Origin of the sequence: Bacillus sp. SIMBA_005 (assembly GCF_046535585.1) — a bacterium.
GTDB lineage: Bacteria > Bacillota > Bacilli > Bacillales > Bacillaceae > Bacillus > Bacillus pumilus.
On sequence record NZ_JAWRWI010000007.1, the window covers coordinates 230,686 to 286,276 of the forward strand.

The 55,591-nt window shown below is 40.0% G+C and carries 67 protein-coding genes, 1 tRNA gene, 1 pseudogene and 2 riboswitches (2 of these 71 running past the window's edge); of the genes and pseudogenes, 44 read left to right on the forward strand and 25 right to left on the reverse strand.

What is annotated here, in order from left to right:
* From SB660_RS13750 to spxA, 8 genes are all read left to right on the forward strand, one after another.
* Positions 1-651, forward strand: partial view of a peptide ABC transporter substrate-binding protein gene (locus SB660_RS13750; RefSeq protein ID WP_106072468.1) — the 3' portion only. 987 nt of this gene lie to the left of the window's left edge; 651 of the gene's 1,638 nt are visible here — the last part of the coding sequence; its start codon lies off the left edge, out of view; the stop codon is at positions 649-651.
* Positions 652-767: 116 nt separating this feature from the next.
* On the forward strand, positions 768-1,712 hold the full coding sequence (locus SB660_RS13755; protein ID WP_044139932.1) for an ABC transporter permease: 945 nt from the start codon (positions 768-770) through the stop codon (positions 1,710-1,712).
* Positions 1,713-1,715: 3 nt separating this feature from the next.
* Positions 1,716-2,633: an ABC transporter permease gene (locus SB660_RS13760; RefSeq protein WP_058014299.1), complete on the forward strand. Its 918-nt coding sequence runs from the start codon at positions 1,716-1,718 to the stop codon at positions 2,631-2,633.
* Between the two features lie 12 nt (positions 2,634-2,645).
* Positions 2,646-3,725, forward strand: coding sequence for an ABC transporter ATP-binding protein (locus SB660_RS13765; RefSeq protein ID WP_058014298.1), 1,080 nt, complete (start codon positions 2,646-2,648; stop codon positions 3,723-3,725).
* 1 nt (position 3,726) lies between these two features.
* Complete coding sequence (locus SB660_RS13770; RefSeq protein ID WP_410582947.1) at positions 3,727-4,644, forward strand: ABC transporter ATP-binding protein; 918 nt, start codon at positions 3,727-3,729, stop codon at positions 4,642-4,644.
* 108 nt (positions 4,645-4,752) lie between these two features.
* Entirely contained in the window at positions 4,753-5,040 is a 288-nt protein-coding gene (locus tag SB660_RS13775) for a hypothetical protein (RefSeq protein ID WP_410582949.1), read from the forward strand.
* Positions 5,041-5,176: 136 nt separating this feature from the next.
* Positions 5,177-5,755, forward strand: coding sequence for a GNAT family N-acetyltransferase (locus SB660_RS13780; protein WP_410582951.1), 579 nt, complete (start codon positions 5,177-5,179; stop codon positions 5,753-5,755).
* 193 nt (positions 5,756-5,948) lie between these two features.
* Entirely contained in the window at positions 5,949-6,344 is a 396-nt protein-coding gene (spxA, locus tag SB660_RS13785) for a transcriptional regulator SpxA (RefSeq protein ID WP_003211421.1), read from the forward strand.
* A 40-nt stretch (positions 6,345-6,384) separates the two neighbouring features.
* Here the strand turns inward: spxA and SB660_RS13790 are convergent, their stop codons facing one another.
* Positions 6,385-7,050 carry a TerC family protein gene (locus SB660_RS13790; RefSeq protein ID WP_410582953.1) on the reverse strand — a complete coding sequence of 222 codons (666 nt, stop codon included), beginning with the start codon at positions 7,048-7,050 and terminating at the stop codon, positions 6,385-6,387.
* Between the two features lie 175 nt (positions 7,051-7,225).
* On the opposite strand from SB660_RS13790, the pseudogene SB660_RS13795 reads away from it, so the two are divergent.
* From SB660_RS13795 to pepF, 5 genes and pseudogenes are all read left to right on the forward strand, one after another.
* Positions 7,226-7,346 (forward strand): annotated as a pseudogene (locus tag SB660_RS13795) (hypothetical protein); the annotation flags it as partial.
* The gene (mecA, locus tag SB660_RS13800) at positions 7,313-7,978 is read left to right on the forward strand and encodes an adaptor protein MecA (RefSeq protein WP_012009573.1); all 666 of its coding nucleotides are present in this window, start codon (positions 7,313-7,315) and stop codon (positions 7,976-7,978) included. The pseudogene SB660_RS13795 and the gene mecA, both read left to right, overlap by 34 nt.
* A gap of 85 nt (positions 7,979-8,063) precedes the next feature.
* Positions 8,064-9,584, forward strand: a complete 1,521-nt coding sequence (gene cls, locus SB660_RS13805; RefSeq protein WP_058014293.1) for a cardiolipin synthase — start codon at positions 8,064-8,066, stop codon at positions 9,582-9,584.
* A gap of 162 nt (positions 9,585-9,746) precedes the next feature.
* Entirely contained in the window at positions 9,747-10,907 is a 1,161-nt protein-coding gene (locus SB660_RS13810) for a competence protein CoiA (protein ID WP_410582956.1), read from the forward strand.
* A 214-nt stretch (positions 10,908-11,121) separates the two neighbouring features.
* Positions 11,122-12,948, forward strand: coding sequence for an oligoendopeptidase F (gene pepF / locus SB660_RS13815; RefSeq protein ID WP_410582958.1), 1,827 nt, complete (start codon positions 11,122-11,124; stop codon positions 12,946-12,948).
* Positions 12,949-13,051: 103 nt separating this feature from the next.
* Here pepF and SB660_RS13820 read toward each other — a convergent pair whose 3' ends face one another.
* The 5 genes from SB660_RS13820 to SB660_RS13840 all read right to left on the reverse strand — a co-directional run bounded on the left by SB660_RS13820 (position 13,052) and on the right by SB660_RS13840 (position 16,472).
* Positions 13,052-13,225 carry a hypothetical protein gene (locus SB660_RS13820; RefSeq protein WP_044139629.1) on the reverse strand — a complete coding sequence of 58 codons (174 nt, stop codon included), beginning with the start codon at positions 13,223-13,225 and terminating at the stop codon, positions 13,052-13,054.
* Positions 13,226-13,521: 296 nt separating this feature from the next.
* Positions 13,522-14,433, reverse strand: a complete 912-nt coding sequence (locus tag SB660_RS13825) for a ClpXP adapter SpxH family protein (protein ID WP_169056298.1) — start codon at positions 14,431-14,433, stop codon at positions 13,522-13,524.
* The gene (locus tag SB660_RS13830) at positions 14,430-14,828 is read right to left on the reverse strand and encodes a globin domain-containing protein (RefSeq protein WP_008355333.1); all 399 of its coding nucleotides are present in this window, start codon (positions 14,826-14,828) and stop codon (positions 14,430-14,432) included. Before SB660_RS13830 ends, SB660_RS13825 begins: the two co-directional genes overlap by 4 nt.
* Positions 14,829-15,104: 276 nt before the next feature.
* Positions 15,105-15,872 carry a lytic transglycosylase domain-containing protein gene (locus SB660_RS13835; protein WP_180309230.1) on the reverse strand — a complete coding sequence of 256 codons (768 nt, stop codon included), beginning with the start codon at positions 15,870-15,872 and terminating at the stop codon, positions 15,105-15,107.
* A gap of 21 nt (positions 15,873-15,893) precedes the next feature.
* Complete coding sequence (locus SB660_RS13840) at positions 15,894-16,472, reverse strand: CYTH domain-containing protein (RefSeq protein ID WP_410582961.1); 579 nt, start codon at positions 16,470-16,472, stop codon at positions 15,894-15,896.
* Positions 16,473-16,708: 236 nt separating this feature from the next.
* On the opposite strand from SB660_RS13840, the gene SB660_RS13845 reads away from it, so the two are divergent.
* From SB660_RS13845 to SB660_RS13860, 4 genes are all read left to right on the forward strand, one after another.
* Positions 16,709-17,074, forward strand: a complete 366-nt coding sequence (locus SB660_RS13845; protein ID WP_180309229.1) for a UPF0738 family protein — start codon at positions 16,709-16,711, stop codon at positions 17,072-17,074.
* A gap of 33 nt (positions 17,075-17,107) precedes the next feature.
* Positions 17,108-17,737 (forward strand): GTP diphosphokinase, encoded by a 630-nt coding sequence (yjbM, locus tag SB660_RS13850; RefSeq protein WP_003211990.1) that lies wholly within the window; start codon positions 17,108-17,110, stop codon positions 17,735-17,737.
* Positions 17,738-17,802: 65 nt separating this feature from the next.
* Entirely contained in the window at positions 17,803-18,603 is an 801-nt protein-coding gene (locus SB660_RS13855) for an NAD kinase (RefSeq protein WP_058014287.1), read from the forward strand.
* A 44-nt stretch (positions 18,604-18,647) separates the two neighbouring features.
* On the forward strand, positions 18,648-19,514 hold the full coding sequence (locus tag SB660_RS13860; protein WP_410582964.1) for an RluA family pseudouridine synthase: 867 nt from the start codon (positions 18,648-18,650) through the stop codon (positions 19,512-19,514).
* A gap of 42 nt (positions 19,515-19,556) precedes the next feature.
* Here the strand turns inward: SB660_RS13860 and prpE are convergent, their stop codons facing one another.
* The gene (gene prpE, locus SB660_RS13865; RefSeq protein ID WP_180309227.1) at positions 19,557-20,300 is read right to left on the reverse strand and encodes a bis(5'-nucleosyl)-tetraphosphatase PrpE; all 744 of its coding nucleotides are present in this window, start codon (positions 20,298-20,300) and stop codon (positions 19,557-19,559) included.
* Between the two features lie 162 nt (positions 20,301-20,462).
* On the opposite strand from prpE, the gene SB660_RS13870 reads away from it, so the two are divergent.
* The 10 genes from SB660_RS13870 to SB660_RS13915 all read left to right on the forward strand — a co-directional run bounded on the left by SB660_RS13870 (position 20,463) and on the right by SB660_RS13915 (position 29,411).
* Entirely contained in the window at positions 20,463-22,304 is a 1,842-nt protein-coding gene (locus tag SB660_RS13870) for a monovalent cation:proton antiporter family protein (RefSeq protein WP_410582966.1), read from the forward strand.
* Positions 22,305-22,363: 59 nt separating this feature from the next.
* A riboswitch (TPP riboswitch) is annotated at positions 22,364-22,473 on the forward strand.
* Positions 22,474-22,551: 78 nt separating this feature from the next.
* Positions 22,552-23,262 (forward strand): thiaminase II, encoded by a 711-nt coding sequence (gene tenA, locus SB660_RS13875; protein ID WP_410582968.1) that lies wholly within the window; start codon positions 22,552-22,554, stop codon positions 23,260-23,262.
* Complete coding sequence (tenI, locus tag SB660_RS13880) at positions 23,237-23,854, forward strand: thiazole tautomerase TenI (protein WP_180309224.1); 618 nt, start codon at positions 23,237-23,239, stop codon at positions 23,852-23,854. The genes tenA and tenI overlap by 26 nt, the downstream gene beginning before the upstream one ends.
* Positions 23,838-24,950 (forward strand): glycine oxidase ThiO, encoded by a 1,113-nt coding sequence (gene thiO / locus SB660_RS13885; protein WP_180309223.1) that lies wholly within the window; start codon positions 23,838-23,840, stop codon positions 24,948-24,950. Before tenI ends, thiO begins: the two co-directional genes overlap by 17 nt.
* Positions 24,947-25,150, forward strand: coding sequence for a sulfur carrier protein ThiS (thiS, locus tag SB660_RS13890; RefSeq protein WP_180309222.1), 204 nt, complete (start codon positions 24,947-24,949; stop codon positions 25,148-25,150). Before thiO ends, thiS begins: the two co-directional genes overlap by 4 nt.
* Positions 25,151-25,154: 4 nt before the next feature.
* A complete protein-coding gene (locus tag SB660_RS13895; protein ID WP_058014279.1) occupies positions 25,155-25,922 on the forward strand; it encodes a thiazole synthase in 768 nt (255 codons plus the stop codon).
* Positions 25,919-26,932 (forward strand): thiazole biosynthesis adenylyltransferase ThiF, encoded by a 1,014-nt coding sequence (locus SB660_RS13900; protein WP_410582971.1) that lies wholly within the window; start codon positions 25,919-25,921, stop codon positions 26,930-26,932. The genes SB660_RS13895 and SB660_RS13900 overlap by 4 nt, the downstream gene beginning before the upstream one ends.
* Positions 26,933-26,948: 16 nt before the next feature.
* Entirely contained in the window at positions 26,949-27,755 is an 807-nt protein-coding gene (gene thiD / locus SB660_RS13905; protein ID WP_410582973.1) for a bifunctional hydroxymethylpyrimidine kinase/phosphomethylpyrimidine kinase, read from the forward strand.
* A 150-nt stretch (positions 27,756-27,905) separates the two neighbouring features.
* Positions 27,906-28,682, forward strand: a complete 777-nt coding sequence (gene fabI / locus SB660_RS13910) for an enoyl-ACP reductase FabI (RefSeq protein WP_017359660.1) — start codon at positions 27,906-27,908, stop codon at positions 28,680-28,682.
* 114 nt (positions 28,683-28,796) lie between these two features.
* Positions 28,797-29,411, forward strand: coding sequence for a CotO family spore coat protein (locus SB660_RS13915; RefSeq protein WP_180309219.1), 615 nt, complete (start codon positions 28,797-28,799; stop codon positions 29,409-29,411).
* A gap of 35 nt (positions 29,412-29,446) precedes the next feature.
* On the opposite strand, the gene SB660_RS13920 is transcribed toward SB660_RS13915, so the two are convergent.
* From SB660_RS13920 to SB660_RS13940, 5 genes are all read right to left on the reverse strand, one after another.
* Positions 29,447-29,890, reverse strand: coding sequence for a CotY/CotZ family spore coat protein (locus tag SB660_RS13920; RefSeq protein ID WP_058014276.1), 444 nt, complete (start codon positions 29,888-29,890; stop codon positions 29,447-29,449).
* A gap of 205 nt (positions 29,891-30,095) precedes the next feature.
* Entirely contained in the window at positions 30,096-30,587 is a 492-nt protein-coding gene (locus SB660_RS13925) for a CotY/CotZ family spore coat protein (RefSeq protein ID WP_003211658.1), read from the reverse strand.
* Positions 30,588-30,733: 146 nt separating this feature from the next.
* On the reverse strand, positions 30,734-31,222 hold the full coding sequence (locus SB660_RS13930; protein ID WP_058014275.1) for a spore coat protein: 489 nt from the start codon (positions 31,220-31,222) through the stop codon (positions 30,734-30,736).
* Between the two features lie 88 nt (positions 31,223-31,310).
* Positions 31,311-31,646, reverse strand: a complete 336-nt coding sequence (locus SB660_RS13935) for a hypothetical protein (protein WP_041815414.1) — start codon at positions 31,644-31,646, stop codon at positions 31,311-31,313.
* Between the two features lie 44 nt (positions 31,647-31,690).
* Complete coding sequence (locus tag SB660_RS13940) at positions 31,691-32,077, reverse strand: spore coat protein (RefSeq protein WP_058014273.1); 387 nt, start codon at positions 32,075-32,077, stop codon at positions 31,691-31,693.
* Positions 32,078-32,254: 177 nt separating this feature from the next.
* Between SB660_RS13940 and SB660_RS13945 the strand changes: the two genes are divergently transcribed.
* The 5 genes from SB660_RS13945 to spoVIF all read left to right on the forward strand — a co-directional run bounded on the left by SB660_RS13945 (position 32,255) and on the right by spoVIF (position 33,731).
* Positions 32,255-32,605: a DUF1360 domain-containing protein gene (locus SB660_RS13945; RefSeq protein WP_058014494.1), complete on the forward strand. Its 351-nt coding sequence runs from the start codon at positions 32,255-32,257 to the stop codon at positions 32,603-32,605.
* A 71-nt stretch (positions 32,606-32,676) separates the two neighbouring features.
* Positions 32,677-32,805: a hypothetical protein gene (locus SB660_RS13950; RefSeq protein ID WP_003211271.1), complete on the forward strand. Its 129-nt coding sequence runs from the start codon at positions 32,677-32,679 to the stop codon at positions 32,803-32,805.
* A gap of 86 nt (positions 32,806-32,891) precedes the next feature.
* The gene (locus SB660_RS13955; protein WP_410582978.1) at positions 32,892-33,113 is read left to right on the forward strand and encodes a hypothetical protein; all 222 of its coding nucleotides are present in this window, start codon (positions 32,892-32,894) and stop codon (positions 33,111-33,113) included.
* Positions 33,114-33,197: 84 nt separating this feature from the next.
* Positions 33,198-33,335 carry a YjcZ family sporulation protein gene (locus SB660_RS13960; RefSeq protein WP_003212017.1) on the forward strand — a complete coding sequence of 46 codons (138 nt, stop codon included), beginning with the start codon at positions 33,198-33,200 and terminating at the stop codon, positions 33,333-33,335.
* Positions 33,336-33,473: 138 nt separating this feature from the next.
* Positions 33,474-33,731 (forward strand): sporulation-specific transcription regulator SpoVIF, encoded by a 258-nt coding sequence (gene spoVIF / locus SB660_RS13965; RefSeq protein ID WP_003212292.1) that lies wholly within the window; start codon positions 33,474-33,476, stop codon positions 33,729-33,731.
* A 16-nt stretch (positions 33,732-33,747) separates the two neighbouring features.
* Here the strand turns inward: spoVIF and SB660_RS13970 are convergent, their stop codons facing one another.
* Positions 33,748-36,060 carry a UvrD-helicase domain-containing protein gene (locus SB660_RS13970; protein WP_410582981.1) on the reverse strand — a complete coding sequence of 771 codons (2,313 nt, stop codon included), beginning with the start codon at positions 36,058-36,060 and terminating at the stop codon, positions 33,748-33,750.
* 126 nt (positions 36,061-36,186) lie between these two features.
* Here SB660_RS13970 and SB660_RS13975 point away from each other — a divergent pair, with 126 nt between their 5' ends.
* Positions 36,187-36,444, forward strand: coding sequence for a hypothetical protein (locus SB660_RS13975; protein WP_058014270.1), 258 nt, complete (start codon positions 36,187-36,189; stop codon positions 36,442-36,444).
* A gap of 83 nt (positions 36,445-36,527) precedes the next feature.
* Here SB660_RS13975 and SB660_RS13980 read toward each other — a convergent pair whose 3' ends face one another.
* The 3 genes from SB660_RS13980 to SB660_RS13990 are packed head-to-tail and all read right to left on the reverse strand — an operon-like array spanning position 36,528 to position 38,277.
* The gene (locus SB660_RS13980; RefSeq protein WP_058014269.1) at positions 36,528-36,962 is read right to left on the reverse strand and encodes a GNAT family N-acetyltransferase; all 435 of its coding nucleotides are present in this window, start codon (positions 36,960-36,962) and stop codon (positions 36,528-36,530) included.
* A 6-nt stretch (positions 36,963-36,968) separates the two neighbouring features.
* On the reverse strand, positions 36,969-37,484 hold the full coding sequence (locus SB660_RS13985; protein ID WP_058014268.1) for a YjcG family protein: 516 nt from the start codon (positions 37,482-37,484) through the stop codon (positions 36,969-36,971).
* Between the two features lie 52 nt (positions 37,485-37,536).
* Positions 37,537-38,277, reverse strand: coding sequence for an alpha/beta hydrolase (locus SB660_RS13990; RefSeq protein ID WP_058014267.1), 741 nt, complete (start codon positions 38,275-38,277; stop codon positions 37,537-37,539).
* A 221-nt stretch (positions 38,278-38,498) separates the two neighbouring features.
* Positions 38,499-38,620: riboswitch (SAM riboswitch) on the forward strand.
* A 79-nt stretch (positions 38,621-38,699) separates the two neighbouring features.
* On the opposite strand from SB660_RS13990, the gene SB660_RS13995 reads away from it, so the two are divergent.
* From SB660_RS13995 to SB660_RS14005, 3 genes are all read left to right on the forward strand, one after another.
* Entirely contained in the window at positions 38,700-39,818 is a 1,119-nt protein-coding gene (locus tag SB660_RS13995; protein WP_410582983.1) for a methionine biosynthesis PLP-dependent protein, read from the forward strand.
* Positions 39,815-40,993: a cystathionine beta-lyase gene (metC, locus tag SB660_RS14000; protein WP_180309214.1), complete on the forward strand. Its 1,179-nt coding sequence runs from the start codon at positions 39,815-39,817 to the stop codon at positions 40,991-40,993. The genes SB660_RS13995 and metC overlap by 4 nt, the downstream gene beginning before the upstream one ends.
* A gap of 128 nt (positions 40,994-41,121) precedes the next feature.
* Positions 41,122-41,194: transfer RNA gene (locus SB660_RS14005), tRNA-Val, on the forward strand.
* A gap of 402 nt (positions 41,195-41,596) precedes the next feature.
* Here the strand turns inward: SB660_RS14005 and SB660_RS14010 are convergent.
* Positions 41,597-41,767 carry a hypothetical protein gene (locus SB660_RS14010; RefSeq protein ID WP_410582985.1) on the reverse strand — a complete coding sequence of 57 codons (171 nt, stop codon included), beginning with the start codon at positions 41,765-41,767 and terminating at the stop codon, positions 41,597-41,599.
* Between the two features lie 845 nt (positions 41,768-42,612).
* On the opposite strand from SB660_RS14010, the gene hag reads away from it, so the two are divergent.
* Positions 42,613-43,581: a flagellin Hag gene (hag, locus tag SB660_RS14015; RefSeq protein ID WP_058014260.1), complete on the forward strand. Its 969-nt coding sequence runs from the start codon at positions 42,613-42,615 to the stop codon at positions 43,579-43,581.
* A 645-nt stretch (positions 43,582-44,226) separates the two neighbouring features.
* Here hag and SB660_RS14020 read toward each other — a convergent pair.
* From SB660_RS14020 to SB660_RS14030, 3 genes are all read right to left on the reverse strand, one after another.
* The gene (locus SB660_RS14020) at positions 44,227-44,415 is read right to left on the reverse strand and encodes a hypothetical protein (protein WP_058014259.1); all 189 of its coding nucleotides are present in this window, start codon (positions 44,413-44,415) and stop codon (positions 44,227-44,229) included.
* 51 nt (positions 44,416-44,466) lie between these two features.
* Complete coding sequence (locus SB660_RS14025; protein WP_410582988.1) at positions 44,467-44,973, reverse strand: hypothetical protein; 507 nt, start codon at positions 44,971-44,973, stop codon at positions 44,467-44,469.
* Between the two features lie 473 nt (positions 44,974-45,446).
* Positions 45,447-45,866, reverse strand: coding sequence for a putative periplasmic lipoprotein (locus SB660_RS14030; protein WP_180309161.1), 420 nt, complete (start codon positions 45,864-45,866; stop codon positions 45,447-45,449).
* A 165-nt stretch (positions 45,867-46,031) separates the two neighbouring features.
* On the opposite strand from SB660_RS14030, the gene SB660_RS14035 reads away from it, so the two are divergent.
* The 5 genes from SB660_RS14035 to SB660_RS14055 all read left to right on the forward strand — a co-directional run bounded on the left by SB660_RS14035 (position 46,032) and on the right by SB660_RS14055 (position 50,105).
* Positions 46,032-46,862, forward strand: a complete 831-nt coding sequence (locus SB660_RS14035) for a sialate O-acetylesterase (RefSeq protein WP_410582990.1) — start codon at positions 46,032-46,034, stop codon at positions 46,860-46,862.
* Positions 46,863-46,989: 127 nt separating this feature from the next.
* Positions 46,990-47,652: a type A chloramphenicol O-acetyltransferase gene (catA, locus tag SB660_RS14040; protein ID WP_180309159.1), complete on the forward strand. Its 663-nt coding sequence runs from the start codon at positions 46,990-46,992 to the stop codon at positions 47,650-47,652.
* A gap of 205 nt (positions 47,653-47,857) precedes the next feature.
* Positions 47,858-48,985: a response regulator aspartate phosphatase gene (locus SB660_RS14045; RefSeq protein WP_410582992.1), complete on the forward strand. Its 1,128-nt coding sequence runs from the start codon at positions 47,858-47,860 to the stop codon at positions 48,983-48,985.
* Positions 48,975-49,100, forward strand: coding sequence for a hypothetical protein (locus tag SB660_RS14050; RefSeq protein ID WP_257474528.1), 126 nt, complete (start codon positions 48,975-48,977; stop codon positions 49,098-49,100). The genes SB660_RS14045 and SB660_RS14050 overlap by 11 nt, the downstream gene beginning before the upstream one ends.
* Positions 49,101-49,274: 174 nt before the next feature.
* A complete protein-coding gene (locus tag SB660_RS14055; protein ID WP_410582995.1) occupies positions 49,275-50,105 on the forward strand; it encodes an SMI1/KNR4 family protein in 831 nt (276 codons plus the stop codon).
* Positions 50,106-50,146: 41 nt separating this feature from the next.
* Here SB660_RS14055 and SB660_RS14060 read toward each other — a convergent pair whose 3' ends face one another.
* Positions 50,147-50,395 carry a DUF2651 family protein gene (locus SB660_RS14060; protein WP_058014254.1) on the reverse strand — a complete coding sequence of 83 codons (249 nt, stop codon included), beginning with the start codon at positions 50,393-50,395 and terminating at the stop codon, positions 50,147-50,149.
* A gap of 541 nt (positions 50,396-50,936) precedes the next feature.
* On the opposite strand from SB660_RS14060, the gene SB660_RS14065 reads away from it, so the two are divergent.
* Positions 50,937-51,833, forward strand: coding sequence for a macrolide 2'-phosphotransferase (locus SB660_RS14065; protein ID WP_410582997.1), 897 nt, complete (start codon positions 50,937-50,939; stop codon positions 51,831-51,833).
* A gap of 45 nt (positions 51,834-51,878) precedes the next feature.
* On the opposite strand, the gene SB660_RS14070 is transcribed toward SB660_RS14065, so the two are convergent.
* From SB660_RS14070 to SB660_RS14085, 4 genes are all read right to left on the reverse strand, one after another.
* A complete protein-coding gene (locus tag SB660_RS14070) occupies positions 51,879-52,754 on the reverse strand; it encodes a LysR family transcriptional regulator (RefSeq protein ID WP_180309155.1) in 876 nt (291 codons plus the stop codon).
* 23 nt (positions 52,755-52,777) lie between these two features.
* Positions 52,778-53,476, reverse strand: a complete 699-nt coding sequence (gene cuyB, locus SB660_RS14075; protein ID WP_180309154.1) for a cysteate racemase — start codon at positions 53,474-53,476, stop codon at positions 52,778-52,780.
* A 103-nt stretch (positions 53,477-53,579) separates the two neighbouring features.
* Positions 53,580-54,143: a GNAT family N-acetyltransferase gene (locus tag SB660_RS14080; RefSeq protein ID WP_410583000.1), complete on the reverse strand. Its 564-nt coding sequence runs from the start codon at positions 54,141-54,143 to the stop codon at positions 53,580-53,582.
* 9 nt (positions 54,144-54,152) lie between these two features.
* Positions 54,153-55,049: a LysR family transcriptional regulator gene (locus SB660_RS14085; protein WP_144462290.1), complete on the reverse strand. Its 897-nt coding sequence runs from the start codon at positions 55,047-55,049 to the stop codon at positions 54,153-54,155.
* A gap of 127 nt (positions 55,050-55,176) precedes the next feature.
* On the opposite strand from SB660_RS14085, the gene SB660_RS14090 reads away from it, so the two are divergent.
* Positions 55,177-55,591, forward strand: partial view of an MFS transporter gene (locus tag SB660_RS14090; RefSeq protein WP_410583002.1) — the 5' end (the start) only. Its footprint extends 740 nt past the window's final position; the window shows 415 of its 1,155 coding nt (coding positions 1-415); its start codon is at positions 55,177-55,179; the stop codon falls past the right edge of the window.

Here is a 55,591-nt window from a genome sequence, read left to right on the forward strand (position 1 = left end):
GTCGACAAAATTACGCAAGGTGAACAAGTTCCAGCTATGGCAATCGTGCCTCCAACAATGGAAGGTTTTGAGGACAACAAAACTGGATACTTCAAAGATCATGATGTAACGGCAGCGAAAGATCTTCTTGAAAAAGGTGCAAAAGAATTAGGTTATAAATCAGTTTCTGATCTTCCAACATTGAAGTTGTCTTACAACACAGATGAAGCTCACCAAAAGATTGCACAAGCAATTCAAGAAATGTGGAAGAAAGACTTAGGTTTAAAAGTAGAACTTGATAACTCTGAGTGGAATGTTTACATCGATAAACTTCACAGTGGAGATTACCAAATTGGACGTATGGGCTGGTTAGGTGACTTCAACGATCCAGTGAACTTCCTTGAGCTTTATAAAGATAAAGACGGTGGAAACAATGATACTGGATGGGAAAGCAAAGAGTACCAACAATTATTGAATGATTCTGCGAAAGAAACCGATAAAACGAAGCGTGAAGAAATGCTGAAAAAAGCAGAAAAAATTCTTATCAATGATATGCCTATCGCTCCAATTTACTTCTATACTCAGCTTTGGGTGCAAGATCCAAAACTAAAAGGTGTAGTTGTATCTGGACTGGGTGATGCACAATACAAATGGGCACATTTCGAAAAGTAAGAGTCATAGTGTAAGAGATCTACGGCAAGGATCTTAAGGTATATGGAGGATGTCTCTCCATATACCTTTCTTGCTGATTAGAGAAAATGTTGTAAAATCATGGAGGTGCAATTCCGTTGCTTAAATATATCGGTAAGCGATTAATATATATTTTAATCACACTGTTTGTTATTGTAACTGCAACTTTCTTTCTCATGCAGGCAGCACCGGGTGGTCCATTCTCTGGTGAGAAGAAACTTCCTGCTGAAATTGAAGCAAACCTAAACGAGCACTACGGGTTGGACAAGCCCTTATTTGTTCAATATGTAAGCTACTTAGGTTCAGTTGCAAAATTAGATTTTGGTCCCTCATTTAAATATAAAGGACAAACTGTAAATGACTTAATCAGTTCTGGATTCCCCGTTTCCTTTACCCTCGGAATTGAGGCAATTCTCCTCGCATTAGCATTTGGTGTATTGTTTGGGGTCCTTGCAGCGCTCTATCATAACAAGTGGCAAGACTATACGATTGCCATTTTAACGATCTTTGGGATTTCAGTTCCAAGTTTCATTTTAGCTGCGCTACTACAATATGTATTTGCATCTGAGGCAAGCGTTATAGCGATTTTCCCAGTTGCAGGATGGGAGTCTTGGGCCAGCACCGTACTACCTTCTATTGCACTTTCCTTCATGCCTATGGCATTTATCGCTAGACTTGCACGGTCAAGTATGCTTGAAGTTTTAAACAGTGACTACATTAGAACGGCTAGAGCGAAAGGATTAACGAAATCAGCTGTGACGATTAAACACGCCATTCGAAACGCATTGTTACCTGTCATTACATATATGGGACCAATGGCTGCTTCAGTTTTAACAGGTAGTTTTGTCGTGGAGAAGATTTTCGGTATTCCTGGATTAGGCTCTCACTTTGTCACAAGTATTACAAACCGTGATTACACCGTCATCATGGGTGTCACAGTCTTCTACAGTATTATTCTATTAATTAGTATTTTAGTCGTTGACGTCCTCTACGGTATTATCGATCCTAGAATTAAACTGACGAAGGCGAAGAAAGGGGTCTAACACATGGAAGAGATGAGAAAAGATTTATTTGTTCCTGCGACAGCTGACGCAGCAGAATCCGAAAAAATTTCTAAACCTAGTCTATCTTTATGGAAGGATGCTATGCTTCGCTTCCGTGCAAATAAACTTGCAATGGTTGGTCTTACAATCATTTTTATTATTGTGATGTTGGCCATCTTTGTTCCGATTTTTTCTAAGTATGATTATTCAACGACTGATTTACTGAATGCGGACCAGCCGCCTTCAAAAGAGCACTGGTTCGGTACAGATGATTTAGGACGTGACATGTTTGTCCGTACATGGGTCGGGGCAAGAATTTCGATCTTCATCGGTCTTGCTGCAGCTGTTCTTGACGTCATCATCGGGATTATCTGGGGAAGTATTGCAGCATTCAAAGGCGGCCGTACAGATGAAGTGATGATGCGTATTGCTGACGTTTTATGGGCAATTCCAACACTACTAATGGTCATCTTAATGATGGTTGTTCTGCCAAAAGGATTATTAACGATTATCCTTGCCATGACAGTCGTAGGCTGGATCAACATGGCACGTATCGTTCGGGGACAGGTTTTACAATTGAAGAGTCAAGAGTACGTTCTTGCCGCACAAACATTAGGTGCGAAAACATCTAGACTTTTATTTAAACACTTAATTCCAAACTCAATGGGACCAATTCTTGTGACGATGACATTAACCATTCCTTCTGCTATTTTTACAGAGGCATTCTTAAGCTATCTAGGGCTTGGTGTACCTCAGCCATTAGCGAGCTGGGGAACAATGGCGTCTGACGGAATTCCAGCCATGACGTACTACCCGTGGAGATTATGGTTCCCAGCCGCATTTATCTGTATTACAATGTTTGGTTTTAACGTGGTTGGAGACGGACTAAGAGACGCTTTAGATCCGAAGTTGCGTAAATAAGGAGTGATTAGGATGGAACGTGAACGTATTCTAGAGGTGAAAGACCTTGCAATCTCATTTAAAACATATGGTGGAGAGGTTCAAGCCATTCGTGGTGTGAACTTCCACTTAAATAAAGGCGAGACACTTGCTATTGTAGGTGAATCTGGCTCTGGTAAAAGTGTGACATCACAGGCCATCATGAGATTAATTCCGATGCCGCCGGGTTATTTCAAGCGCGGACAGATCCTGTTTGATGGGCAAGATATTGTCAAGAAAACTGAAAAACAAATGCAAAACATTCGAGGTAAAGACATTTCAATGATCTTCCAAGATCCAATGACTTCTTTGAATCCAACGATGAAGGTCGGGAAACAAATTACAGAAGTGCTGTTTAAGCACGAACAAATTTCAAAAGAAGCGGCTGAAAAAAGAGCCATTGAATTACTGGAGCTTGTTGGAATTGCAATGCCTGAAAAAAGAATCAAACAATACCCACACGAATTTAGTGGCGGGATGAGACAAAGGGTTGTCATTGCGATGGCACTTGCAGCAGACCCAAAGCTATTGATTGCCGATGAGCCGACGACAGCACTAGATGTAACGATTCAGGCGCAAATTTTAGAATTAATGAAAGAAATTCAGCAAAAGGTTGAAACGTCAATTATCTTTATTACACATGATCTAGGTGTTGTCGCCAACGTCGCTGATCGTGTAGCTGTTATGTATGCAGGTCAGATTGTTGAGACAGGAACGGTTGATGAAATTTTCTACAATCCACAACATCCGTATACATGGGGACTATTAGCGTCAATGCCAAGCCTTGATACAGATGGCGGAGATGAAGGAAAGCTGACTGCAATCCCAGGAACACCGCCAGATCTGACAAACCCGCCGAAAGGAGATGCATTTGCACTCCGAAGCGATTATGCAATGAAAATTGACTTTGAACAAGAACCGCCAATGTTCAAAGTATCAGATACGCATTATGTGAAATCATGGCTACTTCATCCGAATGCACCTAAAGTTGAACCGCCTGCTTCTGTAAAGGCGAGAATGCGTGAACTAGAAGGTAGCTACGAAAAACCTGTATTAGTAAAAGAGGGTGAATAGCATGGCAGAAAAACTGTTAGAAATCAAAAATTTAAAGCAGCATTTCCATACAGCAAGAGGAACGGTGAAAGCAGTTGACGGCGTTTCATTTGATATTTACAAAGGTGAAACACTAGGCCTTGTAGGTGAGTCTGGATGTGGTAAATCCACTACGGGCCGTTCCATCATTAGGCTTTATGATGCGACAGATGGTGAGGTTCTTTATAAAGGGGAAAGTGTACACGGGAAGAAATCAAGACAAAAAATGCTTGAGTTCAACCGTCAAATGCAGATGATCTTCCAAGATCCATATGCCTCACTGAACCCTAGAATGACAGTGCTTGATATCATTGCAGAAGGCATCGACATTCATGGTCTTGCGAAAACAAAGAAAGCACGTAAAGAGCGTGTGTACCAATTGCTTGAAACTGTTGGCTTGAACAAAGAGCATGCAAACAGATATCCGCATGAATTCTCAGGTGGTCAAAGGCAGCGTATCGGGATTGCCCGTGCATTAGCAGTTGAACCAGATTTTATCATTGCCGATGAACCAATCTCTGCATTAGATGTGTCGATCCAAGCACAGGTCGTCAACTTAATGAAAGAGCTTCAAGAAGAAAAAGGGTTAACGTACTTATTCATTGCCCATGACCTGTCCATGGTAAAATACATCAGCGATCGTATTGGCGTGATGTATTTCGGGAAATTGGTAGAGCTGGCACCAGCGAATGAATTATACGAAAACCCGCTTCATCCATATACAAAATCATTATTATCTGCGATTCCGCTTCCAGATCCAGATTATGAGCGTAACCGCAAACGGATCAAGTATGATCCATCTGTTCACAAAGGAACAAACACTGAGTTCCGTGAAGTGAAGCCAGGTCACTTTGTGAGCTGCACAGAGGAAGAATTCAAAGAGCTTCAGGCAAAACAATGATAAGAAGGAAGAAGCGCTGCTATGTCAGTGCTTCTTTTTTTATTTTACAAAAAAACAAGATGATGGTAATTTCTAGTTAACAACAAGCGGGTTCTAGGAGGAAATCAGATGTCGATATGGAAGACGTTTCGCTATTCATTCTTTCACTTTCTCATTGTATTCATGCTTTTTTCAACGTCATTTTTGAGAAAGCCAAATGGAGGACAGTGGATGCTCATATTTATGGTGCTCATTGGCATCGTGTCTTTTTCCGTGGAATATATGCTTCACCGGAAAACAAGCAATCAGAAAGAGGAAGCACGTCGCAGGAAGTATCTTTATTTCATCATGTTTCAAGCCGGGATGACACTCATCCTGTTTGTCTGTTTTCAATTACTCATGGAACATTCGATATAAAACTTTTTTCTGTTGTTTGAAAAAAAGTGAAACTAGAGGAGACTTTGTTGCGTCTTACTAGTACAGGCGTTTAAATAGCAGGAAATCGGGAATATCTAAGGAAGTGGTTCTTAACGATATCATAAGGAGCGGATCCATGAATTGGTATGAAAAGCTCAGTGAATACTTCCCGATAGAAGAAATGAAGTCAAAAGAGCATATGGAAGCTTTATTAAAGGAAAGAAGTGATGTTTATCATAAGGAGGAAGGATCTCATCATGTGATGATGTACGCCGAATTTGATAATTTTATCTTTATTGATTATTTATTTGTTTCCAGAGATGCAAGAGGTGAAGGCCTCGGATCAAAGCTCATTCATAAGCTGAAGGAAAAAAAGAAACCGATCTTGCTTGAGGTTGAGCCTGTAGATGAAGATGATGCAGATACTGCAAAACGCCTAAAGTTTTACCAAAGAGAGCACTTCAAGCATGCAGAATCAATCGGTTATAAACGCAGGTCACTTGCAACAAATGAAGTGAACCGCATGGAAATCCTTTATTGGTCGCCTCTTACAGATAATGAAGAAGAAATGATGGAGGCAATGAGGAAAACCTATGAACGAATCCATACGTATAAAGATGAAGAATGGTATGGGCAGTCGTATGAAGATGTAGATGATGTATTGAAGGTCATTGAAAATAGAAAACAAAAAAATATTTTCGATCATCTCGACTAAATGAGAATGTTCAGACATCAAGCAACACGAGAAAATGAATGAAATTGTCTAGTTTTTGTCACAAAAATTGCAAGAAAATCTGTTCACACTTACTTTTTTATAGTATAATCACTATAAAGATTACTTATTTAGAACAATTTTAATTTAAGAATACAGATCAATATTCATTCTACAAATTGAGGAGTGAAGATTTATGGTAACATTATACACATCACCAAGCTGTACATCATGTAGAAAAGCAAGAGCGTGGTTAGAAGAGCACAATATTCCGTATCAAGAGAGAAACATCTTTTCAGAGCCTCTTTCAATCGATGAAATCAAAGAAATTCTTCGAATGACTGAAGACGGTACAGATGAAATTATCTCAACACGTTCAAAAGTATTCCAAAAGCTAAATGTGAATGTTGAGACAATGCCTCTCCAACAATTGTATAAACTAATCAATGAGCATCCAGGTCTTTTAAGACGTCCAATTATCTTGGATGAAAAAAGACTACAAGTTGGCTACAATGAAGATGAAATTAGACGTTTCCTTCCAAGAACGGTTCGTACATTCCAACTAAGAGAAGCTCAGCGACTTGCTAACTAATAGAAAAAACGAAAAGCTGCCGATGATTTGGCAGCTTTTTTTATTTATTTTCAGCCGTTTGTTCGTAAAACAGGCTGGCTAAAATGACCATGACGACTGTTAAAAACGGAAGCATCAATTCAAGAGTCGCATGCTGAGCCATAAATTCATTCAATTTCACATCACGAACAATCATTTCACCGCCAGTAAAAGCCAAAAGAGCACTTCCTCCGTATAAAAGATACGGAAATTTGGTTAGAGCGGTATGAATCAGTTTACTTCCCCAAATAATAATCGGTACTGAAATCATCAGGCCAAAAGCAGTCAGCAGCATGTTGCCTTTTGCCGCCCCTGCAACTGCAATCACATTATCAAGTGACATAAAGAGGTCGGCAATCACAATGGTCTGAATCGCACGCCAAAGGGAGCCGCTGCTTTTAATGCGAATCGATTCTTTCTTTTGTTCAATTAACAAATTGTATCCTATATAAAGGAGAAAAAGTCCGCCGATAAATTGTAAATAAGGGATGGTCAATAAATAAACTGCGGCACCTGTCATTGTAATTCTCATCAGCACGGCCAAAAGTGTGCCGATCCATATGGCTTTATTCCGTTTGTCATTTGACAAGCTGCGGCTAGCCATCGCAATGATCAATGCGTTATCTCCGCCTAAAATCAGATCAATGCCAATAATCATCAGTAAGGATATGATCCACTCTGTTTCCATCCATTTCACCTCATGTCTAATAGAGCTCGTACAACCAATATATGAGGACAATTCAAATATATGTTTCTGTAAGTTTTCTCTGCAAAAAATGCGTTTTTATTTCTTTTATTCATGTTTTATCATAAAATAGACAGTACGAAGTGATACCTCAATTCTTTAAAAGGTTAACATGTAGACGGAACGGGTAAAGTGTAGTAAAGTACTATTAATTGGGAGCTTGTATGTCCCTTCAACATCTTATATAGAAGGGAAGGTTGGCAAAATGGAAATCGAAAGAATTAATGAACATACAGTGAAATTTTATATTTCCTACGGTGATATTGAAGACCGCGGATTTGACCGTGAAGAGATTTGGTATAATCGTGAACGCAGTGAAGAGCTGTTTTGGGAAGTAATGGACGAAGTGCACGAAGAAGAAGAATTTGCAGTTGAGGGGCCGCTTTGGATTCAAGTGCAGGCACTTGACAAAGGTCTTGAAATTGTCGTGACGAAAGCCCAACTTTCTAAAGATGGACAAAAGCTCGAATTGCCGATTCCAGAAGATAAAAAAGATCAAACAGATGAAGAAAGTCTAGATGCACTGCTTGATGATTTTCAAAAAGAAGAGCAGGATCAAGAAGATCATAATGAGAAGGACAAAAAACTTCAACTTCAATTTGTGTTGAAAATGGATGACTTTGAAGATTTGATTGCACTTTCTCAATTAAATATGCAGGATTTTACCACAAGTTTATATTCGTTTGAAAACCGTTATTATCTATATGTTGACTTCCACGAGGATTTGTCAGATGAGCAAGTGGAGAATAAGCTCAGCATTTTGCTTGAATATGCTCATGAATCAGTGGTCAGCATTTACAGACTGAAAGAATACGGTCAGCTGATTATCGAAGGAAATGCCCTTGAAACGATTCAACAGCACTTCTCGTAACCAACAAAAGTCGATTTCTATAGAGGAATCGGCTTTTTTATCTGAATGAATAGGTAAATAAAGAGATCGGCAAGGAGAAAATGAAATGAGAAATTTAGTTAAAGTTCTATTTTTTCTTATCATTACGATAGGTGCTTATTTAGTCATTCAATTAATTGCTGGTGATTTAGCGGTCAGTGTATTAAGTTCTGTCAGTGTTCTATTCACTTTATCGATTATCTTCATCGGGTTTGTCATATTCTTGGAGAACCGGAATCCATCTCAAACGATAACGTGGCTTGTCCTGCTTGGCAGCTTTCCGTTATTCGGCTTTCTGTTCTATATTTTCTTTGGACGCAATATCAAAAAACGCCGGCTGTTTGAAAAGAAAGCCATCCTGGACGAACAGTTAATCCAGGAAGATGAACATATTCATAGAGAAGCGATTGAGAAAATGACGCATATGGGTGATCATCAGCAGCTCTTATTTAAGCTGGCCCACAGACTTGGACATACCCCTATTACGTATCGCACGTCCTCTAAAGTCCTGACCAATGGAGAAGAAACATTCTCTCATATTTTTGAAGAAATTAAAAAGGCGACACATCACATTCATTTAGAATATTATATTCTCCGTCATGATGACCTTGGACAAGAATTAAAGGATATTCTCATTGATAAAGCGAAAAATGGTGTGATTGTCCGCTTTTTATATGACGATGTAGGGAGTTTGAAGCTCTCTCGACAATATATTGCTGACCTCGAAAAGGCTGGCGTTCAGATCGTTCCATTTTTACCTGTGAGGCTGCCTCTGTTAAATAATAAAATCAATTTCCGAAATCACAGAAAAATTGTCGTGATTGATGGAGAAGTTGGATTTGTTGGCGGGCTGAACATTGGAGACGAATATTTGGGCAGAAGCAGACAATATGGTTTTTGGCGTGACACTCATTTGATGATTAAGGGTGAAGCTGTACGTGATCTGCAGCAGATTTTCATGCAGGATTGGTACTATATGACGAATGAAAGATGCGCAGGTGTGGATTACTTTAAAGATTTCAGCCATCTTGAAAGCACAACAGAAGGCGTACAAATGATTGCTGGTGGTCCTGATAAACAGTGGGAGGTCATTAAAAATCTCTTTTTCTCCATGATTATCTCTGCCAAAAAGTCTATTTGGATCGCTTCACCATATTTTGTGCCGGATGATGATATTTTGTCTGCATTGAAAATTGCTGCTTTAAGCGGAGTAGACGTACGGATTATTGCCCCGAAGAATCCAGATAAACGGATCGTCTTCCATGCGTCCCGTTCATACTTCCCGGAGCTTTTAGAAGCAGGGGCAAAGGTGTATGAATATGATCAAGGCTTTATGCATAGTAAATTTATCATTGTGGATAGTGAGCTGGCTTCGATAGGAACGGCCAACATGGATATGAGAAGCTTTCATTTGAATTTTGAAGTGAATGCCTTCCTCTACAAAACGAGAAGCACTGAGAAGCTCGTAAACGACTTCTTAGGTGATTTAGAGCAGTCACACGAGATAGTCCCAGAAGAATTTGCAAAGAGACCGTTAAGGGTAAGGCTCTTTGAATCAACAGCAAGATTATTATCGCCATTACTATAAAGATTGTATTTCCCCCCTTTTTATCAGAGGGGGTTTTTCATTTTCCTCAGTAAAACATCAGTAAAATCATATTTTCACACCATAAAAGTTCATTTTGCCTATTCGCTCTCTTATAGATGAACAGGCTATAATACGGTCATCAAAGACTAAGGGGCGAGCTGAATGAATACAGCGATCATGGATAATGGAAAGCTTATTCGTATTACACATCATTTATCTAAAAACCGGCTGGAGCATGTCAGGACGACGTGCAAGTTTTACTGCCCAGAATGCAGGGAAGAAGTGCAATTAAAGCTTGGTGAACAGCGTGTCTATCATTTTGCACATAAACAGCTCACTGCATGTCCACTAGCCTCAGGCGAAACGGCTTATCATCAGGCGGGAAAAGAAGCCATTATGAATTGGCTTCAGCGGCTTGGGCATAAACCGGTGCTTGAAAAGTATGTGTCAAAGGTTCATCAGCGTCCTGACGTGGCCGTCTCTATTGGAGGAACAAGCTATGCAATCGAATATCAATGCTCAAATATTTCGCGGCAAGAGCTACGTAAAAGGACAGCAGGACTCCGTCAAGCAGGGCACTTCCCTATATGGGTCATAGGAGCAAATCGTTTAAAGCGAAAATCTGCCCAGCTCTTTTCCTTCTCCTCCATTCATTGGGGAATGTTGAGGGAATCAAAGAAAGGGGGTCTGATTTTTTACTGTCCGCTTCAGAATCGATTCATCCATCTTGCTCAATTCCTTGTATTTCAACCAACAAAAATATGTGCCGTTATGACTGTCAGATCGCCAACAGCATACCGCCAATTTTCAGATATCCTATCGCAGCCCTCAAGCAAGCGCCAAGTCTCCAAGCAATGGCTAAGATGTATACAGCAATTTAGACAGCGGCCACCTCGTATTTTATCAAATGAAAGCAAACGATTAAGAGACGTTTTTTATGAGCATCATCAAACAGCTTTCCCTTTTCTGCCGGCTGAATTATTTATCCCGCTGCCAGAAGCGTACATCTTTACAAGCCCCGTTTATGTCTGGCAGGGGTGTCTATATGATTGGATCATAAGAAAAAAAGGTAGCAGTCCAGTGACGATTCAACTGCTGATGAAAGAAATGAAGCGGTGTATCCAGATGAAAGAAGTAAAGCTTCGATATGGCGATGTTTCAATAGAAGAAATAAAAGAGGTTATCACCTCATATGTTCATGCGCTTGTCAGACAAGGGTTTTTGCATATGACGAAAGAGGGTAATTATGAAGTAGTGTCAAAACAAATGCCGATACAAACAGTAGATGAAGCGTTCAAACGAGATGCTTTCTTATTTCATTAGCATGTTTCATGCCCACTTTGATCATGATAAGAAAAAGGTGGTGCTGCGATTGAATAGAAAGAAACGCTTTTTTCTCATTTTTTTAGTCTGTTTGGTATTTATTTCTGCATATGATTTGACAAATATAGTTCAAAACAAAGAAGATAAATACAACACCAATTTCTTTCACTTTCCGAAAGGTTGGTTCAACACAACTTATGCAAGGGGGATTCATATGACTTCACAAAGCAAAAACAACCATTTACCAGACAGAAGCGAAGTAAAAGAAGAAAACAAATGGCGGCTTGAAGATATTTTTGAAAGCGTCGATGCATGGAACAAGGAATTCGAAGCGGTCAAAAAAGAAATTCCTAAGCTCGCCCAATTTAAAGGCAAGCTCGCCCATTCTGCTGATGTACTGTATGAAGCCCTAACCTTTCAGGATCAGCTTTCTGAAAAGCTTGGTAAGCTTTATACATATGCGCACATGAAATACGATGAGGATACAACGAACTCATCATTTCAAGCGCTGAATGATAAAGCATCGAATTTATTTACACAACTCTCTAGTACTTCTGCTTATATTGTTCCAGAGATTTTATCGATTCAAGAAGATAAATTGCAGCAGTTTATTTTGGAAAAAGAAGAATTAAAACTGTATTCCCATGCTCTTGAAGAAATTAATAAAGAACGACCACATATTTTAAGTGAGGATCAAGAGGCTTTATTAGCTGAGGCATCTGAACCTCTCTCAACTTCATCTACTACTTTTAGTATGTTTAACAATGCTGATATTTCGTTCCCTTCTGTAAAGGATGAAAATGGGGAAGAAAAGAAGATTACCCACGGCAACTTTATTACATTTTTAAACAGTGATGACCGTGAAGTGAGAAAGAATGCTTTTAAAGCTGTGTATAAAACGTATGATCAGTATAAAAACACTCTTGCTTCGACACTGAGCGGTTCGATTAAAAAGGATAATTTTTATGCAAAAGTACGAAATTATAAATCGGCAAGAGAATCAGCACTATCTCGGAACAGTATTCCAGAAGAAGTATATGACAATCTAATTGATACCGTTCATCAATATTTACCGTTATTACACCGTTATATTGAATTGCGTAAAAAGGTATTAAAGCTTGATGAAGTGCATAACTATGACTTGTATACGCCACTTGTAAAAGATGCTGGCATGAAGCTAACCTACGATGAAGCAAAGGATTATATGCTAAAAGGGTTAGCACCATTAGGAGAAGAATATGTATCTGTGTTAAAAGAGGGACTCAATAATCGCTGGGTGGACGTTTATGAGAATAAAGGGAAACGTAGCGGTGCGTATTCATCTGGAAGCTATGGCACAAATCCATATATCCTCATGAACTGGCAAAATAACATTGATAATTTATTTACACTGGCTCATGAATTTGGGCACTCTGTCCACAGCTACTATACAAGAAAGCATCAGCCATATCCGTATGGAAACTATAGCATCTTTGTAGCTGAAGTAGCTTCTACGACAAATGAAGCGTTACTTGGCGAATACCTGCTGAATCATCTAGATGATAAAAAACAGCGTTTGTATGTGTTAAATCACTTGCTAGAAGGATTTAGAGGAACGGTATTCAGACAGACGATGTTTGCTGAGTTTGAGCATCTGATTCATGTGAAAGCACAAGAAGGAGAGGCTTTAACGCCAGAATTCATGACGAACCTCTATTACGACCTGAACAAGAAGTATTTTGGAGACGGCATGGTTGTGGATAAAGAAATCGGATTAGAATGGACGAGAATCCCTCACTTCTATTACAACTATTATGTATATCAATATGCAACAGGCTATAGTGCAGCACAGGCATTAAGCAAGCAAATCTTAGAAGAAGGAAAACCTGCGGTGGAGCGCTACACAGACTTCCTTAAAGCAGGAAGCTCTGATTATCCAATCAATGTGCTGAAAAAAGCAGGTGTTGATATGGCTTCCAAAGAACCAATCGAAGCAGCATGTCAATTGTTCGAAGAAAAATTAAAAGAAATGGAAGAGCTCATCTCTAAAACGGGTGAGTAATGAAAAGACTTCTGTCAGACGTGTGAGTGCAAACTCATCTTTTGACAGGAGTTTTTTTCTCACAAAAAAAGACCTCTTCGCATGTAGAGGCCGCTTCTTATCATCACCCTTTAAATCCCTTAAAGGTCTTCCGATGGTTCATTCGATAAAGTGTAAAAAGTATTGCAGCAAATAAGAGAGGCGATGTGAGATAAAGAGGAAGCATTTTCATTAAGCCTAATATATTTAAAAAGAAACATAAGCCAATGGAAACAAGTCCAATGGTTGTGCTGCGCATGCAGATCCCTCCATTTTTTCGTTACTTTCACTATATGAAAGTGACAACCCTCTTATGTTTTGTGACAAAAATATGAACATATAGTATATCTGTTGTCATAAGTCGACAAAATTTGATATACTACAGATGTGAAATTAATCACATACAAACATTACCCCTTTGTTTGACCGTGAAAAATTTCTCCCATCCCCTTTGTTGTCGTTAAGACATAGTGAAACCGCGCTTATCCCGGCGCGGTTTCTTCGTGGTTTAAAAAAGAACAAGTGTTCCTTTTTGAGGTAAAGAAAAAACATGGGTCAGCACCCATGTTCATTCTCACAGCGATAGACATCAAGATCTGAAGGATGATCATCTTCTTTGTAGCGCCAAAACATTTCTTGATGCACTTGTACACGTTCGACTTTTTTAGCGAAAGCCAGCTTTTTCATTTCTCGTTCAACTTCTTCAAGTGTCAGGTCATATACGACCGCAATCTCTTTGGCAGATGCAAATTGAAAGTAAGCAATAAACCATTCAATTGGAGGCCGTACTGATGGGGTTGGTTTTTCACCAATCATTTCAAAAAGGATTTCCTCGTACACATCGTAAGAGTACGCACCTGAAATTTTTAATCCTTCATCTCCGTTTACTGTATTAAAAAAGGCAAAGGTCGGAAGCTCAGACACGTCCATTTCAGCGGCAATTTTCATATCACATTTTAGTGCTTTGACAGCACTTTGAGAATGAATATCGCGCTGGAATTCCTCGATATCTAGTCCAGCGCTTTTTGCATTTTCTAGCAGTACATGTTCACTTGTGACATCTTGCTGATGGCAAAAAAGTGATTCTTGAATGAGACGCAGAAATTTCATTCCGCATTTTCTGCCTTGAAGTTCAGCCGCTTTTAATGCAAGCGAGGCGAGATAGGGTGAGGTCACAATTTGTTCAGACAGCATTTGTTCTTTTTTGGTCTGAGTTTTGGTCGCGAATTTCCCCCATGCTTCGGTGAGTAAATGCTTTTTTCGTTTTCGATTCAATGCATTAATACTAGAGCTTGTCACCGTTCGTAAAGTGAAAAAACGGCCGTACTTCATTTTCAATTTTTTAATGGATGGCTCTAATAACCAGCAGTCTGGACTTAGAGGGTCAATGAATACATAGATTTCAATCGGCTTTTGAGGATGTCCGTGACAGTGTGAGAAATATTGATCGTGCGTATTGCAGCTCAAGATCGTCCATCCTTTTCAGGTGTTTGATTGACCATATGACGAGCCGTTAAAGAGAGCCGCTCAAATAAAAAGTCACGAATATCGCCGGTTAATCCTACTTGATCCATTGCATCCTCCATGCATTCAAGCCATGCGTCAGCCCGCTCCTCAGTAATCGGAAAAGGGAGATGTCTCGCCCGTAGCATAGGGTGACCATGCTCCTCTGTATAAAGCGGGGGTCCGCCTAAATATTGAGTTAAAAACTGTTTTTGTTTTCTTGCTGTTTCTTTTAAGTCATCCGGGAAAATAGGATGAAGCAAAGGATGACACTTTACATTTTCATAAAAAGTATCAACAAGTTGCGATAGAAGTTCCTCTCCAACCGCTTCGTAAGGTGCGTTAAACGATTGTACCATGTTGACTACTCCTTTTACTCGTAGTTAATAGGATGAAGCGCCCTATTGTGAATTCATTTATTTCAAAAGTGATATTCAGTTTGTTCTATTTTATTGTTTCTATTCTTGTATATTTATTTTAACAACCTCAACTCAATTCCACAAACAAACCGCTTTGGTCTATTGGAAATAAGGGGAGAGGCGGGTTCCGTGATCAATTGACCATATCATAACACATTCAGTCAAAAAAGGGTGAAAAGCGACATACAAAAAACCGAAGAGGTTATTCTCTTCGGTTTAAGCGAAATATTGTGCTGTGATTTTCTTTACATAATTTTGTGTTTCTTTAAATGGTGGAATGCCGCCGTATTTATCGACATTTCCTGAGCCTGCATTATAAGCAGCTAAGGCGAGTGAGACATTTCCATTATATTTCTGAAGCATTTGTTTTATATATTTCGTACCGCCTTCGATGTTTTGGGCCGCATCAAAGGCATTATTCACACCAAGGGACTTAGCTGTAGAAGGCATAAGCTGCATGAGGCCAAGTGCGCCTGCATGGCTAACCGCATTCGTACGATAGCCGGATTCTTGCTTAATGACCGCATGAATCAGCTTTTCTGGAACACCATGTTTTTGAGCCATTTGTGACACAATTTGATTAATTTCTTTTGATGATGAGCCGCTTGAAACAGCCTTTTGAAGCGGCGGCGTGTAGCTGTTGTTTAAGACATTTCCAATACCATTTGCTGCATTCAATTGAGCGTCATTTGCATATGAAGGTTGAGCTTGAAGCTGCTCACCACCAGCGATAGCAGATAAGTATGGGTTTGTACGCGCGTATTGCGTGTTCGGAGCCGTTGAAGGGTCCGTTCCCATCAATGCAGAAATTGAAAGCGGCAGGCGTGATAATTCTGATCCGCCTAAAAAATCTTGCAGCAGCGACTGAAATGAAGCTTGTGCATTCGATTCTTGGCCGCCCGGCATTTGCGTTTGTCCAGGGTCTGATTGTAACGTTTTAAGCGCTTGGAGCTGCATAAAGGATTGAATTTGATTGACGTTCATCTTGTTCCTCCTTCAAGGAATTCATCTATTCTGTGTTTTCATTTTCTCTTCATAAAAACGTACGACTTTGTTTTTCGTGTTTCGTACAGGGATTTGAAATTGTTGGAGCAATGCGGAGAATGCGGATTGTCCGATTTCCAGGTCGCTCACTTCAAATTCAAGTTCATAGTCCTCTATTGTTAAATATCGGTTGTGATCCAAAACAATTAAGCCTTCTTTGATCATTTTTTCAGCTCTTGACGTTTCAAGTGAACCAAAATACACAATTTGATCCTTTTGAATGTTCAAATGGTCTAGCCTGTCAGCCACTTCACCTTTTGGCAGCTGAAAATCGTCAAGGCTTGAAGGAGGAGCAATTGTTTGGTGGGTTTCGAGTAAGCCTATTTCGTGTGGTTCCTTTAACGTGAGAACCCACTGATCGTTTTTTTCTCTCATTCTTAATGCAGCAAATTGAGATTTTATATCAAATTGGGGTGTATCAAAGTAATAGTTGGTTTGTGTGTGAAAATCCGAATCCTTCAATTGAAAATGTTGTTTCAACTGTTCAAATTCTTCTTTCATTAACAATTGCTTTAGTTCTATTTCAATTTCCTGGGCCATTTTGACATCAACCTTTCATTTAGAGGAAATATGATTATTGTACATGAAGTATGTTCATCATGTAAAAGACAGTTTTTATCTATTATTTCTCTTTCCGCATGTGCCAAAATCAATGGATAATTACGTGAAAGGATCATTTATAAGAAGAAAATAGGATTTTCTCAAAAAGTTCGGTTTATCAATATTGAACTTGATATGATAAAATAAAGCTGTACTTTGTTGTAAAGGAGATCATGATGCAAAACCGAATTGAAATCGCAGAAGCAACTTTAAAAGAAGACAGGCTGATTTTGACGACCAAGTCAGAAGAGCAAATCCAAAAAGCAAAAGCATCAGGACAAATGCTTGTTGATTCTGATCACTTTGCGTTCGTTTACATACTTGAAAACGAGGAGTCCTTTTCATATCTTATCTTAGGGGAACATACATGGGGTCCATTAAAAGAAGCAATGAATCTTGACATCCCTGTCTATTTGACAGCAGGAGGCCATTCGTTAGAACTCATTCAGCTTCATCAAGAATTACATTATTTAATCGACAATATTAAAGACAATGCCAATTACGGAGATATGGAAGAGAAAGTGAAGAGCACATTCCTCTGAAATAATTAGGTATATGGAATTGGGGGAAGTTTCATGGACAAAAAACAATGGGATCAATTCCTCGCACCGTATAAACAAGCAGTCGAAGAATTAAAAGTGAAACTAAAAGGCATTCGAAAGCTGTATGAATTCGAGGATGACCATTCACCAGTAGAATTTGTCACAGGCCGAGTGAAACCCGTTGCCAGCATATTAGAAAAGGCAAAGCGTAAAAACATCCCAATGCATGAAATTGAAACGATGCAGGATATTGCTGGGCTTCGCATTATGTGCCAGTTTGTAGAAGACATACAAGTCGTGAAAAAAATGCTCCAGTCACGAAAAGACTTCGTGGTTGTTGATAAACGCGACTATATTGCAGAGCATAAAGAAAGCGGATACCGTTCGTACCACCTTGTTGTGTTATATCCGCTGCAAACGATCAATGGAGAGAAACAGCTCCTTGTCGAAATCCAAATTCGTACACTTGCGATGAATTTCTGGGCGACCATTGAGCATTCTCTGAATTATAAATATAGCGGGAATATCCCGGAGAAAGTCAAGCTGCGCCTTCAAAGAGCTTCTGAGGCAGCATCTCTTCTTGATGATGAGATGTCCGAAATTAGAGGGGAAATTCAAGAAGCACAAGTAGCATTTTCCCGGAAAAAGAAAAACGACAGCTGAGCCTGTGCTTGATCAAATATGATGCTGCCCTCTTATAGCAGCAAGGTGGAAAAGGAGAAGAATTCATGAAATTTGCAGTTTCTTCGAAAGGGAATTCTGTATCTGACACACTCAAAAATAAAATTCAGACCTACTTATTGGATTTCGGAATGGAACTCAATGAAGAGGAACCAGATCTTGTCATTACGGTTGGTGGTGACGGCACCCTTCTTTATGCATTTCACCGTTATAGCGACCGTCTGAATGAAACAGCTTTTGTGGGTGTTCATACAGGTCATCTTGGTTTTTATGCTGACTGGGTGCCAAGTGAAATTGAAAAACTCGTCTTAGCTATAGCGAAAACACCTTATCACATTGTGGAATATCCAATCTTAGAAGTCATTGTCAGATACAACGACGGCGGCAGAGAAGAGAAATATTTAGCCATGAATGAATGTACGATTAAAAGTATGGAAGGGACACTTGTGGCAGATGTTGAAATTAGGGGTCAGCTGTTTGAAACATTCAGAGGTGACGGTCTTTGTCTGTCTACACCGTCTGGCAGTACAGCCTATAATAAAGCACTTGGGGGCGCCATTATTCATCCTTCCATTAGAGCCATTCAGCTGGCAGAAATGGCTTCAATCAACAACAGAGTGTTTCGAACGGTCGGTTCGCCGCTTATTTTACCAGACCATCATACTTGTGTCATTAAACCGAGGAATGATGTCGATTTTCAGGTAACCATTGATCATTTGACGCTGCTTCATAAGGACGTCAAATCCATTCAATGCCGGGTAGCAGACGAGAATGTCCGCTTTGCCCGATTTAGACCATTTCCATTTTGGAAAAGGGTGCAAGATTCCTTTATCGGAAAAGGTGAATAAGAAAGAGGTCGTTCTCGCTGGAATACTTTACACTAAACAAAACCATGACAGCCAAAGAAGAAGGGCTGCTTTTAAAGGATTATTTAATAGATATTGGCATTTCGAAAAGAATGCTGACGGATATTAAATTTGATGGCGGTGATCTCCTCATTAATGGAGAGCATGTGACTGTGAGATACAAGCTGCATAACGGAGACACGCTCACTATTTTATTCCCCGAGGAAAAAGTGAGTGAAGGGCTGAAGCCTGCTCAGATTCCGCTTGATATTTTATTTGAGGATGAGCACGTTCTTGTGCTGAATAAAAAGCCACATATCCCGTCTATTCCTTCTCGGGAGCACCCAGAGCACAGTATTGCGAATGGATTGCTGCATCATTATGCAGAGCAGTCTGTTCGGCTGACGGTTCATTTAGTGAACCGCCTTGATCGTGATACATCTGGCGTCATGCTTGTGGCCAAGCATCGCTTTGCCCACAGCCTTTTATCAAAAGCGCAGAAAAGTGGAGCGGTCAAACGAACATACAGAGCGTTTACACATGGCTTGATCAAAGAAAAGCGTGGAACCATTCGTGCAAAAATTGCCCGAAAAGGAGATAGTATCATCGAGCGAATGGTCGATGATACTGGACAGGAAGCTGTGACGCATTTTACAGTGCGAGCGGTGGACGCTGAGTTGAACATGTCAGATGTGACGCTGGCACTTGAAACGGGGAGAACCCATCAAATTCGTGTTCATATGCAGTATCTTGGTCATCCGCTCATCGGAGATACGTTATATGGCGGAACGAGTGAGCAGATGAACCGGCAGGCACTGCATAGTGAGACTCTTGTCTTTCCTCATCCGATGACCGGGGAGGAAATGACATTCTCGGCTCCGCTTCCTGAAGACATGAAATCATTGCTCCGTTAAATAGAGAAACCCGGCTACCTGCAAGCTCAGGACCGGGTTTTTTTATGATGTGAAATGCTGAAACCTTGAATCGTCATAAGGCATAGAGGATGGAACAGAAACCGTTTCAAGCTCAGGGTATTTAAGGGCAGACAGCCGGTGGCCAAATACACAGCCTGTATCAATGTTGACGGTTCTGCCAACGAACCGCGGTTCTTTCACTGGTGTATGCCCGTAGACAATCCATGGTTTTCCGCGATATTCCTTTGCCCAATCCTTCCGCACAGGTCGTCCATCCGGCCATGTTTCTCCTGTGACTGCGCCAAATAATAGATAGGATCGCATCTGTTTGTTCGGCTTTCTACCAATGTCCTTTTCCTTCATCGCTGCGTGAGCAATCATTAGTTCATCAGGAATAAGTACATCGTAAAGCGGAGCCTTCTCAAATAGCTGCTTAAATTCATGTGACAATTTCGTTTGTTCATGAAGGGGAAGCTTTTTTATTTCGTTCACTGTGGTTTCAATGCCATGAAGTAATTTCACGGGATTTCCTTTCAAATAGCGATATAGTTTAAAGCAATGGTTGCCAGGTACGTAGCGGATCGCGCCGTGTGCGTAGGCATGAATGACAAAGCGCATGACATCTACTGACTGAGGTCCTCGATCTGTTAAATCACCGACAAGTGCTAGCGTTCTCTTATCAGGATGGACGGGTAATCCATGTTTGAGTTCGTATCCTAGTTTGTATAAGAGGGTAAGCAGCTCTTCGTAGCAGCCGTGGATATCACCAATGATATCAAATTTCATAAGATTTCCTCCTGATTTTACTCATCCATTCATCGGGGTTAAAGAAGTTTGAATTTTAGAACATATAACGAATGGCTTTCTTTTCATTTAGGCAATTGTTAGAATCAATGCTTTAACGTAAACCTTAAAAGATTAAACATCAATGTTAGGAGGCTTTAGCCAATGGAGCATACATCTGTTTCATCACTCGTTGTCGTTATTATTGTTGCCTTTTTCACCCCACTTTTATTGCACCGATTTAAGCTGACCATTCCGGTCGTTGTTGCTGAGATCATCATGGGGCTCATCATTGGAAAAAGCGGTCTTCAACTGGTTGTTGAACATGATGCGTGGTTAGATACGTTATCCATGCTCGGTTTTATTTTTCTGATGTTTTTAAGTGGACTTGAAATAGATTTTTCTTCTTTCGAGTCAAAGAAGAAAGCACGAGAACTGCCAAATGGTCTAAAAGAGCCAAATACGTTTATTGCAGCCACTATTGTTTTTCTTGGCGTATTTAGTATTTCTTTTATCCTGTCTTATGCGTTTGTTCTTGCAGGGTTTATCCAAAATGCCTTTTTAATGACGCTCATTATATCGACGATCTCATTAGGGGTAGTGGTTCCCACCTTAAAAGAGGAAAAATTGATGCAGACGAATATCGGTCAAATCATCTTGCTTGTCGCTGTCATTGCTGATTTGGTGACAATGATTTTACTTGCTGTATTTTCCTCCATTTATGGCGATGGTACAGGGAATATGTGGCTTCTGCTCTTATTATTTGCTGCAGGCATCCTTCTTTATTTATTTGGCCGCGTATTTAAGACAAAGTCAATTTTTCAGTCCATGTCAAAAGGGACCGTGCAAATTGGGACAAGGGCGATCTTTACTCTCATTATAGTCTTAGTTGCCTTATCTGAATCACTCGGTGCTGAAAATATTCTTGGGGCATTTTTAGCAGGTGTGCTTGTGTCTCTTCTTTCGCCGAATAAAGAGCTTGTTCAGCAGCTGGATTCATTTGGCTACGGATTTTTGATCCCTATCTTCTTTGTGATGGTCGGAGTTGATTTGAATATATGGGCACTGTTCAAGGACCCAACCATTATGATCATGATCCCGCTGCTATTTATTGCATTACTGATTAGTAAGCTCATCCCGATCCTTTATTTGAAAAAATGGTATGACATGAAAAAAGTGATCGGCTCTGGCTTTTTATTAACATCGACGTTATCACTCGTCATTGCAGCAGCGACGATCGGGGAGCGGCTTGGAGTCATTGATCATAAAATGTCCGGCGCGCTGATTTTAGTCGCGGTACTCACGAGTATTTTAACGCCTGTTTGGTTTAAAGCGCTGTTTAAAAAAGAACAAGCTGCGAGCCATAAAAAACGTGTGACCTTTATTGGTGCAAATCAGCTCACCTTACCTGTCACACTCGATTTACATCAGGATGAATATGATATTCGAATTTTGCATGTCTTTCAAGAAAATAAAGAAGCGCTGCTTGCCGACTCCATCTTTGAAGTGGAATCGATTGAGAAGTACGACGATGAGACGCTGCGAAAGGCAGGCGTTGGCCGGGAGGATGTCCTCGTCGTCGCAACAGGCAGTGAGACAAAAAATAAGGAAATTGCTTTATTTGCAAAGGAAGAAGGATCAAAACAAGTCATTGCGAGTGTGAATAAAGCTGAGGCAGAGCTGACATTGAAGGAAGCGGGCATTGATACGTTTTCTAATTTCCTATCATCTAAAACGGTGCTAAGAGCTTTGATTGAAGCACCGGATGCGATTCGATTATTAACAAATGAGGATACTTCCTTGTATCAAATTCAAATGAACAATCATCGCTTTCACAATGTCATGCTGAGGGAGTTTCCATTCACCGGCGATTTGGTCTTTGTCCGTATTTTCAGAGGGGTAGACAGTTTAGTCCCACATGGAGATACGACGCTTAGAAGCGGCGACCGTGTGCTTGTGTCGGGCTCTCGTGAATATGTGGCAGGACTAAGAGCCCAATTAGAGTAACAATGAACCCTTGACCAATGAACAATTCCTGATTAAGATAGAAGTACAACATCATATATTTGATCCACTAGGGGAGTCCTTTAAAAGGGCTGAGATAAAAGTATTGACTTTTAGACCCTCATTACCTGAACAGGTTCATACCTGCGTAGGGAAGTGGTGCGGTTTTTGATTATGCTTTTGACAAATTCCAAGCCACTTTCCATATGGAAAGTGGCTTTTTTATATGGAAAAACAGGAGGAGAGAAACATGACGTTTTCAACTGAATGTAAAGAAGCAGCAGCAACATGGTGGAATGGAAGCTTTACACACCCCTTTGTGAAAGGGATTGGAGATGGCACGCTGTCACTCGATCGTTTCACTTATTACGTGATGCAGGATTCATATTATTTAACTCATTTTGCAAAGGTGCAAGCATATGGAGCGGCGATTAGCGAGGACTTACATACGACGGGCAGAATGGCGTATCATGCGCAGGGGACGTATGAAGCGGAGCTGTCGCTGCATAGAAAGTTTACAGAGCTTTTAGAGATTTCAGATGAAGCCATCGAGAACTTTAAGCCATCTCCAACTGCTTACGCGTATACCTCACATATGTACCGATCTGTGAAAAGCGGACGATTCGAAGAGATATTGGCTGCGTTATTGCCGTGCTACTGGCTTTATTATGAGGTGGGTGAAAAGCTGAAACAAACCACACCTGACCATCCGATTTATCAAGAATGGATTTTGACATATGGAGGAGATTGGTTTAAGGAGCTCGTCTTTGAACAGGTCAACCGCTTTGATGAACTAGCCGAAAAAGCAACAGAACATGTGCGGACCAATATGAAAGAAAATTTTGTGATTTCTAGCTATTACGAATACCATTTCTGGGAGATGGCGTATCAAAAAGAAATGTGGCAAACAGCATGCTTAGATGGGGTTGGTGCAAATGGAACTCCACGCAGTGACAAATGATTCGCTTCCTGCGGAAGAGCTGATCAAACAAATAATAGCCATTGTATCTGAAGTGGATTTTATTCATATACGGGAACGGTCTAAAACAGCAAGTGAGCTTGTTGATATCGTGAAATGTCTCCTTTTAGAAGGTGTACCAAAAGAGAAGCTCATGATCAACGACAGAGTAGACGTTGCGCTGCTCACCAATATTCACCGGGTACATCTCCCGGGCCATAGCTTTTCGCCAAAAGAGCTGCGGAAAAAATTCCCTCATCTTCATGCGGGTGTCTCCGTTCATTCGATAGAAGAAGGGAAAGCAGCTGAGAAAAATGGAGCAGAGTATGTCATGTTTGGGCACGTATATGACACCACTTGTAAACCAGGACTTCAGGCAAGAGGCATACAGCTTGTGGAAGAACTGACATCTGTACTGTCTATACCAGTGGTGGCAATTGGTGGTGTGACACCTGAGCGCGTTCCAGAATTGAGACAAGCGAATGTGAAAGGGATTGCTGTCATGTCTGGAATTTTTACTCATCATCAGCCGCGCAAGATGGCACAAGCATTTTCTAAACAAGTAAAGGAGAATCCTTATGAAGAAGCATTATGATGTGGCAATCATTGGTGGTGGAATCATAGGGATGTCCATTGCCTATCACCTTGCAAAAGTAGGAAAGCAGGTCGTTTTATTTGAGGCGAATGAGGCAGGGAAGCAAACGACAAGTGCTGCTGCTGGGATGCTTGGTGCACATGCTGAAGGAGAGGGTCATGAGGATATTTTCTTTCAAGCAGGCAGAGCAAGCCAGGCATTGTACGAGAAGTTAAAAGTCGATTTACGGCATGAATCTGGCATTGATATTCGAACATCAGTGGGCGGTATCATGAAGGTAGCCTTTACCGAAGAGGAGAAACAAGCACTTTGCCGGATGCAGCATTTGTCTACATTTGAGTGGATGGACGCAGGCAGCGTAAAAAAATGCATGCCTCAAATGGCAGAGAACATCCTAGGAGCAGGTTTGATTAAAGAGGATGTTCATGTCGAACCTTATGCGGTATGCCGAGCATTTTGGCAGGCGGCGGTCAGGTACGGGGCAGAAGTGAAAGAGTGTACACCCGTGATCGAAGTGAAGCGGGAGAAAGAAGCGTTAGCAATTAGAACAACGATGGGGACATTCACATGTGATGAACTAACTGTAGCAAGTGGTGTATGGTCTGGCCATTTTTTTGAAGAGCTTGGATTATCTCATTCTCTTTATCCAGTAAAAGGGGAATGTGTGTCTGTATGGAATCATGGTCCAGCACTCCAACACACCATTTACCATGATCATTGTTACATCGTTCAACGAGATAGCGGCAAACTGATCGTTGGCGCAACGATGAAGCCAAACGAGTGGCAAACTGTTCCAACGCTTGGCGGTATCGAAGCTGTCATTCAAAAGGCGTCACAGCTGATGCCTTCGATTAAGGAGATGCCGATTGATCAGTGCTGGGCTGGCCTTCGTCCGGCGACAAGCGACCAGCATCCCTACATCGGAAGACACCCAGAAGATCGGCGTATTCTTTTTGCTGCTGGTCATTACAGAAATGGTATTTTACTTGCTCCGATTACTGGAAAGATCATTCGCGACCTGATATTAGGTGAACCGGTCAAAAAAGAATGGCTTCACGCATTTCGTATTGACCGAAAGGAGGCACTGTTTGTATGAAAATTCAATTGAATGGCAGAATCGTTGATTTCGATCAAGAGAATGGAACGATCTATGACCTGCTATCAGACTATCACCTTGAAAATCGAGTAGTGATTGTGGAAAAGAACCAAGAAATTATTGATAAAGAAGCGTTTCAACAAGTGAAAATTCAACCTAATGACACGATTGAAATCGTTCACTTTGTAGGAGGAGGATGACAACATGCTGCATATTGGCGGAAAAACATTCACATCTAGATTATTACTTGGTACAGGGAAGTACCCATCATTTGAAATTCAAAAAGAAGCTGTGAACGTATCAGAAGCAGAAATATTAACCTTTGCTGTGAGAAGAATGAACATTTTCGAAGCATCTCAGCCTAACTTTTTGGAACAGCTGGATTTATCTAAATATACGCTGCTTCCGAATACAGCTGGTGCAAGTACAGCAGAAGAGGCAGTTCGTATTGCTCGCTTAGCGAAGGCTTCCGGACTGTGTGACATGATCAAGGTAGAAGTCATTGGCTGCTCAAGGTCTCTTCTGCCAGATCCAGTCGAAACGTTAAAAGCATCCGAAATGCTACTCGAAGAAGGATTTATCGTGCTGCCATATACATCTGATGATGTGGTACTGGCAAGAAAATTAGAAGAGCTTGGTGTCCATGCTATCATGCCAGGTGCTTCGCCGATTGGTTCAGGGCAAGGCTTACTAAACCCTCTGAATCTCTCATTTATTATCGAGCAGGCGAAGGTACCAGTGATTATTGATGCTGGTGTAGGCTCTCCAAAAGATGCGGCTTATGCGATGGAGCTAGGAGCTGACGCTGTATTACTGAACACAGCTGTGTCAGGCGCTAAGGACCCTGTGAAAATGGCAAAAGCCATGAAACTGGCGATTGAATCAGGAAGGCTAGGCTTCGAGGCAGGACGCATTCCATTGAAAAACTACGGGACAGCAAGTAGCCCGCAGGAAGGAATGCCGGCATTTTGAGCACTCGTTATTCACGTCAAGAGCTCTTTCAGCCAATCGGCACAGAGGGGCAAAAGCGGTTAAATGACTCAAAGGCTGTCATTATTGGTGCGGGAGCGCTTGGGACAGCTAGTGCTGAAATGCTTGTTCGTGCTGGCGTTGGATCTGTCACCATTTTGGATCGAGATTATATTGAGTGGAGCAACCTTCAGCGTCAGCAGCTTTACACAGAGCAAGATGTGCAGGATCGGCTGCCAAAGGCCGTGGCGGCTGAAAATAGACTCAAACAGATAAACAGTGACGTACAGGTCAAGGGAATCGTCGTCGATGTGACCGCTGAACATATTGACGAACTGGTCAGCGGCGCTTCAATCATTGTCGATGCAGCGGATAATTTTGAAGTGAGAATGATCGCTAATGATGCTGCTGTGAAACATCAAATTCCATTCCTTTATGGAGCTTGCGTTGCCAGCTATGGTATTCAATTTACTGTCATTCCTGGTGAAACACCGTGTTTACACTGCCTTCTTGAACATTTACCCGCACAGGGCATGACATGTGATACAGCCGGTATCATTAGTCCAGTTGTGCAGCAGGTGGCAGCATATCAAGTGGCAGATGCCCTGAAGTATTTAACGGGTCATCACGTGACGCCGATTTTAAGATCGTTTGATTTATGGACCAATGAACGGTCTGACATCCGATCAGCCAGTTCCTTAAAGAAAAAACAATGTCCAAGCTGCGGAATGAAAACATATCCTTTTCTCTCCTATGACAAGAGAGCAAAGGCAGATGTACTATGCGGCCGCAATACGGTCCAAATCCGCAGTGCAGCTGAAACTCCGCCTTCGTTACACGAAGTGGCTCTTCGGTTAAAGAAAGCAGGGATGGATGTCCTTGAAAATCCGTATTTGCTTTCCTGTCAAAAGGATGAATATAAGCTTGTCTTATTTAAAGACGGCAGAGCCCTTGTCCATGGCACAAATGATATGGCAAAAGCAAGAACCATTTATCATCAATGGATTGGCTAATGAGAGGTGTGATGAAATGACGATTAAAAAAGCATTTACAATCGCAGGTTCTGATTCTGGCGGCGGCGCAGGCATTCAAGCTGATTTAAAAACCTTTCAGGAGCTCGGTGTGTACGGAATGTCTGCGATCACAGCGATTACGGCACAAAACACACTAGGTGTTCATGGGGTATATCCGCTTTCAATCGAGGCGTTAGAAAGTCAAATTGATGCAGTGGCAGAGGATTTACTGCCAGATGCCGTCAAAACAGGAATGCTGTGGAGTGCAGATATGATCAAGATAGTTGCTGAAAAAACGGTTCAATATGACATGAAGCTGATTGTCGATCCAGTGATGATCGCAAAAGGAGGCGCTTCTTTATTAAATGAAGATGCGGTCTCAGCATTAAAAACACACTTGCTGCCTGTCAGCTATGCCGTAACGCCGAATCTTCCTGAGGCAGAAGTGCTGACAGATATGCGCATTCAGACAAAAGAAGATCGATATCTAGCAGCGGAGCGTTTATATGAGCTTGGTACGAAACATGTCGTGATCAAAGGCGGTCACGGCCCATCTGGCGGGATGATTACAGACCTGTTGTATGATGGAAAAGGCTTTATAGAAGTCACAAATGAACACATTGATACCCCGCATACACACGGCACAGGCTGCACGTTTGCAGCAGCATTAACAGCTGAAATTGCGAAAGGATACTCCATGAGAGAAGCTTTTGAAACTGCAGAAACCTTTGTCCATGAAGCCATCAAGTACCCTTTGAATATTGGAGGTGGACACGGACCTACCAACCATTTTGCTTATCAGCAAAACCGGCTCAAACGTTAATAAAGTCAAACCGTCTTCACTCGTGTGGACGGTTTTTTGATGAAAAAGAAACTTTCTTTCAGCGGAAATTGTCATTCTCTCATGATCTGTGATAATATTATGATCAGGTACTAATACTATGTCTTGAAAAAATAGGAGGCTTTATTACATATGAACTTTTCTTTAGAAGGCCGTAATATCGTGGTAATGGGTGTTGCCAACAAACGAAGCATCGCATGGGGAATTGCCCGCTCACTTCACGAAGCTGGAGCTCGTTTGATTTTTACTTATGTTGGAGATCGTCTTGCTGAATCTGTAAAAGAACTTGCAAGCACACTTGAGCGCGATGATTCAATCATTCTTCCATGTGACGTGACAAGTGACGAAGAAATCGAAAAATGTTTCGCTGCAATTAAAGAAAAAGTACAAGTCATTCATGGCGTTGCGCATGCGATTGCATTTGCAAACAAAGAAGAGCTTGTCGGTGAATACTTAAACACGAACCGTGAAGGGTTCCTTTTGGCGCACAACATTAGTGCATACTCTTTAACAGCTGTAGCAAAAGCAGCGCGCCCATTGATGACAGAAGGTGGAAGCATCGTCACACTTACATACCTAGGCGGAGAGCGTGTGGTTTCTAACTACAACGTAATGGGTGTAGCGAAAGCAGCACTTGAAGCAAGTGTGAAATACTTAGCAGCTGATTTAGGCGCAGAAGGTATTCGTGTGAATAGTATTTCTGCTGGTCCAATTCGTACACTGTCTGCAAAAGGCATCAGCGGCTTTAATACCATTCTGAAGGATATTGAAGAGCGTGCACCGCTTCGCCGTACAACGACTCCTGAAGAAGTTGGCGATACAGCGCTATTCTTATTCAGTGATCTATCACGCGGCATGACAGGTGAGAATCTGCATGTTGATTCTGGCTTCCATATCATTGCCCGCTAAACAACTAAATGATTTGCAGCATACCGAATAAGGGTATGCTGTTTTTTTATTTTTCTTCTGATTTGAGTCGTCCGCTCATATATATAAGGAATGAATCATTCGGGAGGGATTAGTATGTCAAATAAAGGTGATGAGAACCAGAAACCGCTTATGTATATTGTTCAGCCGAGCTATGATGAATCAATGCCGGCCATGCAAAATATTGTGAGAAAGCGAAAGAAACCCGAAAAACCACAAGAAATTTCTAAGAGTAAAAAAGACAAGAACGAAGAAGGTACACACGAGGAACCCGTGGCTCAAGAAATCGAGAAGAAAAGAGAAGCAGAGCCGCCTGAGCGTCAGCAAGAACAAGACATGATGCAAGAAGCAGAGCTTACCCAAGAACAAGACATCTCAAAAGAACCAGAGCTTATACAAGAACGAAAACCCCAGCGAGAAGAGGAAAAGCCGCCAGAAGGTGTATTTCATGAAACAAAAGAAGAACCTAGAAGAAAACGAGTGAAAAAGCCTTTAAGTCAGATGAGCATTGACGAAAAAGTCGATTTTCTCACAAGCCTGCCTCATAATATGCCAAGAGCCCTTTGCCTGATTGAATCTGATGGTAAAACTTATAGAGGGATTATCATGGATCGAAAAGAAGATACAGTGGTCATTCGAACAGCGGGCGGGGGAAATCCAGTTGAATTGGCAATAGATGAAATTTCCTCGATTCATCCGCTTGGCTTTTAACAAATAAAAAAAGTCCCATAGAGGGACTTTTTTTGTTAGCAGTTACGGTTGATGAGTCGTGGATTTAAGCACTCGATTGCGCAGAAGCAGTCAAGATCTACTTCAATGCAATACTTCGATTTTTCTAATCGGAACACATCACATACGGAATCTTTATCTGTAAAATCTAAAATATGACGGTCTTTGTCAAATGCGATTAGCAAGCTGAGTGTTGCGCAGTGGTCAGAGATGTGTTCGACTCTGAAAAATGTAGTGCTAAAGCAAGGACCTGGATCTACTTCTCCAACGTTTCCGAATGCGACGAATGGTTTTGATTTAGAGGTAAAGAGAACAAACGGGACAGTGTCACCTAATGAATGGGATGGAGAAAGGAGATTGCTGTAACAGCTGGTCGGACATTCTTCTTCAACGGCATTTTGTAAGTCGTTAATATTTTCAACAGCCTCTGCTACACAATTCCATGAATGTTTGCGGCTCATATTCAACCCTCCTATACTAGGAAATTTGTTTGAGTGTTTGAGCACTGTCATCATCTACAAGCTTTTTGTTTTACCGGTTGATACTTCTACTTTCAATCAATGCGGAAGCGGCAGCTCTTATGCTGACTGTTCCGCATGATTGACTGTCATTCGTAAGGAAGGGGATGCTTTGACTCATGACAAGTTAGGTCAACGGATGATTGATTTAGCCGTGGTGATGATGCTTTTTATCTTTCGATGGCATGACTCTGTCTACTAGTTCTGGGTTTAAACATTGGATTGCGCAGAAGCAGTTTAGATCAACCTCAATACAAAAGTCCGTTTTTTCTAGACCAAAGAAGTCAGGGTCACAAGGGTGACACACGCTGAGCGTATGTCCGTGTACATCAACAGGTCTTAATACAGATAACGTAGCACAGCAGTCGTGTAATTTTTCAACCCGGAAGAAAATGGATTCGAAGCATTGGCAATCGTCAACAAATCCTCCAATGTTTCCGAAAGTAGAAAACAATCCGCCCTTTTTATCAAAAAGTAAAAACGGAATTGTATCTTTTCCAGAAACTGTCGGGCTTAATAAATTACTGTAGCAGCTCGTAGGACATTTATCTTCTACAGCTTCCTGCTCTGCTAAAATCTTATCAACCGCATCGCATACACAGTTTTCATCATGTCGGCCATGGTGTTTTCCGCAGCTCATGGATTTCAGCTCCTTTAACAAGGTATTTGACTTTAGTCCTTAACAACATATGTATGCGCCCTCTAGTTGGTGTGGGTAAATGACTATTTATATTTGTTGTATTTTTATAAAAGGAAAAGCAGAGCTTTTCGCTCTGCTTTTGGACATTAGAGGATACCGATTGCAACGATTGTCGCAACAAGTGTTTGAGTAAGTGTTTGAATCGCGATCGAGATATCCGCATCGATTGTTGATACTGTAACGTTTCTAGAGTTTTCAATGACAAGTTTCTGGCGGTTTGTTTGTTTGTGAGTAGCGGCTTGTAAGAGATCTTGTGTGACGCGGTCTGCTAAATCACCGTCTGCGATTGAGATGTTTGTAATGGTAATGATCGCTGTTTGAACAGCTACTTGGATAGATGCTGCAACCTGTGCATCAACAGAAGAGACGTTAATGTCACAAGAGTCTCTAACGATAATGACTTCCTCAGATGTCTGCTTTGTCACACTTACTTGATCAAAGTCTTGCAAGACGTCTTCATCATCATAATAGTGGCCGTCACAAACTGCTTTTCTTTCATAGTTGTAATCGCCGTGGTGTCCGTGGTGTGTACAGTTACGATCTAGAGCGACCCAAGAGTATGGTTTAGAATCCATTTCTATTCCTCCTTCCGTTTACTTTATTAAATGCTGGCATGCGTTGTTTTGTCTCAGGCATTTACCCTATCACGCAACCCATTTTTATTTAATCGTTGTTTCGCTGCGCATCACGGCGCTGTTGAATACGATCTCGAAGTGAATTTCGTTTTGGACGTACTTGCGGTTCAGGGGCTACTTCTTCCACATGTTTTGCTGCCTCAGCCTGCCTTTTTTTCTCCTGCTGCTGTTGTACGAAGTCATCTGCTTTCTTTTGTAAGTCCTCAACTAATTTCAAAATCATTCTTCTTTGATCATCTGAAATATTTGCTTTCTGATCATCTGTGATATTGTTTTTGTTTAAAATATCACTTACAAGAAGACTCGTTAATGGATCAACCTCAGTGTTGATTTGAAATTCCTTTTTTTCGTTCTCTTCAGCCACGATTATTTCACCTCTTTCATACATAATGTTAGAAAAAGAAAGGGTCAAAGAATGCCGGCTTCAACTAATAGTACATTCAATGTTTGAGTGAGAATTTGTACGGAGTTCATAATGGATGCATCAGATAGTGTAATCGTGACGTTATAGCAATTGATGATTTGAATCACAGTTTTCTTTTGGACTGTCACTTGTTGTGTGGCTAAAAGCTGATCTGTGATGTCTGCAGCCAATTCATCGTCTGGTACAAGAAGTTGGATTAAAAGAGTAATGATTGTCGTTACGGTCGCTTGAAGGGAGAGTGCGGCTGTTACATCTGTTTTATGAATTGTGACATTTTCGGAATCTTTGATCTCAATGAAATCATCATAATTGCTGATTAATTCGTTTAATAGTTGTGTGTATAATAAATCAGCACTTTCTTCAATAGACAATACTTTCACTCCTTTCTTATCTATACATTATTTAATGCAGCAGAGGCTCAAGGTGGAATCGGAAAGTGTGAAAAAGTACAACCCAATTTTATTTCTGCCCGATTCATCATGGAGTTCTTTCTTTTTGCATATATAAAGAAAGGACGAAAAAAAGGAGAAAGAGGGAGGTGGAGGCTTCTGAGCGGTGCTTTGTCATTTGTCGTGTTTGCCCTCGCATCCTTTAGACTGACGAGGCTCATTGTGTTTGATACCATTACTGCTCCTTTCCGCCGTTTATTTCATGAAGAACAAGAAGAGATCAATGAACAAGGTGAAGTAGAGACATATATCATCATTAAAGGTAAAGGGCTGCGGTCTTGGATAGGAGAGCTGTTAAGCTGTTATTGGTGTACTGGCATGTGGTGCACTGCTGCTTTACTTCTGATATACATACTATTTCCTGTCATCAGCATGTGGCTTAATTTACTATTAGCCATTGCAGCAGCAGCAGGCATTATTGAAGCAATTGTCTCAAAGCTGGTGAAATAAACAGGCATTCTGATCAGACACGCTTTCAAAAAATGCATATACTATCATGGAATAGGAAAGGAAGGGTTGCGATGAAACCAACTGAAACGCCGTCACATACGCTTCAAGGTTATCCAGCGCAGTCAAATCAACAATCTGTTTATACGAAGAAAATTAAAAAAGCAGGCTGCGGCTGTGGAAACAAAAAGAAACCTCAATAGAAGAGAAAACAAAAGCCGGATTTATCCGGTTTTTTTGTTGCCCTTTTTTTGAGTGATGCATATGTAAGAGAGAAGGGGTGACCAGAATGGATGCATTCGAACAATTAATCGGTTCCTTGTTCACTAAACCCCATGATGGGAAAGAGCAAGCGCACGAAAAGGGTGAAATGGATCTAGCGGATAAAGCGAAGGATCTTGAGCAGCACTTAAAGGCATTTGGCGAGAAGATGGATGCTTTTGCGAAAGAAACAGAAGCATTCATTGTGTGTCATGGAGAGGCAGATTACGTCTTTAAACAGCAGAAATAAAAATTCCGCACTTTTTTATGTGATCGTCCAAACCATTTGTAGTATTTTTCATATTTTGTAAGGGAGAAGAGGAGGTGCTTATATATGAGTTGTTACGGTTACGGTGGCGGTTCTTGCGGCGGCTACGGCGGAGGTTACGGCGGCGGATATGGATCAACATTTGTTCTTGTCGTTGTGCTTTTCATCCTTCTAATCATCGTTGGTGCTTCTTTCTTTAACTAAACAGTAAGAAGGTGAGGGAAGCAATGGGGGAGCCCTTTGCTTTCCTTTCTCTTTGGGCAAACAAGGCTTTAGGATAGGCACATATCTCGCCTATTTTCATATAGTAAGGTGATTACTCCATAAAGAGGAGGCAAATGAATGGATAATAAATTCTTTAAAAGCGTTGAAAATAAAACGGGTGTGAATATGAACGATGTCTTTAAACTTGCAGGTTCTTTGCAAAATGCTAACTTTAAAGATGAAGCAACGGTTCGAGGTGTCATTAAAAAAGTAGCGCAGCTTGCGAACAAACGTGTACCTAAAGAAATGGAAGACAAAATCGTTCAATCGATTACAAGTGGAAAAGAAAAGCTTGATTTCAATACCATCGCTAAAATGATGAACAACAAAAAATAAACAACAGGCTCTCCGCTTAAAGGGGGGCCTGTTGTTTTTCTGTGAATAATGCTCGATTTTTCTTTAGTAGGGGATACAAAAAGCGCGAGCGATGAGCGGTTTTCCCTCGTCTAAATGATGGAACCGATAGATAAAGAGACTGTTCAGCTCTTGTCATAGCCACATATAATAAACGGCGCTCTTCTTCCAAGGCTTCTTCATCACCGTTTCTGAGTTCATCGAGTGAGAAATCATGTGGCAGTGCTCCGTCGACCACGCAAGTGATGTACACCGTTTGAAATTCCAGTCCCTTTGCACGGTGAATCGTCATGAGCTGAACACCTGGTTCGTCTGTCTTTTCCTTTTCGGCAGACTTCATATGTTCGGCATGTGAGAGAAAGGCTTCAATCGTTTCAAAGCGTTTGGCAGCGGTTTTTACATCTCGTACATCATCCGCCCCTTTTTCAAGTACATTCGTATCGTTCACTCGTTTTTTTAAGAAATCACCAAGTCCCATCTTTTGTTCAATAAACGCCACAGCGTCAGACGGCTTTAAATTTCGTAACGTGCGGAACAGAGGAACAATGGATTGCAGCTTTTTCCGTTGAAACGGCTGAATATCTGTTAGTTTTCCGAGTGCGTCGACCATTGAACAATCTTCCGTGATGGTTAGTGCCTTCATTGTGTTTAAGGTCTGCTGCTTTAAAAAGAAAACCGGAAGCAGCTGTTTCATAGCGGACACATCATCGGCATCCTGACTTAAAGAGAGAAAGGCGAGAAGAACCCGAACAATTCGTCTGCTGTAGAAGGCTTTGACACCAGCCTCCGTCTCATACGGAATCGCGGATTGATGCAGACGCTCATAAATCGCGCGGCCTCCCGTATTGGTGCGAAAGAGCACGCAGATATCACTCGGCTTTGCTCCGTTTTTAATTTTCTCCTGAATATCTGCCACGATCATGGTCGCTTCCTCTTCCTCGTCATATGGATAAAAGAGCGTAGGAGGGATTGTCTCCGATCGGACGGCTTTTAACGTTTTCTCATAACGATGCTGATTTTTCTTAATAACGGCATCCGCACTTGCGACAATCGTATGATGCGACCGGTAATTGGCATGTAAATGAACAATCTGAGCCGAAGGATAATCTCGTTTAAATTCAAGAATGAAAGCAGGATTACTGCCCCTAAAGGCATAAATGGCTTGATCATCATCACCGACACAAAATAGCTGCTCAGATTCTCCAGCTAACAGCTGAATCAATTGATATTGAACTGGATTTATATCCTGAAATTCATCCACCAATATATATTTGAACCGTTCTTGATACCGTTTAAGCAGTTCAGACTGTTCAGTCAGCATGTGCAAGCAGGCAATGGCCATGTCATCAAAGTCAAATTGCTGATTGTCTCGTTTTTGCTGTTCATAAGATTGATAGATCGTCCACATGTGTTTTTCCTTTTCATCCTTCAAATCAGGAAGATCGCCTGGTAAAAAAGCATTTTTCCAATAGCCGATCGATTGCAGGACTTGATCGGTAGGGTAGTCTTTTTCATCTAGTCTTTCATTCATGATGGCTTTCCGAATGTACTGTTCCTTCTGCCAATCAAACTTGATCAGGTGCTGGCCGTTCCATTTGTTTGCGTCATCGTGAAGCAGCATTTTATAAAAAAGACTGTGGAAGGTGCCTGTCACCACTTGGCTTGCTTGTGATGGGTGCAGCTGATATTGCTTGCGCAGTCTTTCTTTCATTTCACTGCTGGCTTTTGTGGTGAACGTCACGAGTAAGATATGGTGAGCAGGAATATGATGATGTGACATGAGATAAGCCGCTCTTGCTGTCAGGACTCTTGTTTTCCCGCTGCCAGCACCAGCCAGCACAAGCATCGGACCGTCTTTATGTGTGACAGCTTGAAGCTGCGGTGTGCTAAAGGTGATATGCGGAAAGAGATCGATGGTATGTGCTTGTTCATTTTCTTCTAAATGTATCACATCGCTAAATTGAATCGACCTTGGTTCCTGCCAGTCATATGATTCATTCGTTTGCGAGATGATTTGTTTACCTGTTGGAAAACGGAAGCCCCCAAGTTCTTTATAAGCAGCACTTTCCTCTCGCTCTGCGTGTTTTTTCTGATCTTCTTGTTCTTCTGCTTGTTCACACAGCTCTTGCTGAGACATATGTTTATGAATAAAGGCAGGTTCTTCATGTATATTTAATCTGAAAGAGACTGGTTGTCCGCAATATGGGCAGAATAAGTGCCCTTTTTTTCCCTCGTCATGGAGGAATTGATAATGTTCTCTCGAATACGTATGTAATGAGATCGTTCGATCATGTCGTCGTGCGCATTTCAAAGCTAGTCCTCCAATAGTTAATCAATCTTAAAAAGAAACACATCTAATCATATCAAATGAGACGTGTTTCAAACAGTCATTATTAGGGAATAGTAGAGTAGAAGAGAAGCAAAGGAGGCGTTCTTGATGGGATATATAGCCCCGATTCAGCCGGATCTGTATTTTCAATATATCAATCGTCCTGCTCCTCAGGATAAAGAAGACTACGCGAAAGTAACTAAGGTTACTCGCACCTTTCATGACAAGGTATACAGAGAGCTGGAGAAAAAAGAGGACTTAGTGACAGAAGCGGAAACGAAAGTACAGCAAAAAAAGCGGGAACGCTTTGTACGAGATATGTTTATGGAGGAAGGCAAAGGCGTTCATATTAATACGTATATATAAATGATTGCGCTTTCTTCCATTGACGAACGATGATAAAGAAAAAGCCAGAGCATCATCCATGATGTCCTGGCTTTTTCTTTTGGTCAAACAGACAGCGTTTTTGTCATTTTGACATGTGTGATCCCTGCTTCTTCAAATGGCTCAGATACGGCTTTGTAGCCTTTCTTTTCGTAGAAAGGAAGAGCTTGGACTTGTGCGTGCATAACCGCTTCCTTCGCTCCATTCGCAATGGCTTCTGTTTCCAGCGCTTCTAATAGTTTGTGGCCAAGGCCGAAAGCGCGCGCCTCTTTTAACACGCAAATTCGTTCTAGCTTTGCCTTTGGTCCTTCAATGATCCGCAATCTAGCGGCTGCCTGAGGCTTCATTTCATCATTATAAATGACAAAATGAATGGCCTCGTCTTCTAGTTCATCTATTTCAATCTCTAACGGGACTTCTTGTTCTTTGACGAATACTTCTTTTCGAACGTAATATGCATCTTCTCGTTGTGTTTGTGCTGTTGCGATAACTGTTTTCAAATGTACTTAACCCTCTTCTCCTAAAATAAATGTTTCATAGACGGTCCAAGATCCGTTCTCTAATTGATATAAAAGGTGGAAGCGATCCACTGTTTCTTCATGGTCAATCTTTCTCAGCTTTAATGTGCCAAGAACGTCTGAATGCTCATCATCTGATAGTTTTTGAGCCACTGTTACATGCGGAACAAAGGCATATTCAGGTGTACCTTCAAGTGGATCTGCATACAACCTTTCATTAAGCGCCATGATTTCTTCGTTCGGTTCTACTTTCATATAAATAACGTTGTTTACAGGAGCGAATGAACTGAATTTTTTAATACGTAATGTAACAGGAGAAGCATTTTTTGCATACTCTCTTAGCGTTGAGACGACCTCAGCCGCTTCTAGATCCGTTAATTCAAAAGGTGTTCTAAGTGTTAAATGAGGCGGTATGAGTGCATAGTTCGGATCATAACGCTTCCGGTAAGAGTTCGCAATATCTTGCAATTTTTTTGATGGAAATATAACAACTCCGTATTTCATCTTGTTCCCTCCTGATTAAGAAAGTATTTATTATTGTTTATTATAACAAAATTCAGTTGATTAACGAATATGGGAGCATTCTTTTTAACGAAGGCGCAATGAGCGGCTGCCAATACGTCCATTTATGATCCCCTTCGAATGTCTCAAATAAATAATCTGCACCTGACTGTTCAAGAAGTGTCTTTAAATCGTCGTTCGGCTGAATAAAATCAAGCACTTGGCCGTCTGTCGTTTTCACAGCCGTTTCTTCCAGTCCAATTTGATGGATAATCGCATAATGAGAAAGGGCAGTCGACTGTTTAACAGCTTCTAAGACTGACTCATCAACGTAAGGAGACTGCAAAATGAGTCCGCCAAATAAAGAAGGATAATCAATCGCTGTCATAAGAGAAATTGTAGCACCCAGTGAATCACCAATAAACGTGCGTCCTGAGCCAATTTGATAGGTTGGATAGTGCGTATCAATATAAGGGACTAGTTCATTTGCTAAAAAGCGTTTATATGCTTCAAATTTTGTGCCATCTGGATGATACGTATTCCGTCTTTCCGTGACATTTTCATAAGGGACACCAATGATAATGGAGCGTTCCATTTCTTTGTTTTGCATCAATTCTTCTGCCTGTCTGCCTATTTTGCCTAAACGGAAATAATCATGACCATCTTGGGCAATGATGACATGATATGTATAAAGGGGGGAGTAATTGACTGGCAAATAGATCAAAAGGGTCATATCCGCCCCAAGTTCTTTTGAATGTAAGGTTTCTTCTTGAATAATGCCTGTTTTCTTCACCATAATCCATTCCTCCAGCTAACCGATTTCATCACAAAGTGAAACGTTTCCATTCATTGTAACATGAAAAATAGCGTTGTTCCTATATGCTAACATGCAATCAATTCAGTTAACACCGAATCTGTTATAAAATACAGAAAATTTCAATTAATTGTTCCATTTCCTCTTGAAAAATGAGATTTAATGCGTTACAGTATTAAGAATTAGAACAGACAGACAACACATTCTTATCGTGAGAGGTGGAGGGACTGGCCCTTTGAAACCTCAGCAACCGGTATGCATCACTTCATGTGATGTACCAAGGTGCTAAATCCAGCAAGCAGCTTTTTTGCTTGGAAGATAAGAGGAAGCGATTAAAACCCCTTCTTCTTATGAAGAAGGGGTTTTCTGTTTTGAAATCAGATTTTTACTTAGGATGGTGTCAAATGACAGAGCATGTGGAAACGACATTAGCGCAAATTGGAAACCGGAGCGAAGAGGCGACTGGTACGGTCAGTCCCCCCGTTTATCTTTCAACAGCATACAGACATAGAGGTATAGGGGAATCAACCGGATTTGATTACATTCGAACGAAAAACCCAACAAGGCAGCTTGTAGAGGATGCGATTGCTTCACTCGAAGAAGGGACCGCCGGATTTGCCTTCAGTTCGGGAATGGCTGCGATCCAAACGATTATGGCGCTATTTGAAAGCGGTGATGAACTCATCGTCTCATCAGACCTATATGGCGGTACATACCGTTTGTTTGAAAACGAATGGAAAAAGTACGGCTTACGTTTTATTTACGATGATTTTTCAGATGAAGACTGTTTACGCTCTAAAATCACGCCAAACACAAAAGCAGTCTTTATTGAGACGCCGACAAATCCACTGATGCAGGAAGCGGATATTCAAAAAATAGCGAAGGTTGCAAAAGAACATGACGCATTGGTCATTGTTGATAACACCTTTTACACACCCGTTTTGCAAAAGCCAATTACGCTTGGAGCAGACATTGTCATCCATAGTGCAACCAAATATTTAGGCGGGCACAATGACGTTCTTGCCGGGCTTGTGGTGACAAAAGGAGAGAAGCTCTCTGAAGACATGTTCCAGCATCAAAACGCAATTGGCGCCGTTTTATCTCCATTTGACTCATGGCTGTTAATGAGAGGGATGAAAACACTGGCTCTTAGAATGCGCCAGCACGAGGCAAATGCGAAGGAGCTAGCAGCGTTTTTAAAGAAACAGCCAGAAATTCAAGATGTCCTTTACCCAGGCAAGGGAGGAATGCTGTCATTCCGTGTAGCCAAAGAGGACTGGGTCAATCCATTTTTGAAGCAGCTGAAAACGATTTGTTTTGCTGAAAGTCTTGGCGGAATTGAAAGCTTCATTACGTATCCTGCGACGCAAACGCACATGGATATTCCTGAGGAAATTCGCATTGCAAACGGTGTGTGTAACAAACTGCTCCGTTTCTCCGTTGGTATTGAGCACGTAGATGATCTGAAGGCAGACCTAAAGCAGGCACTATCACAAGTAAAAGAGGAGGTACATGCTAAATGACCACACATGATTGGACATTCGAAACCCAACTCGTTCATAATGCATTCAAAACAGATCGTTCAACAGGTGCAGTCAGTGTACCGATTCAGCATGCATCCACCTTTCATCAAAGCAGCTTCGATGATTTTGGTCAATATGACTACTCAAGGTCGGGGACTCCTACACGCCAAGCGTTAGAGGATACGATTGCGGCGCTAGAAGGAGGAACAAGAGGGCTTGCTTTTGCATCAGGCATGGCAGCCATCTCCACTGCTTTTCTGCTATTATCAAAAGGAGATCACGTCCTTGTCACAAGAGATGTGTATGGCGGTACTTTCAGAATGATTACTCAAGTTCTTTCGCGATTTGGCATTGAGCATACCTTTGTGGACATGACGGATTTGAATGAAGTCAAAAGAGGCATTCAATCGAATACAAAAGTCATTTACTTGGAAACACCGTCAAACCCGACTCTAGGAATTACGGATATTGGGGGTGTCGTCCAACTTGCCAAAGAACATGACTGTCTGACTTTTTTAGATAATACATTTTTAACACCCGCTCTTCAGCGTCCGCTCGATCTTGGCGTTGACGTTGTCCTGCATAGTGCAACGAAATTTTTGAGCGGACACAGTGATGTACTATCAGGCTTAGCTGTAGTAAAAGACGAGAAGTTAGGTGAGGAGCTGTATTCGCTGCAAAACTCCTTCGGTGCGGTCCTTGGCGTGCAGGATTGCTGGCTTGTGTTAAGGGGATTAAAAACCCTTCAGGTGAGATTAGAAAAAGCCAGCCAAACGGCATTTGAACTCGCTTCATTCCTCAAAGAGCATCCTGCAGTGAAAAAAGTATACTATCCAGGCTTAGATGACCATCCTGGGGCAGACATTCAGCGAAAGCAAGCGAGCGGAGCTGGAGCCGTTCTCTCATTTGAATTAGAAAACCAAGCGGCTGTCAAGGAATTAGTGGATAATGTCACATTACCTGTATTCGCCGTCAGCCTCGGCGCCGTCGAATCGATCCTGTCATACCCAGCCAAAATGTCACATGCGGCTATGCCAAAAGAAGAAAGAGAAAAAAGAGGGATTACGGACGGTTTACTTCGATTAAGTGTAGGAGTAGAAAACGGAGAAGATCTCAAACGCGACTTCAAACAAGCACTCGATCAACTCAAGCCCGTTCTTGTCAACCAATCATAAAGGAAGAAAAAAGCCGGCACAGCCGCCGGCTTTTTGACCTTTTTTGAACAAAACCATTGACGATTGATCATGATGGTTATATAATAGAGACTGTCAGTAACAGAAAGCCCAGAACTGATACATAACCCGATTCCGTAGCTCAGCTGGGAGAGCGCTACCTTGACAGGGTAGAGGTCGCTGGTTCGAGCCCAGTCGGAATCATATGAAAAGACGTTGATGTAAACCCATCCTTTAATTGTTTAAGGATGGGTTTTTCTATGCCTATAAAGAAAAAGTGATAATAAATCAAAACAACGTTGTTAATTTTTTAAGTTCTTTGATTTAAAAAAATGATAGGCCACAAAAAGAGAAGTTTAGCTGTTAGTGAAAAATTGAATGTTAAAATAGATAAATTATAAAAAATTTATCCATACTTTTGCATCTGTATAAAAGAAGAATGTTGAACAAAGTAGGTGAGAGTATGAAAATCATTAAGCGATTATTTGACTAGGAATAAGAGAAAAAGAGCTGTATTTAAATGATTGAAATAAAAAACCACCTACATTGAAGTAAGAGGTCTCACTTAAACTACTAACTAAAAGTTTTCACTTCAATTCCATTACCTTAAGTAGAGTTATTGTTTGCTCGTTTTCTAGAAACAATGTTTAGAACAAGCATGAATATAAACAATATACCTCCAACTATCCCTGTGATTATTTCATCTTTTGAAGCAAAGTTCATAATGGTGATAATTAAAATGGCGATTGCACCTAGTAAGGATAAGTTATTTTTCATAAAAATTCTCCTTTCTAAAACCTATTGTATTATAGAGATATATTTACATAAATGGTAAAATTGCTGACGGCATTTACGGACCGAATACAATCAAAAACCGCTGAAATAAGTAAAGACTTTGTCCTTTATGAGGGGCTTTATTACGGTGTTTATTTTTCAGGAGACGTTTTTCTGAAAACCTTCTTCACTATGTTTGATCCCCAAAAAACAAAGGCCCCGAAAGTAAGAAGTGTGACTCCAAGAGATACCAAACCGAGTCTTTGAAATTGAACGATTCATATGAAAGGCGCCGAGATCCCAGCTTCGTCAGCTTCAAAATAGTTTATTTCTTGCTAGGAAGTCCTTTCATAGGATCAACTTTAATGCTTCTTCAATAGCCGATTTAAAAATAACTTGTAAAACTTTGTCGTGTATAGTGACTCCGCTTAAACCTCCTGTTTTCGTAATATATTATTTATATTTTACTTAATATTCCATAAAACTGCAGTTGTTTGAATTTTATCATCCTTATCTGGTTGTTAAATGTGTCGAATTTGTGAAATTAACAATTTCCACAAACTAAAATATGTGGAAGGTCTGTCTATAGTAGGTAACATAATACTCATTGTTATGGCGAGTATCTAGTCTCGTAAAAGTGACAAGAATAATCATTTTGCATGATAGAAGGAGGTTTCAGGATTATTGCCATAACTGATGTTACATAAGGTAGTAAAGTTAGAGAACCAAAAGATGCTCTGCGTTACTACTATACACATGCCTTAGAAATCGAAAATTCTAAGGAAGAGCTTCTCATCTAAATGGACTTTACAGATAAGCTCTAAAAAATTACACGGAGGTAATAAGAAATGAGAATTAACCACAATATCGCAGCACTTAACACTTTAAACCGTTTGTCTGCAAACAACGGTGCGAGCCAAAAGAACATGGAGAAGCTTTCTTCTGGTCTTAAAATCAACCGTGCAGGAGATGACGCAGCAGGTCTAGCGATCTCTGAGAAAATGCGTGGACAAATCCGCGGATTAGAAATGGCATCTAAAAACGCACAAGACGGTATCTCACTTATCCAAACAGCTGAAGGTGCATTGACTGAAACTCACTCAATCCTTCAACGTGTTCGTGAACTAGTCGTTCAAGCTGGAAATACTGGTACACAGGATAAAGAGTCTGATCTTCAATCTATTCAAGATGAGATTAAAGCTCTACAAGAAGAAGTAGACGGTATCTCAAACCGTACAGAGTTTAACGGTAAGAAATTATTAGATGGTACGTTTAAAGCCGGAACGCCGGGAACTCCAGCAATTCCGGGAGATCCAGATGATCCAGATGATGCAGGTACACCTGCAGTCCCAGCAACTGGTAATGATTTGGTATTCCAAATCGGTGCTAACGCAACTCAACAAATTTCAGTTCATATTGAAAAAATGAGCACAGATGCATTAGGAGTTAAAGACGCTGATGGAATTGTTGCAAATCAATCTTTGAAAGACATCGATGTTAGAAAATTTGCTGATAATGCAGCTGATGCTACTGATGTTGGTTTTGATACTCAACTAAGTATTGTTGATGCAGCTATTAACCAAGTATCTGCTCAACGTGGAAAACTTGGTGCAGTACAAAACCGTCTAGAGCACACAATTAACAACTTGGGGGCATCTGCTGAAAACTTAACTGCTGCTGAGTCTCGTATTCGCGATGTCGACATGGCAAAAGAAATGAGTGAGTTCACTAAGAACAACATTCTTTCTCAAGCTTCTCAAGCTATGCTTGCACAAGCGAATCAACAGCCACAAAACGTACTTCAACTATTACGTTAATATACCCAAAGTCCCTTTCTATAGGGGCTTTTTTGTTTGTCTTTATTCGGTTCAATGTTTCATTTTATTGATCGTTCTAAAAGACGTTTCAACGCCAATGAATATTACTATCCAACTGACCAAATCTACCCAAAGATTTGACATGTTAATCATGCCGAACTTACTTAATTCCGATTGAATTACAAATGAGATTAAAGCAGTTATAAACATAGACAGAAACAATTTGTTTTTCTCAATTAAACGACTTCCTTTCAAAAATTAAAGAAATTTTCCTTTGTAGGAAGGGGATTTTTTTGTTTGTTGATAAGTAACATCGAACAAGTAAACTTTCTAACATATTAATAAATATCTATAGCATTTGGATTAATAAAAAACTTACATTTTCTTAATGATAAGAAAAAGAAAACAGTAAAAGAGAGGCTTTTGTATTTTTAAAATAAAAGAAAACATTAGGGAAATTAAAAACCACACTGCATTTTTCAGTGTGGTCAATTTAAGATACGACAGGTGCGCCATTATTTAATAAAATATTTTCATAGTGTGTCTAAGAACATGAAACCGTATTTTGGTAATCCTGCTTCCTCTATCGATGAGTTCATTATCCTGTTTTTCATAGCTGCATAAATTACCTCTATGGACAAGTCATCAATTTTTCTTTTTTTTGTAGTCTTTTATTAAGCTTGAAACAGTTAAACCCATTACACCGAAAGCTACTACATAAAATAAAATATTTGTTACAGGCGTATCAATTTTCCCTAAAATCAATACAATAGCGATAATAGCGATGGGTAAAGTAATTAACAAACTTTTGGATGCCTTATTTTCCTGTGTCATTAACCAAGCACCTCCTTGTTGTTTCATCATTTAGATGTGTTTTAGTTCATTTTAAAAAACGAACAACATGATGGTTTTAGCAACCCACCATGACGCATTTTCACTTCCAGTCACTTTAAGAGCGCCTAAATAAATGCCATGTTCAAGCGCGCCTGTATAGTGTTCCAGAGTGACTAGAATTGTTTCTAATCCTGTAACACCACCTATCATTACTTTCAGTTTTGTCGGTAATTGGTCATAAGCTTCTTTGATTGCTTTTATAGCCCATGTGAATTTACCATGTGTAATAGCTTCTCCATTTGTTTTTGACTGAGCTTCTTTAATTGCTTTTTTGAACTTTTCTGTTTCTTCTTCATTTAAATTCCAATACTGTGCTGTCTCATCTATTGTAGCCTCTTTTGCTGGATCAAAAGAAGGTTTTATAGATGAATATGAATCGGACTGTTCTTTTTCGAAAGCATTAGTTGCATTTGCTTCTGCAAAAGGTGTGAATATAAAAACAGAAATTCCTGCAACCGTGGATAATATTAAACCTTTTGAAGAACTTAGTTTTTCCATAATAAACTCCTGTTTTGAATATATTTTAGAAATTAGGCTTATTTAGTAATGCAATATTTTATTTTAGCTGTTAGAAATATTCCTCCTACTCCAATGAATGTTATCATTTGTAAATAAATGAAGTAAATAGGTTGTTTGTTATAGGGTTTGAACGGTACAAAAAGCATGCATATTCATTATGAAAAAACATGAATAACAAAGAATTTAAATAAAAAGATAACATTTTTTGTTCTTAATACAGGAGAGGATAAAAAGCTTTAGTAGCAACCGATAGAAGTGAAATTAGAGGGCGTCACTGGTTATGACAAAATTCTATATCACTACCTTGATAGGGTAGAGCTAGACAGTTCGAGCCAGTTGCAACGAAGAGGTGTTTGTTTTTCTCAACATGAATGATTGTTCGCCGCCATCTGAAATAGGGACCATCGGAATCCTCCTTTTTAAAAATTAAAGAAGCAAGAAGTAAAATTAGACTAATCTATTTCCTTATCCATCACCTTCTTATATTTTTCAAATTCAGAATCTTTCATTTCCCCATTCATTTGTAATAAGAAGTTCCCTTTTGAATATGTGTGAGAGAAAAACATAGATCCAGCATTGCCCAACTCATCATAATAAGATTTTGCTTGCTTAAGATCAGTTTCATTTCCAAATTTAAAAATCCTTCCACCAGCATTTTCACCTAAAGAAGGAATGAGAATCCTTTTTCCTTCTTCTCTTATATTTCCAAACTCTTTTTGTTCAAGATCAGTTGGTTTTTCTGCTTCAAGCCCAGCACTTTTGAAAGCTTCAATCACGTTGTCTGTGGTAAGCTGTTTTTTAGTAGATGCTGCACTGTTACAAGCTGTTAACAATAATAAACATATAAAAAATAATACAAAACATTTTTTCATATTAGATCCTCCTGATTGATAGATGCATAAGGATATTACACTAAGTAATTCCTATTTACTATCCTTTCGACAAAAGTAGACAAATATGAAAAACAAAGCAAGGGTAAACTGATAACGTTCAGGCAAATACATTTTTGATAAAATATTTAGGGGTGGGGGAAAGGTATGAAGTCATTTTTACTAATTGGACAATCTAATATGGCGGGTCGAGGCTTTAAGCATGAAGTGCCGCCAATTTATAATGAAAGAATCATGATGCTGCGAAATGGAAGATGGCAAATGATGACTGAACCTATTCATTTTGATAGGCCGGTAGCTGGTGTAGGACTGGCGGCTTCCTTCGCGGAGACTTGGTGTAAGGATCATCAGGGAGAAAAAATTGGTCTTATTCCATGTGCTGAAGGTGGCAGTTCCATTGATGAGTGGTCACGAGATGGGGCATTATTTCGTCATGCAATAAATGAAGCTAAATTTGCAAAGGAAGATAGCGAATTGGCCGGGATATTATGGCATCAAGGAGAAAGTGACAGCCAAGATGGGAAATACAAAGAATACGATGAAAAAATACGAAGATTATTTCATGAACTAAGAACTGAATTATCTGTCCCTAACATTCCGCTTTTGATAGGAGGTTTGGGCGATTACTTGGGAAAGGTGGGATTTGGCGAAGGGTGTGTGGAATATCAACGTATTAATGAGGAACTACAAAAATATGCACATCATCATGAAAATTGTTATTATGTTACTGCGAAAGGTCTTATACCTAACCCGGATGGAATTCACATCAATGCGATGTCCCAGAGAATATTTGGGATAAGATACTATGAAGCATGTCGGAAAAAAGAACATATACATGAACCATTACCAAATGAACATGAGTTAGTGAATGAATGTCATCATAGAATGAATACCTCAGCGGAGAAAACATATATAGCACTAGAAAAATTCACGTTGGGCAAGATGACTTACGAAGAGTTGCTGCAGGCTTTATCGTAAGCAAAGCTCATGGTAGACTTTGAATAGACAGAAGCATGACATATCTCTTGAAAGGATGATTGTGGTGGTGAAAACAGATAAAGTCTCCTCCTGAATACAGTAAATCAAATTCAGGAGGAGATAAAAAATGTTTAAACAAATAGACGAAAATTACCCGCGAAAAGAGCACTTTCACCATTATATGACGTTAACCCGGTGCTCATATAGCTTGGTGGTCAATCTAGACATCACGAAATTGCATGCAATATTAAAAGAAAAAAAGCTAAAAGTATATCCTGTGCAAATTTATTTGTTAGCAAGAGCTGTGCAAAAAATTCCTGAGTTTCGGATGGATCAAGTGAACGATGAGCTTGGTTACTGGGAGATTCTCCATCCTAGTTATACAATTCTAAATAAAGAAACAAAGACGTTTTCAAGTATTTGGACGCCTTATGATGAAAACTTTGCTCAGTTTTATAAAAGCTGTGTAGCCGACATTGAAACATATAGCAAAAGCAGCAGCCTATTTCCGAAACCTCATATGCCAGAAAACATGTTCAATATTTCAAGTCTACCGTGGATTGATTTTACTTCTTTTAACCTTAATGTATCTACAGATGAAGCTTATTTACTGCCAATATTTACGATAGGCAAATTTAAGGTGGAAGAAGAAAAAATCATCCTGCCCGTTGCGATTCAAGTACATCATGCTGTTTGTGATGGCTATCACGTCGGTCAATATGTGGAATATTTGAGGTGGCTTCTTGAACATTGTGAAGAGTGGTTAAATGATTCATTGCATATTACCTGAAGACAAAAGGTGTTCTCATGGAAATCTAGAAGATGAAGGCAGACTGAAATGAGTCTGCCTTTTTGTTTTGTGATGATCATGAATTGTGTCAAAGGTTTATTGATGTAACAATCGTTCTTTTTGCGGTTTCTTTTCGGTGCTTTGTAAATTCTTGTATGTGATAATAAATGTCATATAAGGGAGATCAGTGGAAGGGGAATAAGGGATGGAGAAAGTTCTTTCTTCACATGTAGGTGTGAAAATCAATGAATGGTATAAAATGATTCGGCAATTCAGTGTACCGGATGCAGAGATTTTGAAAGCTGAGGTAGAACAAGAAATTGAACGGATGGAAGAAGATCAGGATTTACTCATTTATTATCAATTGATGTGCTTTCGACATCAAATCATGTTAGATTACATTAAACCTATAGACTTTAATAAAAACAGACCAACCATTTCATCCCTCTTAGATCAGATGGAAACATCTCAAGAAACGCTCACCGGCATGTTAGAGTATTACAATTTGTTTTTCAGAGGCATGTATGAATTCAGTAATAAAGAATATGTAGAAGCGATAAAATATTATAGAAAAGCAGAAATAAAGCTGGAGATTGTTTCTGACGAAATTGAAAGAGCTGAATTCCATTTTAAAGTTGCAGAAGCTTATTACATTATGAAACAAACGCATGTATCTATGCACCATATTCTAAAAGCGATGGAGATTTACGATCAATATGACCTGTATAAAGTAAGAAAGATTCAATGCTCATTTGTCATTGCAGGAAACTATGATGATATGAAACGCAGCGATAAAGCTCTTCCTCATTTAGAAAAATCTTTAATGATGGCTGAAGAAATTCAAAACAATAGATTGATCTCATCAGCATATTATAATCTGGCTGATTGTTATGAATGTTTAGGTGATACAGATCAAGCTATTGCTTATTGTGAAAAGGCTGTTCATATCAACGAAAATGAACGATATGACAACTTACCACATTCGCTTTATTTTTTGTCATCATTATTGATGAAAAAAGGCGACTATAATAAGGGAAAAGATGTCCTTGATTATGGCTTTTCGATCTCTGTTCAATATGATGACGATTTATACAAACGACTGTTCCACTTTATCAAAGCCCTATATGTTGATAAAGTAAATATTGACCAAATTAAACAGGTCTTTCATTTTTTAGATGAGAACAAAATTTATGCTTATTTAGAAGAGCTGTCTTATGATGTGGCAGGTGTGTTCAAATCAAAAAATGATCACGAAACAGCAAATGAATTTTTAATGAAAATGTTGGACGCGCAAACAAAAATTTTGAAAGGGGACTGTCTTTATGAGTATTAAAAAAGTTGTTTTTTGTGCATTGGCAGTCATTGTACTGGTATCTACTGCTGGTATTCCATCACTTTCTAAAAGTGATAGTAGCAACCTCGATGTTGCTTCAAGAAAACAAACGTAAAAAAGCCTCCTCCAAGAGGCTTTTTTATTTTGTCGTAAAGCTTACAGCCTTTAAGGTATCAGAGTGGATGAAAGGTATATCACCTTACCAGTTTATTAATAGCTAAGTTTGAGTAGAGAATTCATAATGAACCAATGTTATACTGACCTTAACACAGATTGGGAGGCACCCACTTTGAAATCATTCTGGGAGAAAGAAGAAGAGAGTCCTTTTACGTTAAAAAAGATAGATGAGGAACAAATTCATGAAGCAGAGGGCACTCTTGGAGTCATTTTACCTGATACATACAAAAAGCTCATTTTAGAATGGAATGGCGGGTTTACAGTTCGTAATGCTTTTCCAACCGAACAGCCGAATTCATGGGCTGAGGATCATGTTCAATTTGACAATTTAAGAGGAATCGCCAAAGATGATGGCATCATGAATAGTCTTCGGTTAAGTAATGAATTGGATCTGCCTGAGGGACTTGTGATCATCAGCGGAGAAGAAGATACATGGATCGCCATGGATTATCGAGAAACGAAGGAACATCCTTCTATTCACTATTTTGATTTAGAGCTGGAAGTAGATTTTAAGCTGGCAGAAACTTTCGATGATTTTATTGAGAAGTTATATACAGCTGAAGATGCGATGGTCGAAGTAGTAGAGATTAAGGAGGAAGATTCTGATTTATATGTCAGTAAAGAAGAGCTTGAACACATATTTGAGAGGCAGGACCTTCGTCAGCAGAATCTTTTTAAAATGGCACATTATCCGATGGAAGAAACAGAAGAGATCGAATGGTTTTTCAATCGTATGAAACAATGCATCCAACAAATAAAAGATCAACATGTTTTGTATGAAACAGCCACAACGATTCACTCCATCCTTCTGTTAAACCCGGATATGCCAAGAAATGACTGTATCAATCAAGAGCTGCAAGAAATGGCTGAGTTTTTAGAAAAGAGTGGAGATCCTAATACCGCTTTTTTGGGAGAAGACATTTATCCAGTGGAAAAACGATAGTGAAAGAAGAAAAGCCCCTGTAAAGGGCTTTTTAAATGTATTTAAGACCTCTTTTTATTTAAAATTTTCATGATGAATAATGCTAAATATGAAGCAATGATTGAGCCTAAAGTGTAGACAACTACCCAGCCTAAGAAAGAGACATTAAAAAGTGTAAATGTCAGGATGAGTAAAATGATAAAGCTCACAACTGGCATGAAATAAATCTTTTGTACAATCAATGTGACGATAAAAGAAGCGATGATCATACTGACTGGAAGCAAGCCGAATGCGAATTCTAAATGAGTCATACCACTTCTCCCTTTAAATGACTTAGCTACATTTGAGTTTCATAAATTATTAGACAAAAGAATTAATAACCATATCATAACATGAATAAACATAATTATCATTTTATGTAATTTAATGAAATGTCTGGTTGTTTTAAATCCTTTATTTTGTCATCTTATTGAAAGTCATATTTAAATAAAGTATAGTAACTTTATATGACAAAGAGGAGGATGGTTAAAGGTGATGCATGCAGGAAGATTACGCCAACAAACTTTGAACAATTAGTAATTTCATATGTTCAAAGGCTCTGTTTTCATCAAAACGGAGTAAACAGGGTAGTCTGCACATTTTTAATGATCTTCAGCGGGAAAGTATGCAATTTCACTAGAAAAGAGGCAGTTAATCGTTCTGTCTTTTTTTTGTATGTTTTTTATGATGCAAAGAAAATTATAAGTCTAGCTTTGTTTACTCTGACCACAGAAAGTAGCCTGTTTGTGGGTTTTGTGATGATATTCTTGATGCCTATTGATCATGACTAAATGAGCAATTGGAGGAATGGATATGAATAGACTGGAATTAAAGCAGTTAGCCAAACATCACGGATTAGAGATTTTAGAGAATACCATCAAAATAAATGAATCAGGTGTGGATTTCCGTGTCGCACACGTCGAAGATATACATGGTGATCAATGGATATTAAGAATGCCTCGCAGACCTGAATCAATGAAATATACATTACAAGAAAAAAAGACATTAGATCATATGAGTAAGCAGGTTTACTTTCAGGTCCCTAATTGGTCTATTTTTACAGAAAGTCTAATTGCTTATAAACAATTAGAGGGGGTACCGGCGGCTAGTATTGATGTGGAACAGCAATCTTATGTGTGGAGTTTTGACCCAACGAGTGTACCGCAAGCTTATTATGAATCATTAGGAAGCGTTCTAGCGAATGTACATTCCTTAGAGCAACAGCCTTTTAAAACGATCGGTGTGGAGATGCTCAGTGCTCATGAATTAAGAGAATCAATGAAACAGCGAATGGAACGTGTCAAATCGCAATACACCATTAACAGCGGTTTATGGGAGCGCTGGCAAGACTGGCTAGCAAAAGATTCTTTATGGCCGCCTTTCGTGGGGGTGAAGCATGGAGATTTACATCCTGGCCACATTCTGATTGATGAAAATCAATGTGTTAAGGGTGTGATTGATTGGTCTGAACTGGGGATTGGTGATGTATCTGCAGACTTTTTGTCACATCAACTTCTGTTTGGGAAAGAAGGATTAACAAAACTTATCCATGCGTATGAAAAAGCAGGCGGAAGAACTTGGCCGGGAATGGATGAACATATAATAGAACTTCTGACTACAAGTGCGATCACTGTGGCCGAGTACGCTCAGAGATCAGGATTAAAAGAGATGCATGAAACTGCAGCATACATGTTAGCAAACGAAAGCTAATCAATCAGAATGAATCCAAAAAAAAGCCCCTAAAAAGGGCTTTTTTTAATCTAAATCATGAAAAAACTGTTTGAGTTGATCAATGAAAACGGATTTGGATTTTCCTTTTTTATAAATGAACTCGATATTGATGTTGAAATTGATGGATGGATCGATTGAAATTTGTTTTAATGTTCCTTGTTCTACCTCATTTCTCACACAATGATGAGGTAGAAACGATAGTCCCATTCCTTGCAGCACTAAGTTCTTTGCGGTTTCCATATGATCAACCTCAATGGAAATGTTCGGTGTGATGTTGTTTTTTTGAAATAATCGGTGAAGCATCAACCAATCAAATGACCCATAGTCAAAGAAAATAAAAGGCTGTTCTTCTAGTTCTTTCATATTGATGTTGTCAAGGCTGGCAAGCGGGTGATGAGTTGGGACGAACAGCCCAATTGGATCACTGAAAATAGGGATTGATTCAATTTGAGGATGTGTTTCAGTTCTGACAATGCCAAAGTCTACTTGGTTGTTAATCACTTTTTGGACAACATCCTTTGAATGTCCTGTTACAATTTTTACTTTCAGGTTTTCGTATTTTTCTTTTAGGGCGGGCAATATGTTAGGCAATAGATTATTGGAAATAGAGGATGCGCATCCAATTGTCAATTCATAAGGAATCATCGTTTGTTTGAGACTATGCTTTGCTTCTTGATAAGAATGGAGAATCTTTTTGGCATGCGGGTAAAACTGTTCACCTTTTTCCGTCAGAGATAATTTATTTCTCTGTCTATCAAATAATTTCAGGTCTAATTCCTTTTCTAACGATTGAATACGTGCCGAAACAGAAGGCTGGGTTAAATAGAGTGCTTCTGCAGCTTTATTGATACTGCCTAGCTGGCATACATAAATAAACGCTTCTATATTCTCAATATTCATGTTATCCCCTTATATGACGTTCTTTAAATGTTTAGCTTTTCAAGCTCATACACCAATTTTACAGCTTCTCTCGCCAAAATGACAGTAGGGTCAATCACTTTCACAGCTTTGGTTGACCTTAGAACTAAAGGGATTTCTGTACAGCCGGCAATGATGGCTTCGGCTCCTTGATTGATTAAAATTTCTGAAGCTAATGCCAGTTCACTTTCGCCTTTACTCAATTTTCCTGCTTTCACTGCATATATCCCATTCATGACATTTTTCTGAAGCTCTTCACTTGGGGTCATGACATCAATCTTGTGATGAGCACAAGCTTTTTGGTAGAGCTTGGTTTTTAATGTGCCATCAGTACATAGTAAGCCCACAGACGTATAGTGATGTTTGTTTAGGTAATTTGCGGTTTCTAATGGCATATTCATGATAGGGATATGAGTGGATTGTTGTACGTTTTCTAAAAAGAAGTGAGCGGTATTGCATGCAATCAGAATAAAGTCCGCTCCTGCGCGTTCTAATCTTTTAGCCGATGCAATCATATATTCTGTAGGATCTTCGCCTTTCCCAAATATGGCATTGGTTCTATCAGGAATTTGAGGATAATTATCAGCAATCACATGGAGATGATCCTGATCTTTTATCGCTGGAGTATGAGAAATGATTTTTTTCATCAGATCAATCGTTGCTAAAGGACCCATCCCGCCCATGATTCCGATCGTTGAAGACATATACGCCACCACATTTCTTTTTTTTCTATTATAAAAAAAGAAAGCGTGCTGAGCGTTATAGAAAAGTTCTATTTGTATATAGAAGGTTTATCAAAAGCGTCTCTTAATGGTGCTTAGCGGCCCACTCTGATTGAAGAATCGCATATTGATATTCGTCGACCCAAAGCCCCTTAGACATATCATTTTGAAGCAAATGTCCTTCCCGTCTCATATCTAAACGTTCCAGCACTCGAATAGATTTTTCATTGCGCACATCAGTAAAGGCAATGATTTTATGCTTGTTCAGTGTAGTGAAAATATATTTGATCATTGAACTCAAGGCTTCGTGAATATAGCCTTTTCCTTGAAATTCAGGTGCGAGTGTAAATCCGATTTCGACGATTCTAGGCTCACTTTCAAGTGTATGAATGGCGCAATCTCCTATCAGTTGATTGGATTCAGAAAAGGCAATGGCGTATTGAAACCATGTCCCTGGTTGATTAGGTGTTTGCGTCATTTGTTGCTGAACAAATGATTCAGCTTGTTCATACGTATAGTTTTCCCAGGATTGATATGTTGCAATAGAGGGGTTTGCTCGATACTGATAAAATACCTCAATATCTTGTAGATCAAATTGACGAATTACTATCCGGTTTGTTCTTGTAAATACGCTGTTTGCATTCTTCATGTTTTATCCTCATTTTTCATTTGTTTTTGATTTAAAAAAGTCTATTAGCCATTCAGATAGCTGCTGCTGTGCTTTACTGACAAATCGATCTGCATAATAAGTTAATTCTAAATGACGAACAGGTGCCGGATCAGCAATTGGAATCGACACAATATTTGACCATGTCGCATGTTGTTGCAGCAATCCTCGCGGCTGAATGGTTGCACCGATGCCGGCTTCAACCAGCTGCAATAATGAAGATGCGGAACCAACTTCCATGACAGTGTCTAGTTCAACACCCTGTTCTTTACATACGTCATCTACTAAATCTCTTCCTAGATATCCCTTCGGATACATGACCAAAGCATGCTGCGTCAGCTCTTCCAGTGTCACTTCACATTTTTGGGCTAGTTCACTTTCTGAATGAGCAAATAATTCGTAGGGCTCACTTCCAAGTGGAATTTGAATAAGCCGCTTATCCGCAGGCCCTCGCAGCCCAATGCCGAGATCCACTTTATGCGACAGTACTTCTTCACGAACGAAGATCGTTGAATATGCTTTCAAATTGGTTTCGGGATAAAGTGTTTTAAATTCTACAAAAAGCGGAACAAGCTGAAAGTCAAGATCGGAGGGGAGAACGGCAAGTCGAACGTTTCCTCGTTTTTCAGATAATAGTTCTTTCATCGCATTTTTTGCATCTCTTTCAGCTTGAAGCATTTTCATCCCATATTGATAAAGAAGAGAACCCGCTTCGGTTGCAACGACTTTTTTGCCGATTCGATCAAAGAGCGGCATCCCAACTTCTGCTTCAAGCAGCCGAATCTGCTGGCTTAATGTAGGCTGTGATATCCCTAATTGCTCAGCAGCTTTTGTGAAATGTAAATGATCGAATACTGCCATGAAATATGTAATATGCCGAGTATCCATTTGTCATCCTTTCATTAATCATAGTTTTTTACTATCATCATAATACGAATTATTGTATTGATCAATGAATGCGGCAGATTTATACTCAAAGTAACTTCAACAAGTTGAGAGAGGAAGAAGTGCATTGATGAAAAAAATATTTTATTTAGCCGCTTTATTTTTAGCTGCATTAAACTTGCGCCCAATCATTACGTCCGTCGCTTCTATGATGAGTATGATCCAATCAGAGCTTGGTGTGAACGCACTGACAGCAAGTCTTTTAACCACTTTACCTGTCCTTTGTATGGGGGTATTTGCTCCCGTTGCGACGACACTCAGTAGGCGATTTGGTTTAGAGAGAACGCTTTTTTTCTCGATTCTTCTCATCACGATCGCTACAGCGCTGCGGGGTACAAGCCAATCAGTCGCTATCCTGCTTATGACTGCATTTGCAGGAGGGGTAGGGATTAGCTTCGCGGGTCCTTTATTGTCTAGTTTTATTAAAAAGTATTTCCCGAGAAATCCTGGTATCGTCAGTGTGTATTCCATTTCGATGACAATAG

Bases quoted from the DNA above. Each gene is read 5' to 3' on its own strand.
- mecA (WP_012009573.1), top strand. From the start codon at position 7,313: ATGGAAATCGAAAGAATTAATGAACATACAGTGAAATTTTATATTTCC.
- thiS (WP_180309222.1), top strand. From the start codon at position 24,947: ATGAAAATTCAATTGAATGGCAGAATCGTTGATTTCGATCAAGAGAAT.
- SB660_RS13955 (WP_410582978.1), top strand. From the start codon at position 32,892: ATGGATGCATTCGAACAATTAATCGGTTCCTTGTTCACTAAACCCCAT.
- SB660_RS13780 (WP_410582951.1), top strand. From the start codon at position 5,177: ATGAATTGGTATGAAAAGCTCAGTGAATACTTCCCGATAGAAGAAATG.
- SB660_RS13895 (WP_058014279.1), top strand. From the start codon at position 25,155: ATGCTGCATATTGGCGGAAAAACATTCACATCTAGATTATTACTTGGT.
- SB660_RS13855 (WP_058014287.1), top strand. From the start codon at position 17,803: ATGAAATTTGCAGTTTCTTCGAAAGGGAATTCTGTATCTGACACACTC.
- SB660_RS13915 (WP_180309219.1), top strand. From the start codon at position 28,797: ATGTCAAATAAAGGTGATGAGAACCAGAAACCGCTTATGTATATTGTT.
- SB660_RS13950 (WP_003211271.1), top strand. From the start codon at position 32,677: ATGAAACCAACTGAAACGCCGTCACATACGCTTCAAGGTTATCCAGCG.
- SB660_RS14080 (WP_410583000.1), bottom strand. From the start codon at position 54,143: ATGAAGAATGCAAACAGCGTATTTACAAGAACAAACCGGATAGTAATT.
- SB660_RS13760 (WP_058014299.1), top strand. From the start codon at position 1,716: ATGGAAGAGATGAGAAAAGATTTATTTGTTCCTGCGACAGCTGACGCA.
- catA (WP_180309159.1), top strand. From the start codon at position 46,990: ATGTTTAAACAAATAGACGAAAATTACCCGCGAAAAGAGCACTTTCAC.
- SB660_RS13995 (WP_410582983.1), top strand. From the start codon at position 38,700: ATGACAGAGCATGTGGAAACGACATTAGCGCAAATTGGAAACCGGAGC.
- SB660_RS13830 (WP_008355333.1), bottom strand. From the start codon at position 14,828: ATGGTACAATCGTTTAACGCACCTTACGAAGCGGTTGGAGAGGAACTT.
- SB660_RS13920 (WP_058014276.1), bottom strand. From the start codon at position 29,890: ATGAGCCGCAAACATTCATGGAATTGTGTAGCAGAGGCTGTTGAAAAT.
- SB660_RS14035 (WP_410582990.1), top strand. From the start codon at position 46,032: ATGAAGTCATTTTTACTAATTGGACAATCTAATATGGCGGGTCGAGGC.
- yjbM (WP_003211990.1), top strand. From the start codon at position 17,108: ATGGACAAAAAACAATGGGATCAATTCCTCGCACCGTATAAACAAGCA.
- thiD (WP_410582973.1), top strand. From the start codon at position 26,949: ATGACGATTAAAAAAGCATTTACAATCGCAGGTTCTGATTCTGGCGGC.
- SB660_RS14030 (WP_180309161.1), bottom strand. From the start codon at position 45,866: ATGAAAAAATGTTTTGTATTATTTTTTATATGTTTATTATTGTTAACA.
- SB660_RS13975 (WP_058014270.1), top strand. From the start codon at position 36,187: ATGGGATATATAGCCCCGATTCAGCCGGATCTGTATTTTCAATATATC.
- SB660_RS13925 (WP_003211658.1), bottom strand. From the start codon at position 30,587: ATGAGCTGCGGAAAACACCATGGCCGACATGATGAAAACTGTGTATGC.
- SB660_RS13820 (WP_044139629.1), bottom strand. From the start codon at position 13,225: ATGCGCAGCACAACCATTGGACTTGTTTCCATTGGCTTATGTTTCTTT.
- SB660_RS14065 (WP_410582997.1), top strand. From the start codon at position 50,937: ATGAATAGACTGGAATTAAAGCAGTTAGCCAAACATCACGGATTAGAG.
- cuyB (WP_180309154.1), bottom strand. From the start codon at position 53,476: ATGTCTTCAACGATCGGAATCATGGGCGGGATGGGTCCTTTAGCAACG.
- SB660_RS14010 (WP_410582985.1), bottom strand. From the start codon at position 41,767: ATGAAAAATAACTTATCCTTACTAGGTGCAATCGCCATTTTAATTATC.
- spxA (WP_003211421.1), top strand. From the start codon at position 5,949: ATGGTAACATTATACACATCACCAAGCTGTACATCATGTAGAAAAGCA.
- tenI (WP_180309224.1), top strand. From the start codon at position 23,237: ATGGAACTCCACGCAGTGACAAATGATTCGCTTCCTGCGGAAGAGCTG.
- SB660_RS13930 (WP_058014275.1), bottom strand. From the start codon at position 31,222: ATGGATTCTAAACCATACTCTTGGGTCGCTCTAGATCGTAACTGTACA.
- SB660_RS14025 (WP_410582988.1), bottom strand. From the start codon at position 44,973: ATGGAAAAACTAAGTTCTTCAAAAGGTTTAATATTATCCACGGTTGCA.
- SB660_RS14045 (WP_410582992.1), top strand. From the start codon at position 47,858: ATGGAGAAAGTTCTTTCTTCACATGTAGGTGTGAAAATCAATGAATGG.
- SB660_RS13985 (WP_058014268.1), bottom strand. From the start codon at position 37,484: ATGAAATACGGAGTTGTTATATTTCCATCAAAAAAATTGCAAGATATT.
- SB660_RS13810 (WP_410582956.1), top strand. From the start codon at position 9,747: ATGAATACAGCGATCATGGATAATGGAAAGCTTATTCGTATTACACAT.
- SB660_RS13775 (WP_410582949.1), top strand. From the start codon at position 4,753: ATGTCGATATGGAAGACGTTTCGCTATTCATTCTTTCACTTTCTCATT.
- SB660_RS13960 (WP_003212017.1), top strand. From the start codon at position 33,198: ATGAGTTGTTACGGTTACGGTGGCGGTTCTTGCGGCGGCTACGGCGGA.
- SB660_RS14060 (WP_058014254.1), bottom strand. From the start codon at position 50,395: ATGACTCATTTAGAATTCGCATTCGGCTTGCTTCCAGTCAGTATGATC.
- tenA (WP_410582968.1), top strand. From the start codon at position 22,552: ATGACGTTTTCAACTGAATGTAAAGAAGCAGCAGCAACATGGTGGAAT.
- SB660_RS13840 (WP_410582961.1), bottom strand. From the start codon at position 16,472: ATGGCCCAGGAAATTGAAATAGAACTAAAGCAATTGTTAATGAAAGAA.
- thiO (WP_180309223.1), top strand. From the start codon at position 23,838: ATGAAGAAGCATTATGATGTGGCAATCATTGGTGGTGGAATCATAGGG.
- hag (WP_058014260.1), top strand. From the start codon at position 42,613: ATGAGAATTAACCACAATATCGCAGCACTTAACACTTTAAACCGTTTG.
- SB660_RS14050 (WP_257474528.1), top strand. From the start codon at position 48,975: ATGAGTATTAAAAAAGTTGTTTTTTGTGCATTGGCAGTCATTGTACTG.
- pepF (WP_410582958.1), top strand. From the start codon at position 11,122: ATGACTTCACAAAGCAAAAACAACCATTTACCAGACAGAAGCGAAGTA.
- SB660_RS13870 (WP_410582966.1), top strand. From the start codon at position 20,463: ATGGAGCATACATCTGTTTCATCACTCGTTGTCGTTATTATTGTTGCC.
- cls (WP_058014293.1), top strand. From the start codon at position 8,064: ATGAGAAATTTAGTTAAAGTTCTATTTTTTCTTATCATTACGATAGGT.
- SB660_RS13990 (WP_058014267.1), bottom strand. From the start codon at position 38,277: ATGGTGAAGAAAACAGGCATTATTCAAGAAGAAACCTTACATTCAAAA.
- SB660_RS13765 (WP_058014298.1), top strand. From the start codon at position 2,646: ATGGAACGTGAACGTATTCTAGAGGTGAAAGACCTTGCAATCTCATTT.
- SB660_RS13770 (WP_410582947.1), top strand. From the start codon at position 3,727: ATGGCAGAAAAACTGTTAGAAATCAAAAATTTAAAGCAGCATTTCCAT.
- fabI (WP_017359660.1), top strand. From the start codon at position 27,906: ATGAACTTTTCTTTAGAAGGCCGTAATATCGTGGTAATGGGTGTTGCC.
- SB660_RS13790 (WP_410582953.1), bottom strand. From the start codon at position 7,050: ATGGAAACAGAGTGGATCATATCCTTACTGATGATTATTGGCATTGAT.
- spoVIF (WP_003212292.1), top strand. From the start codon at position 33,474: ATGGATAATAAATTCTTTAAAAGCGTTGAAAATAAAACGGGTGTGAAT.
- metC (WP_180309214.1), top strand. From the start codon at position 39,815: ATGACCACACATGATTGGACATTCGAAACCCAACTCGTTCATAATGCA.
- SB660_RS14085 (WP_144462290.1), bottom strand. From the start codon at position 55,049: ATGGATACTCGGCATATTACATATTTCATGGCAGTATTCGATCATTTA.
- SB660_RS13860 (WP_410582964.1), top strand. From the start codon at position 18,648: ATGACAGCCAAAGAAGAAGGGCTGCTTTTAAAGGATTATTTAATAGAT.
- prpE (WP_180309227.1), bottom strand. From the start codon at position 20,300: ATGAAATTTGATATCATTGGTGATATCCACGGCTGCTACGAAGAGCTG.
- SB660_RS14070 (WP_180309155.1), bottom strand. From the start codon at position 52,754: ATGAATATTGAGAATATAGAAGCGTTTATTTATGTATGCCAGCTAGGC.
- SB660_RS14020 (WP_058014259.1), bottom strand. From the start codon at position 44,415: ATGACACAGGAAAATAAGGCATCCAAAAGTTTGTTAATTACTTTACCC.
- SB660_RS13835 (WP_180309230.1), bottom strand. From the start codon at position 15,872: ATGAACGTCAATCAAATTCAATCCTTTATGCAGCTCCAAGCGCTTAAA.
- SB660_RS13845 (WP_180309229.1), top strand. From the start codon at position 16,709: ATGCAAAACCGAATTGAAATCGCAGAAGCAACTTTAAAAGAAGACAGG.